This is a genomic window from Tropicimonas sp. TH_r6 (assembly GCF_033101155.1).
Taxonomy (GTDB): domain Bacteria; phylum Pseudomonadota; class Alphaproteobacteria; order Rhodobacterales; family Rhodobacteraceae; genus Tropicimonas.
This window is the reverse complement of record NZ_JAWMPX010000023.1, coordinates 1-57,671: the sequence shown is the minus strand read 5'-3', so window position 1 is coordinate 57,671 and position 57,671 is coordinate 1. Positions and strand designations below refer to the sequence as shown.

General features: G+C 55.4%; 43 protein-coding genes (1 of these 43 running past the window's edge). 20 read left to right on the top strand and 23 right to left on the bottom strand.

Annotated elements, in window-relative coordinates:
* Nucleotides 1–382, top strand: partial view of a flagellar hook capping FlgD N-terminal domain-containing protein gene (locus R3X27_RS19005; RefSeq protein WP_317710464.1) — the 3' portion only. 287 nt of this gene lie to the left of the window's left edge; 382 of the gene's 669 nt are visible here — the last part of the coding sequence; its start codon lies beyond the left edge, outside the window; its stop codon occupies nt 380–382.
* A gap of 28 nt (nt 383–410) precedes the next feature.
* On the opposite strand, the gene ubiB is transcribed toward R3X27_RS19005, so the two are convergent.
* Nucleotides 411–1,943, bottom strand: a complete 1,533-nt coding sequence (gene ubiB / locus R3X27_RS19000) for a 2-polyprenylphenol 6-hydroxylase (RefSeq protein WP_317710463.1) — start codon at nt 1,941–1,943, stop codon at nt 411–413.
* Nucleotides 1,944–1,947: 4 nt separating this feature from the next.
* A complete protein-coding gene (ubiE, locus tag R3X27_RS18995; protein WP_317710462.1) occupies nt 1,948–2,700 on the bottom strand; it encodes a bifunctional demethylmenaquinone methyltransferase/2-methoxy-6-polyprenyl-1,4-benzoquinol methylase UbiE in 753 nt (250 codons plus the stop codon).
* Between the two features lie 96 nt (nt 2,701–2,796).
* Between ubiE and mutM the strand changes: the two genes are divergently transcribed.
* The 8 genes from mutM (at nt 2,797) to R3X27_RS18955 (ending at nt 13,713) form a co-directional block, all read left to right on the top strand.
* Nucleotides 2,797–3,648: a bifunctional DNA-formamidopyrimidine glycosylase/DNA-(apurinic or apyrimidinic site) lyase gene (gene mutM, locus R3X27_RS18990; RefSeq protein WP_317710461.1), complete on the top strand. Its 852-nt coding sequence runs from the start codon at nt 2,797–2,799 to the stop codon at nt 3,646–3,648.
* A 65-nt stretch (nt 3,649–3,713) separates the two neighbouring features.
* Nucleotides 3,714–4,490 carry an enoyl-CoA hydratase gene (locus R3X27_RS18985; RefSeq protein ID WP_317710460.1) on the top strand — a complete coding sequence of 259 codons (777 nt, stop codon included), beginning with the start codon at nt 3,714–3,716 and terminating at the stop codon, nt 4,488–4,490.
* Nucleotides 4,491–4,578: 88 nt separating this feature from the next.
* Complete coding sequence (gene rpsT, locus R3X27_RS18980) at nt 4,579–4,845, top strand: 30S ribosomal protein S20 (RefSeq protein WP_317710459.1); 267 nt, start codon at nt 4,579–4,581, stop codon at nt 4,843–4,845.
* 566 nt (nt 4,846–5,411) lie between these two features.
* Nucleotides 5,412–6,800: a chromosomal replication initiator protein DnaA gene (gene dnaA / locus R3X27_RS18975; RefSeq protein WP_317710458.1), complete on the top strand. Its 1,389-nt coding sequence runs from the start codon at nt 5,412–5,414 to the stop codon at nt 6,798–6,800.
* A gap of 102 nt (nt 6,801–6,902) precedes the next feature.
* Nucleotides 6,903–8,021 carry a DNA polymerase III subunit beta gene (dnaN, locus tag R3X27_RS18970; RefSeq protein WP_317710457.1) on the top strand — a complete coding sequence of 373 codons (1,119 nt, stop codon included), beginning with the start codon at nt 6,903–6,905 and terminating at the stop codon, nt 8,019–8,021.
* A 64-nt stretch (nt 8,022–8,085) separates the two neighbouring features.
* Nucleotides 8,086–9,192 (top strand): DNA replication/repair protein RecF, encoded by a 1,107-nt coding sequence (recF, locus tag R3X27_RS18965; RefSeq protein WP_317710456.1) that lies wholly within the window; start codon nt 8,086–8,088, stop codon nt 9,190–9,192.
* 109 nt (nt 9,193–9,301) lie between these two features.
* Nucleotides 9,302–11,719, top strand: a complete 2,418-nt coding sequence (gene gyrB / locus R3X27_RS18960) for a DNA topoisomerase (ATP-hydrolyzing) subunit B (protein ID WP_317710455.1) — start codon at nt 9,302–9,304, stop codon at nt 11,717–11,719.
* Between the two features lie 1,136 nt (nt 11,720–12,855).
* The gene (locus R3X27_RS18955; RefSeq protein ID WP_317710454.1) at nt 12,856–13,713 is read left to right on the top strand and encodes an FRG domain-containing protein; all 858 of its coding nucleotides are present in this window, start codon (nt 12,856–12,858) and stop codon (nt 13,711–13,713) included.
* 172 nt (nt 13,714–13,885) lie between these two features.
* Here R3X27_RS18955 and R3X27_RS18950 read toward each other — a convergent pair whose 3' ends face one another.
* From R3X27_RS18950 to R3X27_RS18940, 3 genes are all read right to left on the bottom strand, one after another.
* Nucleotides 13,886–16,330, bottom strand: a complete 2,445-nt coding sequence (locus R3X27_RS18950; RefSeq protein WP_317710453.1) for a DEAD/DEAH box helicase — start codon at nt 16,328–16,330, stop codon at nt 13,886–13,888.
* Between the two features lies 1 nt (nt 16,331).
* Nucleotides 16,332–17,099 (bottom strand): Hachiman antiphage defense system protein HamA, encoded by a 768-nt coding sequence (locus tag R3X27_RS18945; protein WP_317710452.1) that lies wholly within the window; start codon nt 17,097–17,099, stop codon nt 16,332–16,334.
* Nucleotides 17,100–17,798: 699 nt separating this feature from the next.
* Nucleotides 17,799–18,629, bottom strand: coding sequence for a hypothetical protein (locus tag R3X27_RS18940; RefSeq protein ID WP_317710451.1), 831 nt, complete (start codon nt 18,627–18,629; stop codon nt 17,799–17,801).
* Between the two features lie 75 nt (nt 18,630–18,704).
* On the opposite strand from R3X27_RS18940, the gene R3X27_RS18935 reads away from it, so the two are divergent.
* Genes R3X27_RS18935 through R3X27_RS18915 form a run of 5 tightly spaced genes read left to right on the top strand, consistent with a single transcriptional unit; the run spans nt 18,705 to nt 24,756 of the window.
* Nucleotides 18,705–19,412 carry a hypothetical protein gene (locus tag R3X27_RS18935; RefSeq protein ID WP_317710450.1) on the top strand — a complete coding sequence of 236 codons (708 nt, stop codon included), beginning with the start codon at nt 18,705–18,707 and terminating at the stop codon, nt 19,410–19,412.
* Complete coding sequence (locus R3X27_RS18930) at nt 19,409–21,367, top strand: transposase family protein (protein ID WP_317710449.1); 1,959 nt, start codon at nt 19,409–19,411, stop codon at nt 21,365–21,367. The genes R3X27_RS18935 and R3X27_RS18930 overlap by 4 nt, the downstream gene beginning before the upstream one ends.
* On the top strand, nt 21,364–22,335 hold the full coding sequence (locus tag R3X27_RS18925; protein WP_317710448.1) for a TniB family NTP-binding protein: 972 nt from the start codon (nt 21,364–21,366) through the stop codon (nt 22,333–22,335). The genes R3X27_RS18930 and R3X27_RS18925 overlap by 4 nt, the downstream gene beginning before the upstream one ends.
* A 7-nt stretch (nt 22,336–22,342) precedes the next feature.
* On the top strand, nt 22,343–24,247 hold the full coding sequence (locus R3X27_RS18920; protein WP_317710447.1) for a TniQ family protein: 1,905 nt from the start codon (nt 22,343–22,345) through the stop codon (nt 24,245–24,247).
* Nucleotides 24,244–24,756, top strand: a complete 513-nt coding sequence (locus R3X27_RS18915) for a hypothetical protein (RefSeq protein WP_317710446.1) — start codon at nt 24,244–24,246, stop codon at nt 24,754–24,756. Before R3X27_RS18920 ends, R3X27_RS18915 begins: the two co-directional genes overlap by 4 nt.
* A gap of 94 nt (nt 24,757–24,850) precedes the next feature.
* On the opposite strand, the gene R3X27_RS18910 is transcribed toward R3X27_RS18915, so the two are convergent.
* On the bottom strand, nt 24,851–26,908 hold the full coding sequence (locus tag R3X27_RS18910) for a hypothetical protein (protein WP_317710445.1): 2,058 nt from the start codon (nt 26,906–26,908) through the stop codon (nt 24,851–24,853).
* A 341-nt stretch (nt 26,909–27,249) separates the two neighbouring features.
* Here R3X27_RS18910 and R3X27_RS18905 point away from each other — a divergent pair, with 341 nt between their 5' ends.
* Together R3X27_RS18905 and R3X27_RS18900 are read left to right on the top strand one after the other, a co-directional pair.
* Nucleotides 27,250–29,025, top strand: a complete 1,776-nt coding sequence (locus tag R3X27_RS18905; protein WP_317710444.1) for an ATP-dependent nuclease — start codon at nt 27,250–27,252, stop codon at nt 29,023–29,025.
* 801 nt (nt 29,026–29,826) lie between these two features.
* Entirely contained in the window at nt 29,827–31,944 is a 2,118-nt protein-coding gene (locus R3X27_RS18900; protein ID WP_317710443.1) for a DUF262 domain-containing protein, read from the top strand.
* Here the strand turns inward: R3X27_RS18900 and R3X27_RS25685 are convergent.
* A complete protein-coding gene (locus tag R3X27_RS25685) occupies nt 31,893–32,369 on the bottom strand; it encodes a WGR domain-containing protein (protein WP_411572514.1) in 477 nt (158 codons plus the stop codon). The genes R3X27_RS18900 and R3X27_RS25685 overlap by 52 nt on opposite strands.
* Nucleotides 32,370–32,683: 314 nt before the next feature.
* Between R3X27_RS25685 and R3X27_RS18895 the strand changes: the two genes are divergently transcribed.
* Nucleotides 32,684–32,887 carry a hypothetical protein gene (locus R3X27_RS18895; RefSeq protein WP_317710442.1) on the top strand — a complete coding sequence of 68 codons (204 nt, stop codon included), beginning with the start codon at nt 32,684–32,686 and terminating at the stop codon, nt 32,885–32,887.
* 597 nt (nt 32,888–33,484) lie between these two features.
* On the opposite strand, the gene R3X27_RS18890 is transcribed toward R3X27_RS18895, so the two are convergent.
* Complete coding sequence (locus tag R3X27_RS18890; RefSeq protein ID WP_317710441.1) at nt 33,485–34,924, bottom strand: AAA family ATPase; 1,440 nt, start codon at nt 34,922–34,924, stop codon at nt 33,485–33,487.
* Nucleotides 34,925–35,121: 197 nt separating this feature from the next.
* The gene (locus tag R3X27_RS18885) at nt 35,122–35,502 is read right to left on the bottom strand and encodes a hypothetical protein (RefSeq protein WP_317710440.1); all 381 of its coding nucleotides are present in this window, start codon (nt 35,500–35,502) and stop codon (nt 35,122–35,124) included.
* A gap of 529 nt (nt 35,503–36,031) precedes the next feature.
* Here R3X27_RS18885 and R3X27_RS18880 point away from each other — a divergent pair.
* Complete coding sequence (locus tag R3X27_RS18880) at nt 36,032–36,757, top strand: hypothetical protein (protein ID WP_317710439.1); 726 nt, start codon at nt 36,032–36,034, stop codon at nt 36,755–36,757.
* Between the two features lie 215 nt (nt 36,758–36,972).
* Nucleotides 36,973–37,872 carry a zinc metalloprotease HtpX gene (htpX, locus tag R3X27_RS18875; RefSeq protein ID WP_317710438.1) on the top strand — a complete coding sequence of 300 codons (900 nt, stop codon included), beginning with the start codon at nt 36,973–36,975 and terminating at the stop codon, nt 37,870–37,872.
* Nucleotides 37,873–37,955: 83 nt separating this feature from the next.
* Here the strand turns inward: htpX and R3X27_RS18870 are convergent, their stop codons facing one another.
* From R3X27_RS18870 to R3X27_RS18830, 9 genes are all read right to left on the bottom strand, one after another.
* The gene (locus R3X27_RS18870; protein WP_317710437.1) at nt 37,956–38,186 is read right to left on the bottom strand and encodes a hypothetical protein; all 231 of its coding nucleotides are present in this window, start codon (nt 38,184–38,186) and stop codon (nt 37,956–37,958) included.
* 156 nt (nt 38,187–38,342) lie between these two features.
* Entirely contained in the window at nt 38,343–39,875 is a 1,533-nt protein-coding gene (locus tag R3X27_RS18865; protein ID WP_317710436.1) for a hypothetical protein, read from the bottom strand.
* A gap of 20 nt (nt 39,876–39,895) precedes the next feature.
* Nucleotides 39,896–43,150, bottom strand: a complete 3,255-nt coding sequence (locus R3X27_RS18860) for a helicase-related protein (RefSeq protein WP_317710435.1) — start codon at nt 43,148–43,150, stop codon at nt 39,896–39,898.
* Between the two features lie 196 nt (nt 43,151–43,346).
* Entirely contained in the window at nt 43,347–43,880 is a 534-nt protein-coding gene (locus R3X27_RS18855; protein WP_317710434.1) for a hypothetical protein, read from the bottom strand.
* A gap of 260 nt (nt 43,881–44,140) precedes the next feature.
* Nucleotides 44,141–45,457, bottom strand: a complete 1,317-nt coding sequence (locus R3X27_RS18850) for a hypothetical protein (RefSeq protein WP_317710483.1) — start codon at nt 45,455–45,457, stop codon at nt 44,141–44,143.
* 208 nt (nt 45,458–45,665) lie between these two features.
* Nucleotides 45,666–46,247 (bottom strand): hypothetical protein, encoded by a 582-nt coding sequence (locus R3X27_RS18845; RefSeq protein ID WP_317710433.1) that lies wholly within the window; start codon nt 46,245–46,247, stop codon nt 45,666–45,668.
* Entirely contained in the window at nt 46,244–46,564 is a 321-nt protein-coding gene (locus tag R3X27_RS18840; protein WP_317710432.1) for a hypothetical protein, read from the bottom strand. Before R3X27_RS18840 ends, R3X27_RS18845 begins: the two co-directional genes overlap by 4 nt.
* Nucleotides 46,565–46,588: 24 nt before the next feature.
* On the bottom strand, nt 46,589–46,870 hold the full coding sequence (locus R3X27_RS18835) for a transposase (protein WP_317710431.1): 282 nt from the start codon (nt 46,868–46,870) through the stop codon (nt 46,589–46,591).
* A gap of 237 nt (nt 46,871–47,107) precedes the next feature.
* Nucleotides 47,108–47,746 carry an SGNH/GDSL hydrolase family protein gene (locus R3X27_RS18830; protein WP_317710430.1) on the bottom strand — a complete coding sequence of 213 codons (639 nt, stop codon included), beginning with the start codon at nt 47,744–47,746 and terminating at the stop codon, nt 47,108–47,110.
* Between the two features lie 292 nt (nt 47,747–48,038).
* On the opposite strand from R3X27_RS18830, the gene R3X27_RS18825 reads away from it, so the two are divergent.
* On the top strand, nt 48,039–48,605 hold the full coding sequence (locus tag R3X27_RS18825; RefSeq protein ID WP_317710429.1) for a hypothetical protein: 567 nt from the start codon (nt 48,039–48,041) through the stop codon (nt 48,603–48,605).
* 50 nt (nt 48,606–48,655) lie between these two features.
* Here the strand turns inward: R3X27_RS18825 and R3X27_RS18820 are convergent, their stop codons facing one another.
* The 5 genes from R3X27_RS18820 to R3X27_RS18800 form a co-directional block, all read right to left on the bottom strand.
* Nucleotides 48,656–49,210: a rhomboid family intramembrane serine protease gene (locus tag R3X27_RS18820; protein ID WP_317710482.1), complete on the bottom strand. Its 555-nt coding sequence runs from the start codon at nt 49,208–49,210 to the stop codon at nt 48,656–48,658.
* 44 nt (nt 49,211–49,254) lie between these two features.
* Nucleotides 49,255–51,849 (bottom strand): AAA family ATPase, encoded by a 2,595-nt coding sequence (locus R3X27_RS18815; RefSeq protein ID WP_317710428.1) that lies wholly within the window; start codon nt 51,847–51,849, stop codon nt 49,255–49,257.
* Nucleotides 51,849–52,973 (bottom strand): DNA repair exonuclease, encoded by a 1,125-nt coding sequence (locus R3X27_RS18810; protein ID WP_317710427.1) that lies wholly within the window; start codon nt 52,971–52,973, stop codon nt 51,849–51,851. The genes R3X27_RS18815 and R3X27_RS18810 overlap by 1 nt, the downstream gene beginning before the upstream one ends.
* Nucleotides 52,974–53,041: 68 nt before the next feature.
* On the bottom strand, nt 53,042–56,266 hold the full coding sequence (locus R3X27_RS18805; protein ID WP_317710426.1) for a DEAD/DEAH box helicase family protein: 3,225 nt from the start codon (nt 56,264–56,266) through the stop codon (nt 53,042–53,044).
* 349 nt (nt 56,267–56,615) lie between these two features.
* Complete coding sequence (locus tag R3X27_RS18800) at nt 56,616–56,963, bottom strand: hypothetical protein (RefSeq protein ID WP_317710425.1); 348 nt, start codon at nt 56,961–56,963, stop codon at nt 56,616–56,618.
* Nucleotides 56,964–57,671: the final 708 nt, after the last annotated feature.

Sequence of the window (57,671 nt, the reverse complement as noted above, 5' to 3'; positions counted from 1 at the left end):
GGAGGTTCGTGTTGCAACGCCGGCGGACTACCTCGGTAATCCGATCGAAGTGCATGCAAGTTCCGATCCGGTTGCATATAGCGCCCAACTCGTTGTCAAGGGACCTTACGGTTCCGAGGTCGGTCGTTTTCCGATCGATACCGGCGAGTCGGACGTAATGTGGGAAGGAACGGACAGTGAAGGCAAAGCCGTCTCGTGGGGGAGCTACAGTTTCGAGGTCGAAAGCTTCGACTCAAACGGAGTGTCACTTGGCGTTGATGATGCGGAAATCTATACGGAAGTTCTGGAGGTTCAGCGGGTTGGCGATCAATACGCTCTCGTTTTGCCGAACGGATCGGCCGTTACAACCGATGATGTATCCGCTGTACGAAACCTGGATTGACGGTTAGCAGGCCTTCATTCGGCGGGACTCAGATCTGAGTCCCGAGCCAGATAGACAGGGAAGCCAGAGCCGCACCGGCCAGAAACCAAAGCCAACGCCTCGGTTTCTGTTCAGGTTCTGCAGGAGCCGAGCGTTGTAGTGCCTGGACTGCAAGCATGGATTCTGCCATTTCCGGTAGTCGGGGGGCGAAGTGGGACAGGATCTGCGCTGTTCTGGACAGATCACGCAGCAATGCCCGAGGACCGATACTCTTCTTGATGTAGTCTTCCACGACAGGGCGCGCGACATCCCACATGTTGATATCCGGATAGAGAGAGCGGGAGACGCCTTCGACGACCACCATGGTCCGTTGCAAGTGGATCAACTCCATACGGGTCTCCATGCCAAAACGTTCGGTGACCTCGAATAGGTAGCTCAGGACCCGGCCCATGGAGATATCGCCTGCCGACATGCCAAAGATTGGCTCGCCGACGACGCGCAGCGCTGAAGCGAACTCGTCGATATCGCGATCAGCCGGCACATATCCGGCCTCGAAATGCACTTCCGCGACGCGCCGGTAGTCCTTTTTGATGAAGCCATAGATGATCTCGGCATAGACGCGGCGGGTATACTCGTCCAGCCGACCCATGATGCCGAAATCCAAAGCGATCACGTCGCCATTCAGGCCGATCTTGAGATTCCCCTGATGCATGTCAGCATGGAAGAAACCGTTATGCAAAGCGTGTTTGAGAAAGAAGCCGAGAACACGTTCGCCAAGGACCTTGCGGTCGAAGCCCATCTCGTCGATTCGGCCAAGTTCATTGCAGGACGGACCTTCCGCCCAGTCCAGCGTCATGACGCGGCGATCCGATAGTTTCCAGTGCATCTTCGGCACCCAAAAGCCCTCGTCCTCCGCTGTGCTGGCCTCGTACTCGGCTGCGGACGCGGACTCGAGTCGCAAGTCCAACTCGCCCTTCACAGAACCGTGGAAATGCTCGATCACCGCGCGCGGGCGCAGCCGACGAGAGCCTGGTGCCAAGGTTTCGATGATGGTGGCGCCAAGATAGAAGGCATCGAAATCACGGCGAAAATCCCGCTCGATATTTGGCCGAAGAACCTTTACCGCAACTTCTCGACCTGTCTCGCGCAGCCGCGCCCTGTGAACCTGGGCGATAGATGCTGCCGCTACGGGCTCGGAGAACTCGGAGAAGACCTCGTCGACCTTGATTTCAAGCTCTTTCTCGATCGTTGTGATCGCTACATCGCGCGGGAAAGGCGGCATCCTGTCTTGCAGGATCTTGAGCTGATGGGCGAGGTCCTCGCCGACGACATCGGGGCGCGTCGACAGGATCTGGCCAAGCTTGACATAGGCTGGCCCCATCGCGTTGAGCGCGCTCAACAACGGCGGCAGGCTCGGATCTCCCTTGTAGCCCAACCACTTGAAGGGCCATCCGAGAGTGTGGGCGGCAATGCGGATAGGCCAAGGCGCATTGAGCGCGTCGAGCATCTCGCCCATGGCGTTGTTGCGTTCGAGGGTCGCGCCGACACGGATCAGGCGCCAGATATTATGAGGTCCACGCAAGGGGTCAGAGCTTCCAGCCGGAGTGCAGGGCGACAACGCCCATGGTCATGTTACGGTATTTCACCTGTTCGAACCCGGCATCTCGGATCATCGCCGCAAAGCGTTCCTGATCGGGAAAATTGCGAATGGATTCGACGAGATACTGGTAGCTGTCACGGTCATTGGCCACGACTTGCCCCATCGTCGGGATCAGATTGTAAGAGTAGCGGTCGTAGGCCCATTGCATCGCCGGATTCGGTAGCTGCGAGAACTCCAGCGTCATGATCCGGCCGCCGGGCTTGAGTACGCGGAAGGCCTCGGAGAGCGCGTCCTCGATGCGGGTCACGTTTCGGGTGCCGAAGGAATTTGTGAGCACGTCGAAGGAATTGTCTTCGAAGGGAAGGTCCATCGCGTCGCCCACAACCCAGTCGAGTCGGTCTGCCATACTCTCGGCATCGGCGCGCTTCTTGCCTTCTTCGAGCATGTCCGCCGTCATGTCGCAGACAACAGCGGTCGCCTCGGGGGCACGGCGCAGGAAGCGGAAGGCGATGTCACCGGTGCCGCCAGCCACATCCAGCAGGCGCTGGCCGGGCCGCGGCGCCAGCCAATCCATCATCGCATCCTTCCAGAGCCGGTGCACGCCGCCGCTCATGAGGTCATTCATCAGGTCATAGCGCGAGGCGACCGAGGAGAAGACGCCATGAACCATGTCCTTCTTCTCGTTCTCGGGCACAATCTGTTCGCCGAAATGGGTTGTCTTGGTAGAGTCGTCGCTCATGGGACTTGCTCCCGGATGATTTTCGTTCCCCCTTATAGGGCGATGCGGGCGGGCTGCAATGGACACCGCCACGAACTGCGGCGAAGGGAGACAGGCGTGCCGGAACTGCCGGAAGTGGAAACCGTGCGGCGCGGCTTGGAGCCGGTCATGGCGGGACAGAAGATCGTCGCCACCGAAATCCGGCGGCCAGATCTGCGGTGGCCATTCCCAGAGCGCATGCGGGAGCGGCTGGAGGGGCTTCGTGTGCTGCGCCTTCGGCGGCGGTCGAAATACATTCTTGTCGATCTGGAAAGCGGTGAGTCGCTTTTGGTGCATCTTGGAATGTCTGGACGGATGATCGTCTCCGGTGACGTGACGGGAAGTTTCCAGCACGACCTTTTGCCGCTGCAGAAACATGACCATGTTGTCCTCGACATGGAACAAGGCGCGCGGATTGTTTTCAACGACGCGCGTCGCTTCGGCGCGATGGATCTGCTCGAGACGGCCCGCGACGAAGCGCATCCGTTGCTTGCGGAGCTTGGTCCGGAGCCGCTTGGCAACAGTTTTGACGGCCCAACGCTATTGGCCGCGTTGCAAGGGCGGCGCAGTCCGGTCAAAGCTGCGTTGCTGGATCAGAAGACGGTTGCCGGGCTGGGAAATATCTATGTTTGCGAAGTGTTGCACCGCGCGGGGCTTTCACCGCTGCGGCGATGCGACAGGATCGCGTCGGCGCGGATCGAAGCGCTTGTGCCGGTGATCCGACAGGTGCTCCAGGAGGCCATCGCTGCGGGTGGCTCCAGCTTGCGGGACCACCGACAGACCAATGGAGATCTGGGCTACTTCCAACATGGCTTCCGCGCATATGGTCGAGAAGGAGAGCCCTGTCCGTCGGAGGGGTGTGGCGGCAGGATCCGGCGTGTTTCCCAGTCCGGACGCTCGACCTTCTATTGCCCGGACTGCCAAAGATAGCTTGATTGCGGCGGCGACGATGATAACCCTTGCGTCCTGTGCAATCACGGAAAGGCTCGGCCCGCATGGCTTTCGAGACATTGATCGTCGAAATAACCGATCACACCTGCCTCATCAGACTGAACCGACCCGAAGCGCTTAATGCGCTCAACACCCAGCTCCTGGGAGAGCTCGGTCAGGCTCTGCGCGAGGCCGAAGAGAACGAACGCGTCCGCTGTATCGTGCTGACAGGCTCCGAAAAGGCCTTCGCCGCCGGCGCGGATATTGCCGAGATGTCTGGCAAGAGCTTCGTTGATGTCTTCACAGAAGATCTCTTCGGCGCCGAGGGCGATGCGATTCTGCGAATCCGCAAACCGATCATCGCGGCGGTTTCCGGCTATGCGCTGGGTGGCGGTTGCGAGCTTGCGATGATGTGCGATTTCATCATTGCGGCCGACACGGCCAAGTTCGGCCAGCCTGAAATCAATCTCGGCGTGGTCGCCGGACTCGGTGGAACCCAGCGGATGACCCGATTCGTCGGAAAGTCGAAGAGCATGGATATGCATCTGACTGGCCGTTTCATGGATGCCGATGAAGCCGAACGTTCAGGTCTCGTCTCCCGCGTCGTACCGGCGAAAAAGCTGGTAGAAGAAGCAATGACGGCCGCTGGCAAGATCTCGCGCAAGTCCGCTCTTGCGGTCAAGGCGGTCAAGGAGTCGGTGAATCGCAGCTATGAAGTGCCACTGCGCGAAGGTTTGCTCTTCGAGCGCCGTCTCTTCCACGCGCTTTTCGCGACCGAAGACCAGAAAGAAGGCATGGGTGCTTTCCTGGAAAAGCGCGAAGCGCAGTTCCGTGACAAGTAGGCGATGCATTCCCTGTTGACTCGGGGGGGCAAGCCGCCTAGAGACGCGGCTTCAAGAACACATTCACCGAAATCCGGAACCCGTACACATGGCTAACACGCCCCAGTCCAAGAAGCGCGCCCGCCAGAATGAACGGCGCTATGCCGTCAACAAGGCGCGTCGCTCGCGTATCCGCACCTTCCTGCGGACAGTCGAGGAGGCAATTGCCTCCGGGGATCAGGAAACCGCCGTCGCCGCCCTGCGCGCTGCCCAGCCCGAGCTGATGCGCGGCGTCTCGAAAGGTGTCATGCACAAGAACACGGCATCGCGGAAAATCTCCCGCCTGTCGTCGCGCGTGAAGGCCATCGGCGCCTGATCTGACGTCAGATTAAAAGATTGAGCGGATGTGTCCTTTTGGGCGCATCCGCTTTTTCGTTTTAGCGCATAGATTGTTTGAAAACAGAGCCTTGTGGCGCTTGTTCGGATTCGTTTCAGCAAAGTAGGAGTCAAGATCGAAGTTCGGTTGCGTGGGCTCCGACGCAGTTGCTAGCTTAGCGCTGCGATTCACTTCGTCCGGGGGGACATGGATCGGACACGCGACGCTGGGAACTTGGGGAAGTTCATCCTTGCGGACGTCGTGCCCAGATCAAGCATTCGCCACTTCAGGCCGCGCGGCCTGGGTGACGGGTGTGGTTCGGACTGGTCATGGGGTTCCCATGGCCCGAAAGGCCCATGTCCACAACATGAGAGAACAGTTCGACTGTCGGGGGTCCGACAGGATCGAGTGGTGTAGGCAGGCAATTGCTGGCCTTGTCCGACAGCGCTCTGAGCGTTGCCTGCTCTCCCATTGCCACCGTTCACGTTGCGGGCGCGCCAATGGCTCCGGTCCGTCGTGGGATGACGGCGGTCCGGAAGCAAAAAAACGAAACGGACAAGGGCATAATGGAAAACGACACCTGGGGACGTGTGCAGCAGGATTTGTTGAAGGCGGTGGGTAAGAATAACTATGCGAACTGGATCGAGCCGCTGGAGTTCGATTCGGTAGAAGACGGGGTCGCCCGGTTTCACGCGCCAACGAGTTTCATCGGCAATTGGGTGTCGCGGAACTTCGCGGACCAGATACAGAATCACCTGATCAGGGCCGGTCTCTCGGTCGCGGATGTGCGGTTCGACGTCCCGGACAGGGCATCGCGCTGGGCTGGACCACAGGCCGCCGTGACCAACGCGGTGCCGAGCGAGAGCGCACCAGCGGTCCGAACGTCTGGCGCCGCGACAAGCGCTACAGGCGATCTGCCCGGAGCGCCGCTCGACAAGCGCTTCACTTTTGACAGCTTCGTAGTCGGCAAGCCCAACGAGTTGGCTCACGCCGCCGCGCGCCGCGTGGCCGAGGGTGGCTCGGTGAGCTTCAACCCGTTGTTCCTCTACGGCGGCGTCGGTCTCGGCAAGACGCACCTGATGCATGCGATTGCCTGGCAGCTTCAGACCGACCGCTCCGATCTGCGTGTCGTCTACCTCTCGGCCGAGCAGTTCATGTATCGTTTCGTTCGAGCGCTGCGCGAGAATGGCACTATGCAATTCAAGGAGCTGTTCCGCTCGGTCGATGTGCTGATGGTCGATGACGTGCAGTTCATTGCCGGCAAAGAATCCACCCAGGAGGAGTTCTTTCACACATTCAATGCCCTGGTGGATCAGAACAAACAGATCATCATCTCGGCCGATCGCGCGCCGGGGGAGATCAAGAAACTTGAGGAGCGGATCGCGAGCCGGCTGCAATCTGGCCTCGTGGTCGATCTCCACCCGACCGATTATGAGCTTCGGCTCGGCATCCTGCAGCACAAGGTCGATCAGTATCGCGAGAGCTATCCCGGGTTGCAGATCCAGGACGGCGTACTGGAATTCCTCGCACACCGGATCTCGACCAATGTCCGCGTCCTTGAAGGGGCGCTGACCAAGCTGTTTGCCTTCGGTTCGCTGGTCGGTCGCGAGATTACGATGGACTTGACGCAGGATTGCCTGGCCGATGTCCTGCGTGCCTCGGACCGCAAGGTGACTGTCGAAGAGATCCAGCGGAAGGTGTCCGAGCATTACAACATGCGGATGTCGGACATGATCGGCCCGAAGCGGCATCGCACCATCGCGCGTCCGCGCCAAATGGCGATGTATCTGAGCAAGCAACTCACCTCGCGTTCGCTGCCCGAGATCGGCCGACGCTTCGGTGGGCGGGACCACACCACGGTCATGCATGCGGTCAGGCGGATCGAGGAACTGAAGGCGGTCGACAACCAGATCGCCGAGGATCTTGAGCTGCTGCGGCGGATGCTGGAAGCCTGAGCGGCTGAATTGCCGCAAAGCGCTTTTCAGTGGCTTTTAGGCACTTGTGCCGGCATCCGAAAGCGATAGGGTGGCGGTCCCGGGAGAAATGGGAGCGGTTGCATGAAAATCAGCATTGAACGCGGCACCTTGCTGAAAGCGGTGTCTCAGGCACAGTCGGTTGTCGAGCGGCGCAATACGATCCCGATTCTCGCCAATGTCCTGATCGAAGCGGAAGGGGACAGCGTTGCCTTCCGGGCGACCGACCTCGATATCGAGGTCGTGGACAAGGCGGCAGCGCAGGTCGAACGCGCTGGCGCGACAACGGTCTCGGCCGTGACGCTGCACGAGATTGTTCGCAAGCTTCCTGATGGCGCGTTGGTCAAGCTGACTGATGACGGCGCATCCGGGCGGCTGACGGTCGAAGCGGGGCGGTCGAATTTCACCCTGGCCACGCTTCCGAAGGAAGATTTCCCGGTGATGGCCAATACGGAATACAGCTCGAATTTCGCGGCCGCGGCGCCGGTCCTGCGGCGTCTCTTCGACAAGTCGAAATTCGCTATCTCGACCGAGGAAACCCGCTATTACCTCAACGGTGTCTACATGCATGTCGCCGATGGTGAGGATGGCAAGGTGCTTCGCTGCGTGGCGACGGACGGCCATCGCCTGGCGCGGATCGATGCGGACCTGCCGCCCGGCGCCGAGACCATGCCTGGCGTGATCGTACCACGCAAGACCGTGGGCGAATTGCGCAAGCTGCTGGATGATGACGAGATGCAGATCGCGGTCTCGGTCTCCGAGACGAAGGTGCGCTTTGCTACGCCGGAAATCACGCTGACCTCGAAGGTCATCGACGGAACCTTCCCGGATTACGGGCGTGTCATCCCGGTGGGCAATTCGCGCAAACTGGAAGTCGACGCGTCCGAGTTCGCCAAAGCGGTGGACCGCGTGGCGACCGTCTCCTCGGAGCGGTCGCGGGCCGTCAAGCTGGCGCTGGACGAGGACAGGCTCATACTGTCGGTCAACGCCCCGGACAGCGGTGCGGCCGAGGAAGAGCTTTCTGTCGCCTATTCCGACGAGAAGCTGGAAATTGGCTTCAACGCGAAATACCTGCTGGAAATCGCTTCGCAGGTGGATCGCGAGAACGCAGTCTTCATGTTCAACTCCTCGGGCGACCCGACCCTGATGCGCGAAGGCTCGGATACGAGCGCGGTCTACGTCGTCATGCCGATGCGCGTGTGATGACGGATTCGCCGAGTCCTTTGGCCTCCGGCGGGGATATTTCTGGGCAGAAGAAGACTGTGGAATGGCCGGTCTGACGGTTTCTTCTCTGGGTCTGTCGCATTTTCGTTCGCACAAGGCAGTTCGGCTGGAGCTTGGGCCGGAGCCGGTTGCGCTTTTCGGTCCCAACGGCGCCGGAAAGACCAATCTTCTGGAAGCTCTCTCTCTACTGTCTCCGGGGCGCGGCATGCGTCGGGCGTCGGCGGAGGAGATGGCGCGACGCCCCGAAGCGCTTGGCTGGAAGGTTACGGCTGATATCGAAAGCTTCGGTAGGCAGCACCAAATCGCGACCTGGTCAGAACGCGGCGCGGCGCGGCAAGTTCAGCTAAATGACAAACCGGTTGCACAGCTTGCTCTTGGTGAGATCGTTCGCGTGGTCTGGCTTGTGCCGGCGATGGATCGTCTCTGGATCGAGGGTGCGGAGGGCCGACGGCGATTTCTTGACCGTATGGTGTTGAGCTTCGCGCCGCGCCATGGCGAGGTGTCTCTGACATATGAGAAGGCGATGCGCGAGCGGAACCGGCTGCTCAAGGACCAGGTCCGCGATGGCGCTTGGTATAAAGCGCTGGAGGCGCAGATGGCGCTTGCGGGCGCGGAGATTCAGGCCAACAGGCTGGCTGCCTTGGCACGGATCTCTGCGGCGCAAGACGGGGCTCAGACGGTGTTCCCGGCCGCGGAGCTGGCTTTGATTGGGCCGAACGGGGCAGAGTTTCCGATCAAGGAGTTTGATCTTGTCGAAGCGTTTCGAGCAGGGCGCCGGGCCGATATGGCGGCCGGGCGGACGTTGGTCGGGCCGCATCGGGCCGATCTCTCTGCGCTTTTTGCCGCGAAAGGGATCGAGGCGCGCAATTCCTCGACCGGCGAGCAGAAGGCGCTCTTGTTGTCCCTGATTTTATCCAATGCGCGGGCGCTGGCTGCGGATTTCGGTGCCGCGCCGTTGTTGCTGTTGGACGAAATCTCCGCGCATCTTGATGCAGAACGGCGCGCAGCGCTCTACGACGAGATTTCGGCGCTCGGCGCTCAGGCCTGGATGACCGGGACTGGGATAGAGCTGTTTGAGGATTTCGGCAGCCGGGCACGACGGTTCGAAGTGACCGAAACTGGCGGAGTTTCCGCAGTTCGGCGCTGCTGAACGCTGAACGCGACCTTTTCCTCGGTTTCCGTAGCAAATCTGATGTCAGTTGCGTGACATTCCCCAGCCTGCAACGTATAAAATCGCAACGATGAAAAGGAAGGACTGCATGGCAGACGAAGCGAACCGTCCGGAAGAATACGGCGCAGATTCCATTAAAGTTCTCAAGGGCTTGGAGGCTGTGCGCAAGCGTCCTGGCATGTATATCGGGGACACCGATGATGGCTCGGGCCTGCATCACATGGTCTATGAAGTCGTCGATAACGGGATCGACGAGGCACTGGCGGAGCATGCGGACTTCGTTAGCGTTACCATCAATGCCGACAACTCGGTTTCCGTGCGCGACAACGGGCGCGGGATTCCGGTCGATATTCATTCCGAAGAGGGTGTAAGCGCGGCCGAGGTCATCATGACCCAGCTTCACGCGGGCGGGAAGTTCGACAGCAACTCCTACAAGGTCTCAGGCGGCCTGCACGGCGTGGGCGTTTCTGTCGTCAATGCGCTCAGCGACTGGCTGGACCTGCGCATCTGGCGTGATGGCAAGGAACACTACGCCCGCTTCGAGCACGGCGAATGCACCGAGCATTTGCGCGTAGTCGGTGATGCGGACGGCGAGAAGGGGACCGAAGTGACGTTCATGGCGTCGCTGGATACGTTCTCCAACCTCGAATACTCCTTCAAAACGCTGGAAAATCGTCTTCGCGAGTTGGCCTTCCTCAACTCGGGTGTTCGCATCATCCTGCGGGATGAACGTCCGGCCGAACCGCTTGAAGCGGATATGTGCTACGAAGGCGGGGTGCGGGAATTCGTAAAATTCCTCGATCGCTCCAAGGCTTCGGCCATGGAAGACCCGATTTACATGACCGGCGAACGGGACGGGATCGGTGTTGAACTGGCGATGTGGTGGAACGACAGTTACCACGAGCATGTCTTGCCCTTTACCAACAACATCCCGCAGCGCGATGGCGGCACCCATCTGGCGGGCTTCCGGGGCGCGCTGACAAGGACGATCAATCTCTATGCCGGCTCTTCCGGGATCGCGCGCAAGGAGAAGGTGAATTTCACCGGTGACGACGCTCGCGAAGGTCTGACCTGTGTGCTGTCGGTCAAGGTGCCCGACCCTAAATTTTCCAGCCAGACCAAGGACAAGCTGGTGAGTTCCGAGGTCCGCCCGGCGGTCGAAGGTCTGGTCAACGAGAAACTCGGCGAGTGGTTCGAAGAGAACCCGGCGCAAGCGAAGGTGATCGTTGGCAAGATCATCGAGGCAGCCTTGGCGCGGGAAGCGGCCCGCAAGGCGCGGGAGCTTACGCGGCGAAAGACGGCGATGGACGTTGCGTCTTTGCCCGGTAAGTTGGCCGACTGTCAGGAGAAAGACCCGACAAAATCGGAGATTTTCCTCGTCGAGGGGGACTCGGCCGGCGGATCCGCCAAGCAGGGCCGCGCGCGGGCCAACCAGGCCGTGTTGCCGCTGCGGGGCAAGATCCTAAACGTGGAGCGAGCCCGGTTCGACCGGATGCTGTCGAGCCAGGAGATCGGTACACTGATCACGGCGCTTGGCACCGGCATCGGCCGCGATGAGTTCGATATCTCCAAGCTGCGCTACCACAAGATCGTCATCATGACGGATGCTGACGTGGACGGCGCACATATCCGGACATTGCTGCTCACCTTCTTCTTCCGGCAAATGCCGGAGATCATCGAACATGGAAATCTCTACATTGCTCAGCCGCCACTCTTCAAAGTGGCTCGGGGCAAATCCGAGGTCTATCTCAAGGACCAGTCGGCATTGGACGATTACCTGATCGACATGGGCGTGGACGGGGCGCGGCTGCGGCTTGGTACGGGCGAAGAGATTGCCGGCCAGGATCTCCTGCGTGTCGTCGAAGAGGCGCGGCAGGTTCGGCGCATGCTGCGCAGTTTCCCGACCCATTACCCGCATCACATTCTTGAACAAGCTGCTATCGCCGGCGCCTTCCTGCCTGGCCAGGTCGATGCGGACCTCCAGGGGACGGCGGACCGTGTTGCGATACGGCTCGACGCGGTGTCGCTCGAATATGAACGCGGCTGGCAAGGTCGCCCGACCCAGGACAAGGGGATTCGACTGACGCGTTCGGTCCGCGGCGTGGAAGAGGTCCGGCGGCTTGACGGTCCGGTTTTACGATCAGGCGAAGCGCGGCGACTGGGTGGGCATACCGAAGCGTTGCAGGAGACCTATGGTGCTGGTGCGGTCCTTTTGCGAAAAGACAAGGAAATCAAGGTCCATGGCCCGCTCGATCTTTTGGATGCGATACTGGAAGAGGGCGAAAAGGGTCTGAGCTTGCAGCGTTACAAAGGGTTGGGTGAAATGAATCCAGACCAGCTTTGGGAGACGACGCTGGATCCGAATGAACGCACATTGCTACAGGTTCGCATTGAGGACTTGGCCGAAGCGGATGATATCTTTACGAAACTGATGGGGGATGTGGTCGAGCCACGTCGAGAGTTCATTCAGACAAACGCTTTGAGTGTTGAGAACCTGGACGCTTAAACTGTTGTAGGGACGCGCATAACGCTGCACGCACCCCAAAGTACCGCGCATCTAGCCCAAAATTCTGCGCGGCCACTTCAATGGCAACGTACGTCCTCATGAACTCCCGTTGGGGAGCTTCGACGTAACCCATGAACACGGAAGTCCGAAATGAAATTACATTTCAATAACTTGATGTGCGTTGGTGAGTTTTGCTGGGTGTCCCTTTCTCATCGATTGAATGGAGAAATGTACGAGGGCATTTCGAAGGGGCTCTGGTTTCCGCATTGCACCTCCAAATTGAGTTTCAACTTCTAAAGGGACCTTCGTTTACCGGTCGCGGCGGCGGATATACGGGGAGGTTTTTGGATCCTCGGCAGGACAACACTCTCGAGACTACACAATAGCCGATTGAGAACGGCGGTTGCTGAATTCTGTGTCACGAAGAAGGTTAGTTGCGATCCAAGTTCAGGCCTGCCAATGCCTCCCGACGTCGCCTAGAGTGCCTTCCACAAAAAACTCATGGAAGATAACTGTGCAAGTTCTCAGCGATGTTGTTTGGACATCAAAGGCTGGTACGCGCCGGACCAGGCAAGGTTCTATTGCGACACGGACGAGGCGAAGAAGCTGATTGACAGGGTCGCAATCGATAGGCGTGGCGAAGTCATTCTGTTTGTTTGGTCAAAGCGTCCTTGAGAACTCGTCTCAAGGCCTAACCTGAGAAAGTCCAGCACGAGTGGAAACAGGGCGACCTCTTGCGTGGTCGCAACGGCTGCTAACTTCGCAGTGCCGCAGTTCACGATGGACCGGGGTTCGCAGGCGCAGCAATGCTAATAACGGCGTGAACGGCCCATTCCAGACCTTCGCCAGTCTGTTGGAATACCGCGGCGCAGCTCGTCAAAGCTGGCGTTCGCTGCGAGCACCCTACGTAAATGGCTGGGAAGGTCCACTCAGCGGAACGAAGGCGCACCTCGAAGAGTGAGATGCAGCCTTTGCAGAGTTGCTCGCTCTCGACATTTGCTTGTTTGGCTGGCAGTCTTCAAAATCATATGCGGTATGATCGACGCATATAGGCGATTCAAACCTCTAGTAAGGGCTTTCGCTTCTGGATCAATGCATACAACTGCAGCCTCTAACCTAATGGCGAAGTAAAAAAATTGTCTATCAAATCTGTTCCTGATTTCATCGAGACAATACTTGACACGAGATTGTCAACTCGAACGACCGCGACATTTCGTGGGCACGGAAGCACGGACTATAAGCTCCAACCGTCCATTTTCCGGAAGAAGGAAGTAATTGAAAACGAGCATATCTTGCTTAGGGAATTGGTGGCTGCCCATCCTGAGGACTTTCAAGGCGACACAAGCGCTTTGGAAATGTTGGTGAGGATGCAACACTATTCTCTGCCGACTAGATTGTTAGATGTAAGTTTCAATCCACTAGTCGCGCTATACTTTGCATGCGAAAGTGTAAAAAGGCGTCGCCGCTTCAGAAAAAATGGAAAGGATTTCTCTCGCACTGAGGAGGTTGATGGTGAGGTGGTTTCCCTTACAGTAAAAAATACGTTAATTCGCTACTTTGACAGCGACACTGTAAGTTGCCTAGCAAATCTATCTCGTCTTTCTTGGAAATACAAAATCGCGCTCAACACAGGCCTCGAACAAGACGAGTTTAATGACAGCACACCAGTTAAGAGGCTTCTGCACTTCATCAAGCAAGAGAAAAATGGCTTCCTACCAGAAATTGATCCTAGAGACCTTGATCTGATTTGTTTGGTTAAGCCCAAGCAAAACAATAAGCGAATCATAGCGCAGTCTGGTGCTTTTTTTGCTTTCGGATTGGACGATGAAATTTCTTCCGGTACTAGTGACAGAATAGAGGTAGATAACATCATAATAGACGCTGGATCGAAAGCTTCCATTCGAAAGGAGCTTGACAAGCTTGGAATCAACGAAAAGACAATGTTCCCCGAGATCGAACGGGCCGCTCGGTACATAATTGGTTCATTATCCTAAGTGCAGAAATGTCTCGTAGCGGCCCTAACCGGCTATTCATTTATTGATCGCTATACTGCGGCGCTGCCCGTCAGACCGGTCAATCGCCGCAACTGCAAAGCATTGGCGGTGGAGAATTTGAGCAGCGCGAAGAAACCGAAATTGTACTGGAGCGGCTACAGGTACACCTCATCTAGTCGATGAACTCGTGTCGTATTCCCATGTGAAGCGCGGCCTCAAAAACCAAAATCTCGTTTTCTCCCTCGTCCCTCATCTTTTCGATCAGTTCCGGCTGCAAAGTGATAGCCTCGTCGCCTTCGGATTCCTCCACATAAGTTCCGTAGCTGTCGATGAGGCGTCCTGCCAAGGCGGAGTTGAAGCCATTGTTGATGAGTCGGATTTTTTCGAGATTCGTGGTTCCATACTTTATTTCAAGGTATAGCCGCTCCGGAATTTTTTTCAAATCATTCAAGACTTCCACGAATTTTAGCACATGATTGTCAACGATATCTTGCTCCTCTTTAATGCGAACAATCGCCAAGTTTACCCTCTGCGAGTGCGACTTTTCGTTTATCCGGACCCAACTTTCCCTGTGAGAGCCTTCACGTGCGATTTCGCCCCATCTGCCGACGTAAACCTCGTCGACATCGGACTCCTTCCAGTACCGCAGGAAGTTCGCAATCATCTCAGAGAATGATGCATTATTGATCCTCCAATCTATCAACATGGCATAGAACTTCCGGGCGTTTTCTTCTTCTAAACGTCGCACGACATCGAACGCCCTATGCTCCTTGAAATAGGGAACGAATGCTATCGAAACCAATTCGAGAATGAGATTGGATGTCGCCAGAGGTACTACGAATCCGTTCAAAATCTCCTGCATCGCAGCTTCATGTCGCAAGACATCGATTTCTGAAATATTATTGAGCAGACAGGCCCTACCAACTTCTGTTGATGGCCGGGCAACGTCATTGCCTGTTATGCCTGGCGACATTGCTTCGAGGAACTCGTCAGCTTCTCTTTTTTCTTCAACATCTTCGTCGTCGATAGCTTTAGCATCTAGCAAGACATTTTCAGTTGGCTCTTTCAGCTTGGCATCGACCTTTGTCACACCACGCAAAAACTCTTCAACGTTAGCATTGGCCGGCGAAAACCTGTCGGAATTAAAAACAACAACTTCCGGCTCTAAGAGCTTCAGGTCGCCGCTTTCAGCATCAAATATCTCACTGAATCGACACACTCTTCCCACTAAGTTTCGGAATTGAGGTTGCGTCAGATTTCGCAAACCTTTCTTTGTTTCCAAGAGAAAAATTTTCTCCGCAGGTATGTTTACGCCCTCTAACAAGGTCGAATTGCAGATGATGTAACGTATGCAATCTATTTCGGAGAACGCTCTCTCTGCATATAATCTAACAATATCGGGAACTGCTCCATGATGGTATAAAACCCCTTTCCGTAGCGCTTCAACCAATAGGTAATCAGAGTGCAGAAACTCGGCAATATTCCTACAAGCTCTTTCAAGTGCGCTAGACTCGACAACGGGCAGTTGCGGAGTGAGGTTCGTTGCGAATAGCTCAATCCTCTTTGGTAGGTTGAAGAATATGATGTTTTTTCGAGCTGATCTTTCGACAATGAAAGCTTCCTCAGTTGGCGCGAGCTTATCCGTCAGTTCCCAGAACCTGTCGAAGTATTGGTCATAAGTCTTCATCTTGCCGCTTCGAAAGTCGGCAATTGAGTACCGCTCCGATTTCAGGTTCTCTCGAACTCTATAACTCGTCGGAGTTATGTCTGTGTAACGCGGTCGGATGTTTTCTTCGTTAGCCAGAAACGGGGTTAGGAACTTGATTGCTGAGCTTGGACTTTTTTGTTTTTGCAAAATTACTACCTTCGCAAGTAGAAGCTCCCGTTGTCCATCTCCAAGGAGGTTGTGAGCTTCATCAACAAAAACTGTGTCAAAGCGGAAGTAAGGGTGTTCTGTGAAAAACCTTAACAGTCTCTCCTGCGTCAAAACTGCTATTATCCGCGTTTCACCGCCGTGATACATTTCTGCATGTGTGATAACTCGCCTAATGTCTTCCGGTGGCATCCCACTTAGAATGCGTTGCTTTGTCTGAGCAAGTAGTGCTTTTGTGGGCACTAGGATGCAGATATTTTGGTCTAGATTGCGGTTGCTGTATTTGGATATCAACTCCGACTTTCCGTATGAAGTCGGCGCAACTATCAGTACATCTTGATCATCATTTTCTTTGAAGAACGTTCCAAGCTCAATTTGTTGTTCAGTAAACACCGTGCCATCAACTTCGTATTGGCTCATCAGCGCACTAAAGTAATTGGGAAAAAAATGTTCTTTGGCTTCGTCCAGCAAGTTTTCTGTAGACGCACGCTGAACGATTGGCATGAAGCCTCGTGACAATGAAACGTCATACAACGGTTTTAGGTCTGAGGTGTGATTGGAGTACATCACGATGATCCTGTACCCTAGCATCACCGAGTGCTCCTCTGGCTCATTTAGCAGCATCACGGCAATAGATAAGAGAGCTTCCTTCTCTTCGTTGGAAAGCTCTTTTCGATCCATTAGCTTTCGGTACAGGTCAAAGAAGTCTGAATTTCGGATGGTTCTTAGAGGAAATTTCGCCATTCTACGTTTCGTGTCTCAAAAAGTTCTCCACGGCTTGGAAAGTGCTTTTTTGAATTGAGAGGGAGATCAATTTTGCGAATTCGCTCGCGTTTAAATGATGGGAGTGGCTGGACTTAAAGTCGTCGATCAACGCGGTCTCTTTTCCTCCAAAGTAACAGACCGCCACAAGCAATGCGTTGAAATCTTGGCTACGATTGGATTTGGAAAACGCGCCCTCGGCATAGCTTTCGAGCAACGCTTCGATCTTGTCTTTTAGATTTCCAGACGCCATGGCTACAGATGCGCCGTTAATTGCGTTCATCCAAAGTGTCTCTCTTGTATCGTTCAGATTCTCCACCAATCCGCTTTTTGCTATTGAAAGTAAGGCGCCCAGTTTTTGAGCGCTGGTTTGGGTTGTAGCATTTCCAGACTTCACTTCAGCGAACCACAGTTCGTTTGACTCGTTATTCATCAAGACAAGATCAAATCCTTTTTTGATCGACCCTTCCTCTAGATTGAAATTTGGAGACACCGGCTCGTATGCACTAAAGTAGTGAACAAACATGACATGAGTTAAGAGCTCGCCGATCATACCTTTTTTTGTGTTGACGGTTTTCGTATCGTATCGGTTAAAGAATGAAGTCAACGTACCTTTATAGGAGTATATTGCGCTCGTCTTCCTGGCTCTTGCCACGCCATGGCAGATCTCAGTAAGTCGGTTACGTAGAAGTGCTTTCAACTCATCTGACAAGTACTCAACGACAATATGTACGCAGCCATCATCCGTCACTTCGCATGTAGTTCCTAGAATTTCGAACTCGCTATTAATACTCAATTAGTCACTTCCACTTAATCTGTCCTTCGAGTTCTACCTTAAGTAGCATCGCGCTGGAAGGGTTACTTGGGAGACACTTTCTGTGCATGAGACGGTCGTGAACTCTCAATTTCAACAACTACCGGCTGTATGTCCGTTCTGCTTAGTTGTGAGCTGTAGCTTAGCAACTACAGCAAAGGTCTGCTTCCCGCTCTTCTTGGTCGTGACTCCAGATATGCATCCATCAATCTCGCGCCCGCAGTGAAGGTTTGCCCTGTCGTGCGTAACCCTCTTACGCGGTTTTCGCGCCCACTTCTTCTTGTTCCATCCCAAGCTACGATACATGAGGCTTTCGCCCAGTCAGGCCACACTCTGTCGCGCGATATTGCTACGGCCTTTGGCTACCCTTGCTCGATCAAGAGGTCTACCTCGTCGGCCTTGGCTTCCTTGAACCAAACCGGTTCCTGTGTTTTTGAGACAGCTAGGTATCTCGGAACGAGGCAAAGAAGCGCGTCGCGGCAGAGCTGGCATCCTAGTATAACGCATCGATCCTGGCGCGAAGGTCTTCGGCTCTGATTGGGCAGAAGGACTAGGTAGAGTGTGCGTAGCTCTCAATTGGGCTCGGGTTGAAATCAAAGGCCTTCATTGCCTGTCAGTCCTACACCGTCTGTCGCACTAGGGATCTGAAGTCTTGAAGTCTTCTAGATGCTTGCCGCCTTGCTCAGGTAATGTCGCAAAGCGGATGCCTTCGAGGCCCAGCTTGTCACGTAGCTCCGCCACAATGCGCAGATCGTAGCCAGAACTCTCTGGAACAATCAGAAGCACTTCTGGCACGAGTTTCTGTAGAAGGTGGAGGTAACCGAGGGTATTGATCATGAAGTGGCGGTCGACCCTCGCACGGAAAGACCTAACCTCAATAGCGATCCGCTTCTTGCCATCGATCTCGATTACATAATCGGGACTAATCGGATCAACGCCCTTGCCTGGTTGGACTTTCGTCCTCGATCCACCGAAGAGTGCTTCTGAATACTCGTTCAGAAACCGCTTTACCTCTTCGTCGAATGCGCGTGCCCGGTCTATGGAGGAAGGCGACGGGGGTTTGCCGTCGAGCTTTCCTTCATTTCGCTTGGCTCTCAACTCATCATAGATCTCTTTCAGTTCGACTTGCCCGAGGAGCCCTTCGAAGACTCTTGGAGCAAGTTCGCCAGCCCTCGTCGCGTCCAACTCATCTATTTTCATAAGGAACATGACGAGTGTCATCCCGAGTCCGGTTTTTCTCTTTTCGTGCTCCTCAGGAAATCTCTTTTTTAGCCAGAGGCTAGATTCAAGCGGGTTCTTCAACGTATGGGGCCGCTTTCCCCTCAATGCCGCAACATGTTGTATGACCTCGTTCGGAGTTTTGAACCCATAGACCTCCGGTTGCTGCATCGCTTCTGCGAGGGCATCGCCAAAATCGATCCAGTTTCCTCTTTTTGCGACGCCTTCAAGGCCGTTGCGTTCTTGCATCAAGTCATTGCCATTATTATTGGAGCCTCCAATATTGGGCTATTATTGGCAGTGCCAATATGTTACTCGGTTTCTATGACCGACAACATCACACCAGAGCCACCAGCCAGAGAAGTAAGTGGTCCAGGCAAACAGAAGAAAGGCGTCTTCGCGCATCTTCCAAAAGCCAAGGGCTTGATCGAAACCGAAGTCGTCAACGAGATGACCTGCGGCTACTGTCTGGCGCTTGATCCGAGGATTGTCAGTTTTCGGCCCCAGCCTTGCACATTCGACATGAGCACAGGAAGGGCCTATCCAACAAAGAAGGAGCTTTTCTCCTTGTTCAAGGGGACTGGCCACTCGCCGATCCCTTACACTCCCGATTTCGAAGCAAAAACCAAGAATAACCGGCGCGTTTTCTTTGAAGTCAAGCACATGTTTTTCCTCAAGAGAAACGCTGACACCTTGTTACTTCCGGAGTGCTTTCAGGAGTTCGGATGCAGACTCGTCGTTGTCACCAACGAGCTGTTAAACAAGGCCTTGGAACATAATTTGCGGGTGCTGCGTTCGTACTACGGCCAAGCCCCAACACCCGAAACACTACAAAAACTTGCCGCAACTCCCGACAAGAAAATCCGCTTGCAAGAACTCAGTGGCGTCGTCGGGATCCCCGACGATGAAATCATGCGCGCTGTCCTTTCCGGGCAGCTATCGGTCGATCTCAGAGCTGCCCGAATTGGTCGCATGTCCCTGGCAACCGTCGTCGGGCAGGACAAAAGTCATCTCGAGATCTTGCCACTATGAAAACTGAAGCGAAGATGTATATCGGTTGGCACGTGCTCGTCGATGAGCGCGACTACACCGTGTCGGAGATCTCCGTTGGGCACGACGCAGTCACGCTCGTGGATGGCGACGGTGTCGACAAGACGATCAGAATTAAAGAATTCCGCGATCTGGCCGCACTAGAGCTTGCCTACGATCCTGACGAAAATGCGAACGACCGTAAGACACTGACTACAACCGAAGCGCAGGAAGTCGTACAGTTCCGCTTGTCGGTCCTAAAGAGAACAAATTCGCTTCGTTTTGGTGACCAACTGATTTGGTCAGCCACTCTTGCACAGTTGGACATCGACTTTGCGGATCATCCAATTCGGTTGAAACGCGGCCGCCCCTTTTCCAAGCGGACTATTCAAGAATGGCAAAGGAACTACCGACTCAAGGGGGACGCTGGTCTTCGCCCCAAGACCAAGAAATGTGGGAATCGGACGCCACGGTTTGACGAGGTCTTCGAAGAAATCACTCGGGACGTCCTCGATCAGTCTTTCTTCTCGTCCGACCGAATGACGATCACCGAAGCATGTAATATCATTCGAAAGCGATATCAGGATGCCTGCATCAAAGCAGGAATTCTCCCCGGCCCGTGTGGAGTAAAGGCGGTTCTTTCGATCATCCGACGTTTGCCTCACGCAGATGTCGTGAAAATGCGGCTCGGTTCAGGAGAGGCCAGGCGCCAGTACCTTCTTGCAATGCAAATCCAGAAGGTCAGTACGCCCCTTGAGCGCGTGGAGATCGACTGTACAACGCTGGACATTTTTTGCACGGATGACGAGGGAGAACCCATTGGTCGCCCTACGGTGTGCGTTGCCCTTGATTGCGCGACCGGAGTTCCTCTCGGAATGCAACTAGGGTTGGGTGCCCCAACGCAGAGCCTCGTTGCCCGAACCCTCAAGGAATGCATGTCACCAACGGATTCCGAGTTCTTTGACAAGCACAACATCGAGAACCGACACTCGTCCTTCGGAAAACCTCAAGTGGTTATCAGCGACAATGGTTCAGAGTTCTCAGGCCTTCTCATCAAAACTGCATTGGTTTCTTCTGGCATTGAGTGGAGAAAATGCGTTCCGGGCCAGCCTGACAAAAAACCGTTTGTGGAAAGGTTCTTTCTGGAACTCAGCAGGTTCATCACCCGGTATCCGGGTGCGACGCAGACAAAGTGCATTCCGGCAAAGCGGCGAACGGAAATCGCGCAGAAAGAAGCTTGCTACACACTCCAAGAAATCGAGACCATTCTCCAAGTCTGGCGCTACGATGTCTACCTTCGCAAGAGCAGGCGAAGGGTCGAAAACGTCCTGCGGACCCAAGAAGCTCCAATGCAATCGTGGGATCGCCTGAGCAGGGAGACCTTTCTACCACTTGCTCCGACTCTCCACCAACTTCGTGGGATGTTCATGGTCGACACCGCAACACGTGTCGCTCAACACGACGGAATCCGTTTCAAGAACATCGTGTACGCATCTTTTGAGTTGGCGAACTACCTGAAACGCGTCGAGTTTCCCTGCGAGGTCAGGTTGCGGATCGATCCCAACGACATTCGTGAAATCGCGGTCTACGACGAAACTCTCAATGAACACTTTTTTGTTCAAGCGAAGGACGAGGACTGCCCGGCAATTTCCTTCGACGAACTCGACCGGATCCGAAGGCACTGCCGTTCAATCGAAAACGATGAGTTGGATTCGGCCGCGTTGGTTTCAGCCATGCAACTTGAAGAAATCTTCAACCCCAAGGAGGGAAAAACTGCGCTCAAGCGGAGACATAATCGCGCGCGTGGCAGAGCACGTCGTGATGAAGTCATTGAAAAGACGCTTGAGAAAATTGATCCGAAGAATCTCCGGAAAACTAGCTCTAAGGCGCCTGCACTTGGCTTCTCGATGCCTTCGAACCTTCCCTCATTCGTAAACTCCGGAACCAAAAACAGATGAACCGAGACTTGATCGTGGCCTTGGACAAAACTATTCGGCATGACCGATACGAGCGTGCTTTGGCGCAGATGATCGAAGCAATCGAGCTTGCGGACCAAATGGGCGGGGCAGTGATCCCCTTTCTCGGAGGGACACGTTGTGGGAAATCCCGTTTGCTGGAGGACCTCCAATCGCAGGTAGGCAGGATCGTGAAGACGCCCGGTGGGCTCTTTGAGGTCTCGGACTTTGCCCTTGGAACAATCGCCACGAAGCCCAATGACCGTACTTTGCTCCTATCAATGATGGGAGCCCTCGGAATGGGCGGAAAGCGGGGTCAGACGGCTTCAGAGCTGCAATCGCAAGTCGACATGGCCTTGAGAGACAATGGGACACGCGTGCTGGCTCTCGACGAATGCAGCCACTGCGCTGAGCGCGGGGCGCATTTGTCCAAACGCGGCGCTACTGACCACTTCAAATGGCTGGTAGACCGCACTGGATTGACGCTCATTCTCTGCGGTCTCCCAAAGTTCCAGGGGTTGGTCGATGACAACGAACAGTTGCGTGATCGTTCTTTGGCAACGGTATACCTCAATCCGTATGCGTGGGAACGAGACGAAGACCGCACAGCTTTCGCTGCGGCCGTCAGCCAAGCACTTAGACATTTGAACGAAGCCGGTGCGCTACTTGACTTCGACTTTGAGGATGTCGTGTACCGTCTATACGGCCTCTCCGGCGGGCGCGTTGGCGCCATGATGAAAGTCCTTCGTGGGTCCGTTCACTTCATGCGAGATGGCGTCATGACGTCACAGTGTATCGCGAAGAGTGCCAAGGCCACGTCTCAAAAAGAGCTCAACTCGGCGCGGTTCTTTGGAGAAAACCGCCCGACGCACAATGATCTGGTCCGATCCTACGTTCGCGTAATGCAGGAAGCCGGGCTGGAGATCGAGGTATCTTCGATCACAGAGCTCAGCTTTGTTGCTGCGGAGTAGTGAACTGATGCTCAAGTCCGTTCCACCGCGTTCAGACGAAAGTCTGCTCTGGTTTCTGCGCCGGGTTAGCCGTCTGAATGCCTATCCTGAGACGTCTTCATTCCTTTCGGACCTTGGGTTCCGCTATGGGCGAAAACTCTTGTCGGAGTTGGATTACATCGCAGGCCAGATTGGTGTTGACGCCGCAGACTTGAGAAGCATTGCTCCGGCGAATGCTCCAGATCGTCCGGCGTTGGATTGGAAGTTCGACCGCCTGTATTCCGATCCTGTTTGCCCTTCCTGCCTGCTAGAAGGTGGTCCTTCCAGGCTATCATGGCGGAACGCAATGGTTAGCGCGTGTTGCGATCATGGAATTAGGCTTCAGGACGAATGCCCACGTTGTCATGAGCAACTCACGCCAAACTCCGGGGGACTAGAGACATGTTCCTGCGGATTTCGTTTGAAGCTCCTTCCCGTTGAGAATGCCCCTTCGCATGAGATCGCAATCGCACGACTGATCGAGAACAGACTGCAAGGTGACGAATCCGGAATCCCCGCCGAGTACTCTAACGTCGTGCCCGTGGATGTAGGCCGTTTCCTCCATTTCCTGGCCAGTGGCTTCGCGGCAAACCGAGCGGGAAAGGAGGGGTTCACAAAGATCCCAAGAACGGTGTCCGATACCGTTGCTCTGTTCGAGCCGGTAGCCCCGCTGCTCAAGGACTGGCCCGAAGGGTTCAGGGCACATGTCAAGCAGCGGCTTGCAGAAGGCGACCCGTCGGCTAACTCGGCACCTGGTCGATTGGGGAACTGGTATCAAAGGCTGATGAAGTTCGATCACCCTGGGTACGAACCGTATCGCTCTTGTGTTGCTGATGTGATTGCCGAGGCATTCGACGGGACGTACGCCGGGGCCAATGTCGCGAATGAGCAGCGGGTCTGGATTCCGGCCACGGAAGCGGCGAAACGGCTCGGCGTTCGCAACGAACGTATTGTGGCCGCCGTCACTGGCGGCAAAATCGGCGGAAAGTTCGTGAACAGTGGATTGGGCCACAGACATACGATTGTGCATTCGGAGACTATCGAGGAGTTGTCGTGCAACCGACGCCGATATCGTTCGGCCAAGGACGTCCAAGAGGTCTTGGGAGTTGCCAGTAGGCAATTTCAACTGCTCGTCGAGGCAAAGGTCTTCACGCAGACGCCCTGCGACGCCCTTCCAGCACTGGTTGATGGTCGTTTTGACCTGTCAGAAATCCGGGGTTGCACCGAAGCAATGCGGGGTTCTGCAACGCCGCATGATGGCGAAACCGTCGCGTTCAGAGACTTGAACCTGAGGAGGACCACGGATCGGGCGGCCTTGTTCGACGTATTCCGCGCGATCTTTGACGGCTCCCTCAAAGCAGCTTCCGCGCCCTCCAATGCCTGTCTAGGCGAGTTCCAGTTTCCCAGTAGCGAAATCGAAGCCACCCTACGACAGGGGCGCCACTCCATCGATTGGACGGCACATGACGTGGCTAAGATCACCGGCTGGAAACACCAGGTCGTGACACAATGGTGTCGACTTGGGCTGATAGACGCGCGTGAAGTTCCGCACGGCAGATCAGTGGCTTATCTTGTCAGTCCGGAAGACCTAGCGCGCTTCCAAAGCGAGTTTGTGCCGTTGGGAACCCTGGCGAAAGCGCGACAGACGACGTCTCGCAAGCTTCTGGCTGACTTCGCAGTGCGTGGTGTTCCCACATTCGGATCTGAAACCGAAGGTTCGACTAGCCGTGGTCATCTGGTGCGCCTCGGTGATCTCGCTGTAGTCGGTCGAGAGTTGCTGGAAGACCCTACGAAGGCGGCGCCAGCAACCCGCAGTGCGGCCGAGTTCGGACGTTTGCGGCGCACAACTTCGAAAGAAATCAACGGTGACAAGCATGAAAGGTTCCAGAATTGACCAAACACCTCAGATCATCGAAGCCCCTCAATCCAGACAAACGCTATCTCGGTCATCAGGAGCGCTTTTCGTTCCCGCTGGCAAGCAATCGGGGACGTCTAATTCTTGACGTCTTTGCAGTGGATGTCACTGGGGAGGTCTTTGCGTCTCTCTCGGATAAAGCGAGCGGCGTTTCCACGGCAGGGTTCCTGGAGAAGACAGTTCTGCCGGTCTACGTGCGCCGGGGAATTCGCCTCCGGGCTGTCCAGACCGATGCGGGAAGCGAATTCTCCAAAGGCCACTTTCGCGATCTGCTCGAACGCGAACAAATCACGCAGGTGATCCTGGCGCCTGGCGGTTCATCTGGGGTCAGCCCTAGCGAGACCTTTACTCGCGCGTTTTACGCCGAGTTCTGCGATATGGGGCGACTCATCAAAAGGTATCGTTCCGCGTCGGATCTACGTGGGGATTTCGACATCTGGTTGTCTGCCTTCAACAGCCAACGGAAGCTCAAGCGGCGCCTTATCTAGCGCCACCAGCACCTGTGGCGCGAGTTAACATAAGTACAGATTATCGGGCACAAATACTCCTGCGGGTCGTTAACTTTTTTCTTGGTGCAAGGAGTCACTGGGCCTCTGCTTCCAGCTGAACACGAAACCAGTAATCGCGCTCCGGTGAGACCCAGCGATCACATAAGTGGCCATTCGAATTGAACTCTAAATGCAACTGACAATTTTCGGTATCAACATCCAATTGCTGGAGGAGTGCGTAGGACGCCAAATGGAAATGAAGGTGGGGCCTGAAGCATATTGGGCTGTCTGACGTGCCCTGTCCGATGAAGTCACTTCCAGTTTGCAATTTGTTTTCCAAATACCCAAAGGCCTTTTTTGCCTCGGCGTCAGTCCCAGCCGCGTAGGTTCCACCGTAATTTGCGGCATGATCGAGTTTCGACCACAAAACGATTATCTCAGCCAAGTGATTCATTTCGTCGCCACTACAACAAAGGCGCTCAAGCGTAATGAGGCCGGACATCCTTGCTAAATAAACAGACTTCTCGGGGGTTTTTAAAAGCTCCAGACCTCGAGCGGATCTACCGTGCATTACGGCGGAAGAAAGATCATAGAATCCGCGAAACCGATCTTCCTCATCAAAGGCTGCGTCGACCACATTTTCAAGATTTAACCAGGAGGTTCGAACATCGCCACAGTGATCCAACGCCCATGCTCGACTGGTCTCCTCAGAGTACTTCGCTTGCGTAACCAAGAAGTTGGCAAGAGTTTGAGATATCTTCGTGGCTTCGGCTTGGAGCGGTGACGATGCTTGAACTTCTTCTGCCAATTTGTCCAATGACGGACCAATTTGCTTCGGCAACCATCTAACCAATGCTCTGTGTTCGACTAGCGACCTGACGCAAAGCCAGGAGGCAATAACGTTTCCCTTTTCCACTTGACGAACCAGTTGCTTCTTAAAAGCTGAGGCTTTTGTGAGATCGAGCAATACGGCGAGCTCGATAGACATTGCGTTGAAGCGAAGCCAGTTGCTTTGATCGTTGGGGGTGGGCGCTCCGCCTGGAAAAACTGCGGCAAGCCTTTGTTCCGCATTGCGCGCTGAGGCAAAGCCTAGAATGTCAATGGGTCGTGCGCCGTCCCAAATTGCAAAGGTCGATTCAAGCGTGCCTGTTTGTAAGCCTATCTTCGAGCGAGGCAAATCTTCCCAAAACTCTGGGCTTTTTTGAAGACCAATGAGGTCGTCGTGATCAAGCCGATCTTCAGCCAGCCATTTTTTGAAGACTGGCAGTTCGAAGCATTTCGAAGAAATTGAATCCGGACTACTTCGTTGAAGTTCCGGCAGAACTCGCGTGAGAAGTCGACGCACCGTCCGGGGCCAAGAACTGAAGGAGCGACCTCGAGCAGGTTGGGGTTTCTCATCTATCGCTCTCTCCGACCAAGATAGATCGAAAAAGGCATCATAGACGGCTACTATCGCGCCAAGTAACAAATCGGCTGCGGCTGCGCTTTCTGGATAAAGTGCGGCTATGTGGCTGCCGTAGTTTGGATGAACGTAACTATTGAGCGACCTTCGGGCTCTCTCAAGTGCGGGCATTTCCAAAGCTGCTGATCTCACCTTTGGCCAGTCTGAACCTTTGAGAATAGTATCTTGCGGAAGCTCTCCGATGGAAGCCCAGGCGAGCGAGATAAATGAGTCTAGGCGCTTCTGGTCCTCCACTGCACTAGAGCCAGAAAGCCGAGCCAACTCATCAGAATTTAGCTCGAGGGTATGAAGGCGCTGAAGTTCTTCGCACATCGTTCGCAGGACAAGAGCTGCGAATAGAAGGTCGCCGGAGTCCGACGCATCATGGAGTGCGTTTTCAAGGAAAATCCATCGTGGCCAAGCAGTGGCTTCTAGGATTGGCGCAATCGTCGCGTGAATTCTTCGTATTATTTCTGGGCGTCGCCCAACATCCTGTGGTGGTTTGCCGTTCGCCCATACACCCAGTGCCATAGCGGCATCGACGACGTGCTCCCGGTCCCAGCGATTGGTCCAACGCGGAATTTGATGGTTGCCTTTTGAGCGCCGCACTAGTCGTGCATCGGCCCGTTGAAACTTCTCTTCAACTCCATCCAGGCTTTCCCAGTGTGTCCGCCAGATAGGGAACAAAGTCCTGCGAGATTGATTGCTCATGCTTGGATCGTCTTTCGATGCTATCGGGCACTAGGGTGGAAAGGTTGGCTGGCGCCTTCCATCGTCAAGTCTATGTTATTAAGGTATTGTTCTGTGCCAGGGAAGTCGTTGGGTAGCGATCCAGACTCAACATAGGCGCCCTTACTGTTAAGAGCTCTCTTAAGAACCCGAGCTCGACAAAACCTACGGGCGAGCGTCATCCAGTTGCTGCTCAAATTATGGCATATCCTGCCATTTCGGACGCCATCCCTCGCAGCGGGCTGCATCAACGATGCAACTTCACATTGAACTCTTGCAACCGATACCTGAGAGTGCCCTCGCCGGATTGCTACGAGGGTGACATGCACCGCATTTCAAAGGTTTCCATAGTGAACTTCAAGTCTGTTCGTGAAGCGGAAATTCCGCTTGCGGCATACACGCCATTGGTTGGCTACAACAACGCCGGGAAGACGAACATACTTCAAGCACTGTCGTGGGTGATCAAGAAGTATTCATTGCAGATTTCCGATTTCTACAATCCTGAGGCACCAGTATCTGTCACCGCTGAACTTTCTGGTATTAATGCGGACGTTCTGGAAGCGTTGGAGCAGAATCATCGCAATCGCATAGAGCCGCTTGTCGTAGACGGAACAATCACTCTGCGAAGAACACAAACGTTACCCGGAGCGTCCGTCAGCCAAATTCGGCTAGAAATCCTCCAGGTTCAAGACGGCGAAGAACAGTGGGTTGCGAACCCTGCTGGCATTGATCAAGCAATTGGCCGGATGTTCCCGGACCCGATCTTCATTGGCGCCATGGAGAACGCGACCGAAGACGTCGGGAAGTTCGCCTCCGGAACAACGATAGGTAAACTGATTAAAGAAATTATCGGACCGGTAGCAGAACGAAATGCCGATCAAGTCACAGATGCTCTTGCGCAGGTTGCCAGCCGACTTTCTGCTGACGGCGAGGAAAAGGATGAGGCGTTGGTCGATCTCGACGCTCAGATTCAAACCGAACTCGGTCGGTTCTTTCCGGGGGTTGTCGCGAAAACGCATATCCAAACACCCGAGTTCTCCGACTTCTTGAAGAGCGCGACCATCAAGATTTACGATCAGCAGTACGACCAAGGTACAGGACGTGACGCTTCATCTTTCGGTCATGGAGCGCAGAGGTCCGTGCAAATCGCGTTGGTGAAGTGCCTTTCCGAAGTTCGGAGACAAGCCGTTGCCAACGAGGCCCGTACAACATTGCTGCTAATTGACGAACCCGAGTTGTACCTTCACCCACAAGCAATCGAGGTAGTAAGAGCGTCATTGAGTCGCCTTTCCACAGAGGGGTATCAAGTCGCCTTTTCAACCCATTCGGCCAACATGATCGCGAGGTCGGATGCGCCCAACGCGCTGTTGATCCGTCGCTCACAGGAAAACGGTACAACGTGCTTCCCTAGGATCGCTGATGCCGTAAGAGGCGCGATTGAGGACGCAGACCACCAAGCGGCAACTCTATTCGCACTTTCCAACTCCACTCGTGTTCTGTTCTCCGAAAAAGTTGTCCTTGCCGAAGGAAAAACCGAGCAAACCCTATTGCCGGACTTGTTCCAACACGAAGCGGGCTGCTCATTCGAAGAAGACAAGCTAGGATTAGTTTCGCTTGGCAGCTCGAGCGATGTCCCTAAGGCACTGCCCGTACTCGCGGCGATGGGTATCCCTACTAAGGCGGTTGTGGACTTGGACTTCGCGTTTCGTCCGGCGATCCAGAACGGATTAATTGCAGATGATCATGCTGCAATTCAAGGATGCAGATCGATTTTGAACCGCCTGAAAGCTGATGGCCGGATTGACTTGGCTGAAGATGGTTTCCCGAAGAAGTCTGGCGAAATAACCGCAGCCAAGGCATTCGAACTAATGGCTTCTGAGACGGAATCCCGCGACCATATAGACGCTATCCAAGAACATTTTGTGCAGCGAGGCATATGGGTTTGGACAGACGGGACAATCGAGACTCACTTGGGGTTGGAGGCAAAAACGGCTTCTGCGCACAGCAACTTTTTGTCCTCGTTTCAGAACGAAGCGTTTAGAGACTCGCTTCCAAACTACGAGAACGTTCGAGAGATGTTGAACTGGCTCAGGCAATAGGCGAATAACTAGGTCTCCAATCTGAGCGCGCGGATGAGGGCTTCTTGGCGCGTTCACATAACTGGCGATTACGCGATCACGAAGCATACTTGGAGCTTTCGGCAGCCGTTGACTGAGCGCGGCCCTAGTGCGCCCATGATCCGTCCGAAGAGAGTGAAAGTCGCCGGAAACTCCGCTTACCAGCCGTATCCCTCGATTGATTGCCGCTACTCATGACCGGCTCGGCGAACAGCCGTGAGGAGCCTACTGTACACAATGCTGCGATCCGCACGACGGCGGCCATGCCGACCTTGCGGCCCTTCGCTGCAACCGCAACATCTCCTGCCGTGCACACCCGACCCCGGATCACATGGAAGAGGACCGGACGCTCGCATGGCATCGAGCCAAGGCCGGAAGCGCGGACGAAGCTGCCTATCATCTACCCAATGCCAATGGCCGCAGTCAGCCCGAAGCAGCAGCGCCTCGTCGATCCCAAATACTCGATTGCTGACATTCGCTGCGCCGCTGTTGAACGGGCAAGTTACCGGACGATGCCGCCTTTCATGAAGTTGGTCGTACCGACTCTCACTGAAAATGCCTGTCGCCCTGTGTTGCATGTCGAACATCAGCTAAACCTAGTCACCATCAATTGGCGGCTTGAAGGACCAAGACCCGTAGGACGATTAGACACGGCAGATGTACTTGCTTACGTCGCGTCCACATGCTGGATTGCAAGAATACCATACAAAAAGATCAATCTTGAGTTCCCAATCACGCGCCAGTGCCCCCTCAGCATCGCTTCGGTGCGAATCGGAAAATGAAATGAACAACCAACCAAAGCCAGACTCCAAGACCTACCATGATCTGATCTCAGAGATTAAAAAGGGGATCATCAAGGTCCCGAAGTTTCAACGCGACTTCGTTTGGGACATTTGGAAGACGGCTGGTCTTTTGGATAGCATTCTCAAGGGGTATCCAATCGGAACCTTCATCCTGTGGGAAACAGACCAAAGGATAAATGAAGTCAAGAACATTGGCAACCTTGACCTACCCGAAACTCCAACTGGGCAAAACGTGCAGTATGTCCTTGATGGACAACAAAGGATCACTTCTTTGTTTGCCGCGTTTCTTGGCGCAAAAATCCAAAAGGTCGGCGAAAGAAAGCTCACCGATTACAAGGACATTGTAGTTAACTTGTCTGATGATCTGGATGAATCCGAAGATCGGATCATTACGGTCAAGGGCGAAGCAGATGTTTCAGTTAGCCTACATGATGTTTTGCATTTTGACTATGCGATGTCTAAAAGGCTCTCTGAGAATGGCCTTTCGGACTCGCAGATAAATAAAATTGACCAATACTCGAAATCATTTTCAACATACGCCTTTTCAACAGTTACATTGAGAAAGAGCGACATAAATTCCGCTATCGACGTATTCACTCGAATCAATACGGGCGGAAAAATTCTTACATTATTTGAAATCATGTCTGCCAAGACCTACGATGAGGCGGCTGGTTTCGACATGCAGGTGCGATGGACTGAATTTCAACAGAGACTCAATGACCGGCAATACGAGAACATTGCGCCATCGGTCATCTTGCAACTATTGAGCCTTCGTCTGAGCGAGACGAAGGAATGCAAGCGAAAGACAATCCTTATGCTGGACAAGGCCGACATACTGGAGGCATGGGAAGCAGGGCTGTCGGCGATTGAACAAGTTGTCGATTACTTTCGGACCGTCCTTCGTATCCCAGTATCGCAGCTACTACCTTACGACACACTCATTGTTCCATTTGCGTACTTCTTTATGGCAAATGGTGAGAGCCCAAACGGAAGGCAACGCAGGTTTCTTGAGGAATTGTTTTGGCGATCTGCCTTCTCTTTCCGGTATTCTAGCGCAGCGGAGTCCAGGCTCGCTGCTGACATCAGAAGAGTCGATAAGATTATTGAAGGCGAACGTCCGTCCTATCACGATGTTCGGCTTTTCATTGATTCTCCTGATGCAGTCCGGGAAACAAACTTCTCAGCGGGCAACGCGGCCTGTAAGGCAATTCTCTGCATTCTGGCATATCAAGAGCCAAAGGACTTTCACAACAATGCAAGGGTTCTTCTGGACAACTCTTACCTGAAAATTGCGAGCAGCAAGAACTATCACCATTTCTTTCCTAAGGCGTTCTTAAAAAAGAGCAACGCGCCCCAAGGCAATTCCATATCCAACATTACGTTGGTAAGCGCCGATCTGAACAAAAATAGGATTCGAGCAAAAGCGCCATCTTTTTATCTGGTCGAGTTCCATGAGGACAATTCTGATCTGAAATCGACTTTGGCAACTCACTTAATTGACATCGATCATGCGTCCGTTATCCAAGACGACTATGCGGCATTTTTGAAGCATAGATCTGAAGTGCTCTATGAAGAGATTGCGAAGCGCATCGATCCGCCCGCAACCGCTCCGGAGGGTGATCCCGTTCACGAACTTATACTGGAGGGTGAGGGCCAATTGATCGAATTCAAGTCCTCGATGCGCTACGACATGCGGACAGGCGAAGTTAACAAGAAACTTGAGTACGTAATTGCCAAGACGGTAGCTGCGTTCATGAACTCAGATGGCGGCAAGCTCCTGATCGGCGTTGATGACCACCGGAACTCTCTTGGTCTTAAACGTGACTACTCGACTTTGAAGAAGGCTGACCGAGACGGGTTCCAGCTTCATCTCAGCAACATCCTCGACAAGTATCTTGGTAGAGAGGTAATGAAGCTTTGGAACTTGAGCTTTCCAACCTATGACAACAAGCAGATATGCCAAGTGTCGGTAAGGCCAAGCAACCGACCTGTCTTCGTAACCTTTGAGGGAAAGGAGAGCTTCTTTGTCCGTAAGGAAGGTTCGTCTCAGCCATTAAATCGTGCGGAACAGCACGAATGGAGCAAAGATCGATGGTAGCTGAAGACATATTTCGCTTTCGGGGTGAATGTCCGCTTTCGAGAATTCGAGGTGACTTTGGAAAGCCTGCTTCCTGCACGTAGCTGCCGTCCATTGACTGTGCAGCATTTGAGAAATTGGGCTCTGACCCGTCGTTCGCCGCGACTTCCTGGAACGTCTGGTGTGGGGCTGAGGCTTGATCCTGAGCGATTGCTGCACTTGCGATAAGGGGCACTCGCGGCAACGGCGAGATTGCGCAGTAGACAGACGTCAGTACCCCGACTACTCGTAGCCCGCTTCGCTTTCTGCATATGCAGATCAAAACGGGCGACCTTTGCCTCGGATTCACTGCCAAACCAGTCGGTTCGAAGCTGGCCTGCACCTCCGACCCGGCCCCAGTTGCGCACAAGTCCCCAGTCTCCGAAGAGTCCCCGTACAATCTCCATGCGGTAGAAGCGACTCAAATTGGGCTCGGCTCGATCCTCGTCAAATGCATTTCCGTAGAAAACTCTTACTTGCTGATGCGACCAATGCCGTGGAGGCCAGTTCCTGAAGTGCAACGTCTGCTGACGACGCGAGTCTATCATCCAGGTGTGTTTTGAGCAAAGGCTGGTTGCAGGATTCAGTATTGAGCGGGATGCGCCGTTGGCAAGGCAATCCGGGCTCAAACCCATTAATCATTAACAATCGATGAACTTGAAATATCCAATTTTGCGAAACATAGTCGATATTGCACAGGTTGCGCGAGGAGACCTCAGAAATGCTTGACTTTGAAATGACCGCAATTGGTTTCGCCATTCTCTTTCTGACAGTTCCGTTCATCATGAATTTTGCAATGCGCCGCACCGTGATGTCTGTTGAGATCAACGACCCTCGCCTCCAGGAGCGGCTGGACGAAATCTTTCTCGAAACTTGTGCCGAGCAAGGCTTGAGGAAAATGACCTCCGTGGCTTCAGGTCGCTGATCGCCGGGTTTGGTGACTCGCGATCAGTAACGGAAGTTGGCCGCGCAAATTCTACGACCAAACACCGCTGAATATGGGAGGATTACCGGGCAGCTATGCGCATTCAACGGATTGTTCGACCAAGTATTTGAACGGCAGAGGGGTCCGCTGTCCCGACCTTGAAGATGGCCGCCGCAAACGCCCGGTTCCCGCCGCCTTTTCTAGTCCGGTTTTATCACGGCGAATCCGGTCGTTTCATGCGTTCGAGTACCCACACCCTCGGCGGCGGGGCCCAATCGCTCGGCGCGTCAGAATATGCTCCGACTGTCGTTAGCCCACGCCAATACATGCCTTCACAGTCAACGCAGCAGAAAAGGCCCAGGTTCTGAACATGCCGCGGACAACCGCGCTCGACGGAGCGTCCACAGGCGACACAGTAGCCAGGATAGTAGGTTCTGGTCACCTTTTCTTTCCTTTGGATTCAGGGGGCGGTCGGGTTCGTTCCGATCCAGGTGACTGCTCCGTCCCTCGATTAGGAGTTCGACCGAGACCGACACTGGAATGAAGACTGTGGAAAACAACTGAAGCGCTTGAGAACCGGTCATGGTTGCTCCGTCCTCACGCATGCCCGAGGTCTTGCTGTCGTTCGTCCAGCAAGAGTTTCACGAGTTCAGACAAACAGCGGATCGACCGATGCCTTGACCAGGATCCCTCAAGATACTCAATGTCCTCCGGAGTAATGACCAGAAAGCGTTCGTCGATCTCCAGGTCGCGCGCATATTCAACCACCATGTTGCGGATGATCGTCCTGATCTGGTCCGCAACGGGCGGAGGGATCTCGCAAACCGCGCAGCGCGATAGAAAGGTGCGCGGGATCGGTCCCAGGTCGTTTGCCGTAAAGATCCAGGAAATCCCACTGGCGTCCACGTTCGAACTGACAAAGCGTTCATAGTAGGTACCCGCTTCGACCGGTTCCAAAAGGCCCAGAAATTCAGCCCAGACGTCACCGTTGTGGCCCGGTCGCACCTTGTCGATCTCGTCTATCATCACGAGCGGGTTCATCACGCCGGCATCTGCAACAGCCGTGGTCATGATACTTGGAAACGCGCTGTTGTATCCGGCTGATACCCCGAAGATATGTGCATCGTTGTGCCCAGCTACAGTTCCGACCGCGACATGCACATCCAGAATTCGCGCCAGTTCCCGGCATAGCCGGGTTTTTCCGGTTCCGGCTTCACCGACCAGAATGGTGGGTCGAAGATGGATCCGATCATCTCCGAACTGATACCGCCGACGCAGATTTCGGTGGATCGTTTGCAGCGCATTGGCTGCATTCGGAAATTGCGCCTCAAGGCCCTGCACGGCGTCGAGCTGTTCAGATGTCATGCGCGCGTAGTGGAGCGGACGAAAGACATTCTCCAGCTTGCCACGGAACTGGTTTCGAAGCCCGTGCGGGAGATCGTCCTTTTCCTTGGCCACGTAGCGCGCGCCACCTTCCGGTGTGGCGGCGACCTTTTGTGCTGCAATGATGGTATCCTGCTCCCGCACAACCTCCTGGACCTCGGTCGCATCTTTCGGCCGACGATTGACGATGCCGGCCCGCAGGTCCTCGATTGGCAGCCTCACCAACAACTGTGCCAGGGTGTGGTGGAACGCAGGAATGCTGTCCGAACAGCTGATCCAGCCACGCAGGTCCAAGGCCAGCGCAGAGCCTTCTGGATCGTCCTCGCCAGTGATCTTCCTGGCTTCAGTCAGGGCTTCGTCGTTCCGTCTCTCGGCGCGCGAGCTAGTTTCGAGGGAAATCTCACAATCTGAGGCGGTTTCAAGAACCATCTTCGCCAGATGCTCAAGCAGGAAGAAGTGTGTGTGCGCGAACAGTTCTTGCAGCCAGTCAAAGTCATCCGGCTCCCCGCCTGCCCAACGTTCGATCTGCTCCCGCCAGAGTGGATCGTCTTTCGGATCGCTGTTCGGATCAACATATTGGCCTTGGAAGAGGTTTGGATCATCGCCACCGTCGTTTCCTGCCAGACGCAATTCGGTATCTTCTTCATCCGCCATACCGTTCTCCTGCTTGGGAAGTGTCGGGAAGCCGGAGTATCTATCCCAGTGGCTGATCCGATCTCGTGTCAGCGTTGGGAAGGGTCCGATCAATCGTTTTGCGACGTCCCAGCTTTGTCGGGGAGCGTCCTCGCGCGCCCATTGGTATTCGGCGAAGCCGACTGTGCAGAGGAGGGTTCATGTAAGTTGCCACCTGATCACTCGCCTTCATCCGAAGTCGGATCCGCAGGATCGTCGAATTCGTACTCGCCGCTAAGCATCTTGGCTCCGAGTTCCAATGTCTTGTCCGACAGAGCGCGAAAAACCGCGCGGGCATCGACATACTCGACGTCGTCCATCAGGTTGAGCCGGTTGAGGATGTCGGCATGAACCTCGTCAAACACGCGGAACTTCTGCCCCGTCGCCACCTCGAAGACCCTTTCGGATCCCATTTCGCTTCTGGAAATCCGGCGCCCGTCCCAAAGCAAGGAACAGTCGTTTTCGTTTGAGATCAGAACGCCTTCTGCCTCACCTGCCAGTACTCTCTGTTTCAATTCCTCAACAATCTCGATGGTCGAAGCTTCTGAAAAATCTGCCATTTCGTCTCTCCTGGTGCACCATGCCCGGACGGTCGAAACCGTGTTGAAATTGATCAGACATGGGTTTGGGGATGGTAGGAGGCCCCGGACTCGAACCGGGTCAAGAACGCTCATCTGGCGCCAAAGGGGGTATAAGTCCCTCCTGCATACCCATGCTGCCTCCCGCAAATTGCGGTTCGTCCCGACTGTTGTCAGGCCGATATTCGGTGGCGGCGTATGGTGATGCAGTTGGTCATGCTCAAAGGCTACCGGGAGCCGGACTTGCCGGTCAACCTGCGCAGCTAGGACAGCCAGGATTGTGAACGCTGCCGCGTAGTTCTGGTCACCTTCGCGCGTAGTTCCGGTCACCTTCGCCTGAAATGTTACAGAATCCGGTCGCGGACCCTGACCTGCGCTCCCCGTATCTCGACGCTGACCGGCCAGCAGGGAGCTTCACAACGGGCACCTGTTCGCTCGCGCCGTTGCGGAACTGGGTTGCCAATCGACGCATTTGGCCCAAGATCGCCGGCATCATCTGCTGCGAGTTCGTATGATCACTTTCAACGAAATTCACGACGATCAGCCTGAACTGGATAACTCTCCGCTCTTGCGTGGTGCGGAAGCGATATTCTGCTATTTCGAAGAGCACGGGCCAATCGGGCTGACCAAAGCCATGGCATTCAAGCGCGACTTCGTAACCTGGGCCGTCCCGCGAATGGGCTGGCCGGGCTACTCGGAGGCCGAGCTATACGCCGTCAACAAGGTGCTGAACGAAGACGACGTTCCGCCGCTCGAACTGCTGCATTTCCTGTTTCTCGAGCTCAGGCTTGGACGCCATTTCAAGGGACAATTTCGGCTCACGAAGGCTGGGCAGAACCTCGGCACGACGCGCGGAAAGCTCTTTGGTGTCCTGACACCGTTCTTTCTGTTCCATGTCGATCACTCCTGGCTGGAGAGATTTGGGAGCAAGCCGGTCGGAAAGTGGGAAATCTGGCTGAACGTGATCAATGTCGAGGCCGAGCGGATCGTTTCCGGACGCGAGTTGTTCGAGGTTTTCTACGGAAAGCCGGCCATTGAAGGCGTTGGTGCAATTCGGGAGGAGAGCGCATTCTACAGTGGCGTGCTTCGTCCGCTCGTCTGGAGCGGCCTTCTTGCACAAGTTGAAACGGAGATGCCGGGTCGATGGCGGGATGCATCCTATGCGAAGACCCCGCTTTGGTATGCGGTTCTGACACTGGATACAGACGCTGAACTCGCTCGGCTAACACGCCACTGACCATCAGGCGGCTTTGCTGAAGTGGGTTTCGTCCCCAGTATTTCGCCCCATGCCTGATCACTGGCGACAGTTGCTTTGCAAGGTCCGGCGGCAAGGGTGAAGACCTGGACCAGCAGCGCGAAACCGTGATCATCGGACACGCGACACCGATTGTGCCAATCAGATACGTGCCTATATCCGATCACAGGACCAATTCGTGTCGGGAGACTTGATCCATGGGATACCTGAAGACCGCGATGCTCATGGCGGCAATGACCGCCCTGTTCATGGGCATTGGCTATCTGCTTGCCGGTTCGGGCGGCGCGGTTTTCGCGCTGATCGCCGCGAGTGCGATGAACACGTTCTCCTGGTGGAACTCGGACAAGATGGTCCTCAGGATGCACAACGCGCGGCCGGTCGACGGCAACGACCCGCATGGGTTGGTGCGGATGGTGGCCGATCTTGCCGACAACGCAGGTCTCCCCATGCCGGAGGTCTACGTGATTGAGACGCCACAACCCAATGCGTTCGCCACCGGACGCAACCCTGACAATGCCGCGGTGGCCGTTACGACCGGCCTGATGCAGCGACTGTCGCGCGAGGAACTGGCCGGTGTGGTAGCCCATGAGCTGGCCCATATCCGCAACCACGACACCGCCATCATGACCGTTACCGCCACCTTTGCCGGTGCCGTCACCATGCTGGCCAATTTCGCACTGTTCTTCGGTGGACGTCGAGAGGGCGGGCCAGGGTTGCTCGGAACCCTGGCGCTAATGTTCCTGGCGCCACTTGCCGCCGGGCTGGTGCAAATGGCCATTAGCCGTACGCGGGAATATGCTGCCGACAAGGCCGGTGCAGAGATCTGTGGCCACCCTCTATGGTTGGCCAGCGCGCTCGAACGGATCCAGGAGGGCGCCAGCCGGATCGATAACGACGCCGCGGAGCAAAATCCGGCAACCGCCCATATGTTCATCATCAATCCGCTGCATGCCCATGCGCGCGATAGCTTGTTCGCAACACATCCATCGACCGCCAACCGTGTGGCCGAGCTGCGGAAGATGAGTGGGGGTGTATCCGCCGGAAAACGTCGCCAATCCAAATCGAGAAGCAGCTCGAAGTCGGGACCTTGGGGGTAGCGGCGACGCAGAACATGCCGACATGTTCTGCTGGTAACGGGCACCAATCGGCTTCTTGCGAAGTGGATCTGTGAAGCGGACTGCTATTCGACGATCTCGGTCGCCATCCGGCTGCTCGTCAGTTCGTCTTCCACCAAAACGTAGATTTCGTCCGGGGGCGTGGCAAGGGAGTGAACGCAGCCAACATGCGGAAAGAGTTCTACCGTGTCAGTCTGGAAAGAAGTTGAAGATGCCGTAAAACGGCTATCTCCAAGCAACAATGAGGTTCCAGTATCTGTGCCTCTGGTGACGTCAATGGATGGCAGAGTCGGCATCGCGATCTCCTTTAAGGCTCTCGGTTCAGGTCTCGACCGAGGGGTAGAGCGGCTTTCCCCATTCGTTATCTGGATTTGTGAAATGGTCGCGGCAGGTTCTTCGCCCCCCCGAAACCCGCAGTCTCGTCCAAAGCCCATTTCGCCCCAAGCTCGACCTTAAACTTGCTCCGGGCCGATGTATCCCCCGTCAGGATCACGGTGAGGTGCAGGTGGTGCATCGGGTAACTCATCCGGCGTAATCCACTCGGGAAGGTCCAAATCCGAATGTGACAGGCCCAGAGCGACCAGCAGTCTGCCACAACCTTTTCCACGTGCTTCGGACAGATCGACTTCTTCGTCGAGTTTGAGGTCGACGACATCGAAGGTCGTCCTGAATTTCGAGTTCTTGAGGCTGTCTTGTGCCCATGAAAATGCGGGACCAAACGGCCCGAAGTGCCGTCCCCCGCCGATCAAGAACATTGGCATCCTTCCATCCCACGCAGGAGCGTTGTGTCCCACCTTCTTGTGGGATTCGATGATGGGACCGCAAACGAAGCTTCCAATTGCGTTAGAGAATGCCCGCGACGTCTGTTTGTCGTGGGCGTACACTCGACCGATCTCGGCACCGTATTTCTGAACATCAGCGGCGTAAATCAGCAACTTCGGATCTCCATCGCGCGGTTCAGAATAGCCGAAGCACACGCAATCCACGGTTAATCCGCCGATATCGGCAAGAATGAACTGGCCCGTCCTACGGCGATTGGACATGAAGAAACCGAGCACAGCACCGATGAACTCTGGCACCACAGTTACCGGAGGCTGGTTGCTATAGGCTTCCCAAGGCTCAAGAGCCAGGGCCCCCTGAACACTTTCATTGGTTATTGGATCACTTCCAAGCGCTAGGTAAACGGAAGCTTGGCAGCACTTCTCATAATCATCGAAGACGTCGCTTTTGGTGTAACTCTTCGCCGGAAATCCGAAATTTGCACCGACTCTGATTTCATGTCGATCAAGCGCCTTGCCCAGCTTTTGGGATACCCAACCTAGTGCCTGTCGGATCATCAAGGCCTGATATGCGACCAGCGCTTGTCGCGTGAACCAGTTTTTTGCCTTGCGGGCTTCACTGTTCGAGACCGACATGAAGTCGACCTTGATCTGATCATGAGCCTGTGCGCCAACCGAAGGAACCAGCGAATAGCGGCCAAGATCATCCTGCCACAGGACGCTTCGCCAATAGTAAGCGACACCATCGGCCTGAATACACTTTGGAGCCGGTATCGCGTAGGATCCCAACCCTTCTTCGTATGGGAATCGGAGTACGACCTTTGAACTCGTCGAACCGAGATCAAAACCTACAACTAGGTCCAAAGGCGGCCTATCACGGTTCCCTCGTAGCCTACCAAGCAGCCCTGCATCCCGAGAGGTTTCGTTAATGAGGCGCGTTCCAGCGAGCAACCGTTTTGAAAGCACTGCTTCGGCACCTAGGTCGGGACTGGGAAGCGGATCCACACGCTGCAACAGGGCACCGTCGGAGGCGATGTGTTCCAACTGACGTTTGGTATCCTCGATGCAGGGCATTTTCGAAGGAACGATCTTTCGCGGAACGGGTTTGGTGTCAGGGTGTGAGGCACCACTCCTATTCTTGGCTTGTTGACGCTGAATTATGTCGAGCAGCTTCTTTGCGTTTTCCGATTTCCTGGGGTTCTTCATCCGCCCCTTCTTCCGTCTGCTCATGGCAAAACCTTTAGAACGAAAGCTGATACGTCCGAATACGATGCATCGTCGACCGATTGTCCCTTGATTTCCAGACGACGTTGCTCTGTGCGCTCAAGGTGATTTCGAAGTCTGGTTCGGTTTGCCGCCACGAGACCAGCAGGGCTGTTAAGGATCTGTTTCTCGATTATTCTTGCCCGCTCCTCGCTGCGGTGCTCGAGGGCGCTGAGCTGAATGGCTATTCGGTCTTCGATCTGCCCGACCCTTCGATCTTTCTCGTCGTGGAAACGGAGATCGAGATCTGTCCCGAGGTCGTCATCCACAAGTTCCGAGGTTTTCTCGCCATCGATCTCAGCGACTGCGGAGTGCCAACGACTCCCACTCGCAATGCAGCAAGACACGATAGACTCGGCTATGTCGGGCCCAAAGAGCTCCCCAGTGGAGCAGTCAACCAGACCGTACGCCAGTGAGAGAGACGAAGCGCCCTCTCCGAAAACCCAACACTGGACAGCGCCCGCGTATATGCCCGGTTTGAGACTAGGACAGTCGCTTGATCCGATCTGAATTGCGGCGGCATTGGGAGGAAGTACGTCCTTCTCCTGCACGGCACCGGCGAGATAGCGCATCAAGGGATGAGCAGGGCTCAGGCGCGGATGACGACTCCGCTTTTCGCCCTTGCCTACTCTGAAGCTGACAGCGGAGGCGTTTCTGGCCAGCGAACCGGCCTGGACCTGCATTGCCGTGCACCAGCTTTCGTACTGGTGTCTAGCATCGCTTGTCATACTGATATCGACCAGGCTCTTTTCAGGCAGCCAACGAACTTCGCTCCCTGGATGCAGCGCGCCCAAAGCGAACTCGATGTAGTCCACAATGTCGTTCTCGGTGATCCAGTTTTTGCTCTCCCGAGAATCCCGAATGGCTCCCAGAACGTAGTCACCGTGGGCGATCAGTGAGGAAGCTTCCCGTTCGAGTTCTTCTTCGTGCTGACGCTGGTTCTGAATGGCTTGCTCGGTGTCCGCAATCCGTCGATCTTGTTCGGATTCGGTGAGCTTTCCCGAGAGCAGATCAGTCGTCAGCTTTTTGATCTCGCGTCCGAGGATCTCCTCGAACCCGCCAAGAGCGGTCTTGCAGAGACCCAGCCTGTCATGAAGCCGACTATATATGCGATCATCAACGGTGTTCTCGTGGAGCAAGTTAAGAACAGAGATCGCTTCCGCAGTTTGTCCAAGCCGGTCAATACGACCAATTCGCTGCTCAACTCGCATGGGATTCCACGGAAGATCGTAATTCACCACAGTCTGAGCAAACTGGAGATCGATGCCTTCGCTGCCGACTTCCGAAGCAAGTAGTATCGGAATTTCCAGATCGTCCTCGAACCTTGCTTGGACATCTCCCCGATCCTTCGTTGCACCATATAGCAACAGGGTGGGAATTGAGTTTTCGTGAAGTCGACGCTCCAAGTATTTCAAGGTTGACCGGAACGTCGAGAAAACAACGATCTTCTGGTTTGGCTTTGATTGAAGCTGCTCTCTGATGGCCCGCAAGAACTCAGCGAACTTGGTATCCTGCCGTTCCAGAACCTTGGGATCAGGAAGCCCTGAGGAGACGCGCCCGAGTTCTCGAGCCAATGGACGACGGTCCGTTTCCTCTTCGTCAGGAACGTCTTCGTCTTCGTCTTCGTCTTCGTCTTCGCAGTCGAAGGCCGCTTCTGCCTTGCGCCAGTGGGAAAGCGCCGCCGGAAGGCTTGATGCCAACATGCGTTGAGGCATGACAGTGAGGAAGCCAACCGGAAGATCGTTCTCGTCGGCGTAGTCCAGAATGGCTTTGGTAACACGGTCATACACATCGCGCTCTTGCGACGTCATCACAGAACGGTAGGCATGCACGTGTCGTACGACCCTGAACTCTTCAACATCGCGGCGTCTGGTCCGGTTAATCGCATTTGAGAGTAGATTGACCTTCTCCAGCCCCGCCGCAATCCGCGCGCGGTCAGATGGTCGTAGCTCAGCTCCCTTGTCGAGGAGCTCACGGCGTAGCCGCGGAAGCGATTTCGCATTGCGCAGGATCGGAGTTCGCGATGCCCGCAAGATCAGGTCATCAACCTCGTCGAAAGGTTTGTTCGAGAGCAACCCATCACGCGCGGCAACCAGCGGAACGTTGGCCCTGATGATCTGTTCCAATGCCGTCTCATCGCGGAACGTCATGTCATCTACAAGTCTAAGAAGGGAATGCAGGTCTCGGTTGTGAAGATTGATCGGCGTTGCTGACAGCATTGCTGTATGTTGGCTCACGCCTGTGGCTATCGAGCCTAGCTCATTTGTTTGAGTCCCACGATTGCGCATGTGGTGGGCTTCATCGATCACCAGGAGATCGACGAGCTTGTCCGACCCCTGCGCTTCCTCCAGGACTTCGGTCAACTGGTCCACTGGTCGACCGGTTCGCTTCTCTTTGGGCCGCGGGCGGATACCTTGATATCCACAAACAGCAGCAAACCCGGCCCGTTGGGAGTACGGTGACTTCATCAACTCCAATAGTCCCTTGGCATCGTAGATCTGGGCCGGGACGTCAAACTTATTCTGGAGTTCTCGTCTCCACTTGTCACAGAGAACCTTGGGGCAAATGACGAGCAAGCGATTGTATTTGAAACGTGCTGCCAGTTCCGTCCAGATCAGGCCCGCTTCAATTGTTTTGCCGAGGCCAACCTCATCAGCAATCAGAAGATTGCCGCTTGGGGAGTCGAGCATCTTAACAACTGGCTTAAACTGGTGTGCATAGAAGTCGGTGTCAGTCGCTTCCATAGAGTAAAAGACGTCTGACATGTTGCCCGACAATCGTACATGGGCAATCCGCTGCTTGAAATCCTTGTGTCCGGACAACTGGCCTTGGGAAAGGAGTTCCGAAGGCGTGTCCGCCTCATCTGGAACCAGTTCAACAGTGTCCATTGGAAGCTTTCGACTCCCATTTGGGAACTGAATCTTGATGGTCTTCCTGCCACCACGGTCCCTTATCTCTAACACCCTTCCAGCATTAGTCTTCTTCCCGATCTGACGGACGAAGTCACCAGTTTGGATCTCTGCCATTTGCCCCTCGCTGAGTCCCGCCTTGGCACGCAACCACCTCGATTGTGCAAAGAACCTGCGACGGTCATCGATCTCAATGTATCCAGAAATTCTTGTGCGAAAATAAGGCTTTTCAGCGCATTCGCTCAAGTGGCGTGCCCGCGCGACAGCTGTCGAAATCAGGCAGGCAAACGTATCAATTCTTGAACCCATGCGGCACTCGGCACCAGGCGGAGGGCTCTTACCGCAGGGGGCAAATGGCGCCGGAGAACGTCGCCAATCCAATTCGAGAAGCAGCCCGAAGTCGGGACCTTGGGGGTAGCGTCGACACAGAACGCAAAGACATGTTCTGCTGGTAACGGACGGCCTCCAATCGGCTTCTTGCCGATTGGGTCTAAGAAGCGGACTGCTATTCGACGATCTCGGTCGCCATCCGGCTGCTCGTAAGTTCGTCTTCCACCAAAACGTAGATTTCGTCCGGGGGCGTGGCAAGTGAGTGAACCATAACCCCTGGGTCCAGGCCCATCTCGATCAGGTATTCCATCGTTCTACTTTGATTGGCCTGAATATCCTCCACCGCAAAATAAACCGGCATGTATCCGGGCGCCTGGTAGTAATGTTGGTGGAGCCCGACTGCGCTTCTCAGAGACACCGTACGTTCGACACCTGCTGCGAGGATATAGGGGCAGGATGAAACGCAGTACGTGCCAGGCAACATGGTGGTGTCGGCTTCCATTTTGCGGATCGAACGACCTATCGCCAGTGCTTCCTCAACGATGCCACCAGGGCTATTCAGTGCAAACACCGCCGGAGGCTCATCAAGCCCAGCGATAAAGGCACTGAAGCGACGTGCATCTCCAGACACGACCGAGCCATTGAGTAGAACGACGTCTCCCAATCCTTCTACGATCTGTTGTGTGAACTCCAGGCGACGCGGGATCATGTCTGGAATTTCCACACTGGGCAGATTTGCTGGGTCGGCAATGTCCGGCCGTGAACGGTTTGGATTGAATCGCCGCACTTGATCGCCCGGACTAATTGGACCGCTAGGGAGGGTTTCGTTCAATCCAGGTCGAGGCAGCCAGTTGGTTCGGAAATCAGAGAGTAGCAAAAAGCCAGCAATCATACCCTGCGTGACCAAAACCCAACGCAATGCCCGGCGCATAGAAACGTGAGAAAGGGATGTTGGGGACAAAAGCATGGTTATGCTGCCGGATCCGGGTTTTCCGCAGACTCTGCCGCGCCTTCAACGACACGACGCTGGAGTTCACCGTCCGCTGCTACCATCGAAACCTCGACATCCTTCATGGCGTTGATCGCGGCCTTCAACTCAGCAAGCGTCAGAGTATCTTCGATGCTAAGACCGTCTCGCCCACTACGGATGGCTGCCTGTGCAATCGCAAGGACAAAAACAAGAACTGCTGGAAGCAGGTCGATTGCGATGGCTCCGGCCCAGGAAGGCACGAAGTTCTCGGCATAGCGAATGACTGCATCTGCGCTAGAGATTGGATTGTAAGCCGTCTCCTGCGGCGGCTCCATTGCAAGAACGTCGTCAGCAGCTTGCTTGAGCGTCCGGCTGCGCCGATCCAAAGCGTTCAGGACCGAAGCAATCGTAGATGACTGCGCATCCCGCACCGTTTCATCGCGCCCATCTAGCTCCGGCAACACAACGGATGCGGGCAAGTCGGCAGCAGCGCGCGAGACCAACGGAGCCACAGAGTATTGATTGAGGCTGGAGATCACCCCGGCAAGCCGTACGCTTTCTTCTGAGAACTCCACAGATCGTTGGTCCACTGGGCCAGGTTGAACCGTGAGTTCCCGCATTCGGCCAAGGATCGAGTTGCCTTCGCTAAACGCGGTCTCGATCAACGGTTGCTGCGCGGATATCTGATCCTCCAGGTTCCTGAGCTCATCGGTTTTCTGAGTCAAAACCCGAAAGACAGCACCCTCTCCCGCAGTTCCGGAGAGTTCACCGGTACGTTCCTGGTCGGCCAGAGCTTCAAATGTCTCTCGCGCGCGCTGAACTTCACGACCAAGTGCTTGTCCGGACAAGGCGATATCGTGCGATTGCTCCAACGCCTCCTGGTATACCTGGACCGTATTTCCAAGGTGCTGCTCGACCGCAGCGGATCCCGCAAGAGCGGCAGCGTTCAACCAACTCGACATAGCAATAATGGCAAGAGATCCGACTAGCGTCGAAACAGTCAGCCCAATAAAGCCGGCTGCGCTTCGCATCGCGGGAAGAAGACGAAGCATATAGCTCCAGAAAACGAAGATCCCGACAGACACCGCGATGGAGTAAGCGACTGCCGCAAAGAACGACATCGCTCCTGTGTCTTCCAAGAGCGACGAAACGCCAAGATAGGTATAAATCCCCGATGCGATTGCCAGAACGCCAAGCGCAGCGGGGGTGAATGTATCCAGCCACGCAAGGTGGGCCTCGAGCTCCTTGGCTGTATTGAGCCCCTTGGTCTCAGCCGCGGTGAGTTTTTGTCTTCCCTCTGACACCTTTTCCCCCATCACATCCCAACACTTAAGCATGCACAGGTAAATCGCATTGCACGCAAGTCGCATGCTTGCGTGACGCTTGGACATTCACGAGATTCGTCGAATTCCGTCCTCGCGTACTCGTTGTGTCATTCGGTTGTTCGTCGTCGTTCGAACCGCTGGCTTGCCCCCAGAGCGCGACACCCCGCAGTCTACGTCGTCGTACTGCTCCATTTCAGTCTCAGATGTCGGTCCGACCCGTCTCGTTGTAGAGCCTGACTTCACCAAGGTCCCGGTCCGCTTCTGTTTTCCATCCCAGTTCTCGCAGCATCACTGTCGCCTTGGTCAACAGTTCTCCCCGGTCGTCTGGTCGTACGACCGCCACCATAATCGTTGGCGCGGAGATGATCCGTGGCCAGGCATTCTCCAGGTGAACCTCGATCTCGACATCGACGCCGGTCTCCAACGTGATCTGCTTGCAGACATCAATCGCGTCACGATCCAACGCCTTCGACAGCGCGTCGATCTCCTCGGTCTCATCGTCGCCGAACTCACCAAGCGCTTCCAGCAACTCCCTGGCTGAGAGGCTCTGGCACGTACCATCCGCTGCGTAGACATTGATGTTCACACCTTCGAAGGCCTCTGGTGGAAGGTCTGCTCGAGCAAGCGCGGCATCGGCTTCGCGCATAATAGAGAACGCCTCATCGACCGCAGTGAACTCCGCAGAAAGCTGCCAACTGGTCTCGAGCAGAGTCACGCGAAAACACGCTTCACCAGCAGGTGCTTCACCTTCGATCTTCTCAATTTCGATCTTGTCGGTCACTTCTTCAGCATTTCCTTTGCCGTTAGGGCTTCCGCTTCCGCAATCTCGTCTTTTGACCACTTCCGGATAGGGACGGCGATCACGATGCTCTCATCGGACGAGACGTGGTCGAGAAGCAGCTGCCAAACATGATGTGGAATCCAAACCCAGCCGCCTTGATCGCCGAAGACGTTATGATTGCTCAAAGCATGTTCCAAGCTTGCGCTGCCAGAGGCGCCAGCAGAGCCACGCAGTTTGACTTCGTAGCGGTCGCCATCCCTAAACAGTTCCAGACAGTCGCTTATCTTGATCAGTTTCCTGGGAATTGCAGTCTCCAAAATACTCGGACACACCGGCTCACGTCAGCCGATTTTTGCGATGGATTTCAAAGTGTCGACGTGATCTGAAAGCGACGAAATCAACTCCCGCAGCAGTTCGTTTTCTCGCCGTAGTTCCGAGACTTCGGTCGGATTGCACTGTTCTTCTTGCTGTCTCTCAGGCGTTGTGGTCGATCTGCGTTCTTGCTGAACCCAGCGGTTCAGGGTGGACATGCCAATCCCAAACTTCTGAGCGATTACTTTTCGCGTCACACCACCACTCATTGCCATGTGAACAGCCTGCTCACGCACGTCTTTGCTTTCCATCCTGGCCCACCAATCTACCTTGCCGGGCGAGAATAGAGTGAAGCATCGATTCGTCAAGCATTTGAAATACAACAAAAAAGTAAGATTATATAATCCCACCTCTTCTATATCTCACATCGAACTCTTCGCCTTTCGGCAAAGTGTTTTGGAAGTGGATCTAACCGCCCGAGGACGCCAACGGGGCAAGAGACGAACGAACCTGAGAGCAATATCCACTGCTAACCGCAACAGGACGGTTCACAGCGTAGACACTGCCTCCGCCACAGCTTGGCCAAGCGCAATGTGGGCTTCCGCTTCGTAGTGGACACCGTCCACGTTGCTGACCTCCACGAAACTTCCAGCGTCGAGATACCCGATACCACGTGCCTGGGCCAAGTTCGCGTAGTGAGACGGAAGCGCCACTGAAACTGCCCGACCACCAAAGAATTCGCCCGAGATCGGACCGAGTTCTTTCACCGGTGGGGGACAAATCAACAGGACTTTGAAGCCACCATGCCTCTCCTGCATGTCCTCGCTGAGCGCTATATCGATGAGCCCTGCGATACCCGCAGTCACTTTCTCCGCCGTTGCGCCAAAGCGGGTCTTCACGTCGTTCGTTCCCAACATCAAAGTCAGGACATCGATTGGCCCATGACTCTGCAAGGAAATTCGCAGACCCGGCCGACCATCCATGAATGCGCCCATGATCGGATCTTCGAACTGGGCCGTTCTTCCAGGCAGGCCTTCTTCGACCAACTCCCAATCTTGACCAAGCGCCGCCAATGCCACGCGCGGCCAACGGGTATTGTCGTCGTAGCGCGCACGAGTGCGTGGCGCCGTGATCGGTTGGGTTCCGTGCGTGTTGCTGTCACCGAAGCACAGGAGAGTGCGAGCCATGGTTGTTCCATTTCCTTGGATTCTGCGACACGTTGCGACTCGAACGTCATGGAAGCAAGTCTTCAAGAACCAAAGCAAGAACCGGAGAGCCTCTGACGTTCGATTCTTGGCGCGACCTCGCGGCATGCCATGACGGTGGATTTGAAGTGATCGAGACCACGCCCGCGTTGCTGATCACAGGATCACCCGTCTCGACGAACTGATGCCTTGGAGTTACGCTGCTTAGGCAGCGGAGCAAGCGACGCTTCGTCCGCGCCGGACTGTCACGCGAGATTGGTAAGCGACAAAAGACATGACTTCCGAAAAGCCGTCATGGATAGATATCAAACAGGTCATCTCTGGATGGTCGGACAAGCAGTTGGTTGGTCTCGTTCAAGATTTGTATCGCCTGTGTCCGGAAAACGCGGCATTCCTGAACGCTCGATTGCTACAACAATCGGCGCCGAAGCAGAGGCTGGCGCCCTACAAGAAGCGTATTCGCGCTGCCGTCAGCCCTAGAGAACCTTGGAAGCAAGACGTTCGTCTCTCTGAGGGTCGCAAAGCGATCAGCGAGTTCAAAAAGGCGAATGGCAACGTCCGAGACGTACTGATGTTGATGACTTACTATGTCCAATGCGGGAACGACTTCACCCTGGAATTCGGTGATATCGACGAACGGTTCTACGACAGCCTGTGCACGATGGTCAGGCAGATCAAAGACCGTCTGCAAAATGAGCAAGACCAGAAACTAGCAGATGAAATCCTTCCTCTTCTGGAGAAGGAGTTCATACGCATCGATGGGCAGATGGGTTGGGGATATCCAGACGAGTTCGGTGATTGCCTTGAAGAGTTGAGGACCGCATTCGCACGGAAACCGTGATCTGCGGCAGCAAGATACGAAAACGCCTCTGCTCTACTTGCCCGCTGATCCTATCGTGCCTCATCATCCGTGCGCAGGAAGACGGCGGCTAGAATGCCGGCGGCGGCACCGAACAAATGGGACTCCCAACTGATCCCGGTTTGGCCTGGTAACACCCCCCAGATCATTGCTCCATATACCAGGGCTACACCAACCGAGACCATGAGCGGGACCAGACGTTTCTCCACCAGGCCGCGCGCCAACAGGAAACCGAACCAGCCAAAGATCAATCCCGAGGCTCCTACGTGGATCGCCGCATTGCCGAACAGCCATACGCCAAGCCCGCCGAGTCCGACAATGATAGCCGAAGCCGCTGGCACTACCTGTCGTGCCGAAACCGTTAGAATACCGCCAAGAACGGCCAGGGGCACTGTGTTTGCAGCGGCATGGACCAAAGACCCATGAAGCATGGGCATGAAGAGGATACCATCCAGCCCAGCCAGCGAACGGGGCCGTAAGCCAAAGAAATCATTGAGTGCGTAGCCGGTGAACAGGTTCACTGCTTGCACGACCCAGATCACGCCCAGCAGGACCACAAGCCACCGAAACCGTTCCAAGACCAACACACTTCCCGCCGCCATTCTCTCACGAACACAGTAGCACACCAGACCTAGATTGCTGGCTCAATGCTCAACTGGATTCCTCCAAGATCGCGGAATGCACGCTGCCGACAGGAGAACACGATGACCTGGAAGTCCAGCGCCTGCCGATTGAGAGTATCGAACATCGTCTCGATACGTTCATCGTCGGTGTAAACGATGGCGTCATCAAGAATGACCGGGGCAGGCCTGCCGTCCTTCGCCAGCATCTGCGCAAACGCCAAGCGGACCAGAAGCGCAATCTGTTCACGGGTGCCTCCTGACAGTACGTCGAAATCTTCCTCGGAGCCGCGCCGCACGAGCTTGGTGGGCATCACGGTTTCCGCGTCGATCTGAAGTTCGGCCTCCGGCCAGAGCAAGTCGATCAGCGGGCGCAGCTCGGTCAGAACCGGCTCGACGTAGCGTTCACGTGCCTCTTCCCGAGCCGCATCCAGGGCATCGACGAGTTTGCCGAGAACCGCGACTTCAGTTTCGATGGATGTCAGGGTCGAGCGCGCCTGGTCACGTTTCTCCTCAACGTCGGCAAGCTCCTCTTCGACCGCATCCGAAGCCGTTGCCCGAATGCGCGTGTCCAGTTCGGCCAATCGAACGCGTATGTCTTCGAGCCTGATGCGCGCGTTTTCGATGGCGGTCTTCGCCCGGTCGCGTGTGATCTTCAGGGCCGCTTCGTCAGGCGCGTCGGCCTCCAGAGCAACGCGAACCTCAATGGCTTTTTTCTGATCATCACGGATGCCTGCCAGTTCGCCTTCAAGGGTTTCGGCTTCTGCTTCCGGATCGGACGACCCCTCCAAACTCAGAGTGGCGCGAGTGTGCCGCTCACTCGCAGCTGAAAGCTCCGCTGAAACGCGTGTCACCTCGCGGTGCGCAAGATCCTTTTCGGTGCGCGTCTTTTCCAACTCGACGTTTGCATCTGACAGCGCTTGGATGACTTTGGCTTCTGCCTCTTCTGCCTCCTCGACGGTGGGCAGGTCTTCGTCACTTTTTGACGGTTCAGGAATTGCCGCGATCAGCGCCTGAAGCGCTTCAATGCCATCTGGCGCAGCTGCTTTCAGGTTGGCGGCGGCATCGCGAACGCGATCCTCCGCCTCGACACGATGCCTACCCGCCTCGTCCAGAGATGCGCGATCCACATAACCCGCCGCTTCGAGCGCTTCAGACAGGGCGGTCTCCGCCTTGGCGACTGCATCCGTGACGGACCCGGCGCCGGGTTGAACCAGCATGTGGCCAATCCCGTCGAGTTCCAGGTCGGCGCCATCCGGCAAGGCAATACGGGTCGCTTCTTGCAGCGGTTCACCGTCTTTGCGCACCAGACCTTCGCCAGTGTAGGACACCGTGATTGACGGAGCCGACGCTTCCACGCCGATGCGCGCGATCTCCACAGCTTGCGCGAGTTTCGCGATCTGTCCGACGGTCCTTTCATTTGGTCCGAGCGCGACGTCCGCATTTGCCTTTTCAATTTCGGTGCGTGCAGCTTCTGCCGCCGAAAGGTTTTTCAGAAACTCGGTTCGCCGCGTCTGAGAGGTCGCGGCCAGTTCTGCACGTGTCGAAGCCTTCAATACCGCACGCGCGGCTTCTGCGGCTTCTTCAGAAACCTTTTGTGCTTTGATCGTTTCAGAATGAGCCGTTTCGGCGCTCGCCAACCGCTCTTGGGCCGGTTCCGCCGATTGTTTGACCGTCCGCAATGCAGCTTCAGCAAGGTCGCGTTCGGAGATGGCCTTGGTCAGCCGATCAAGCCGTTCTTCGGCTCCCTCCACCTGGGCTTTGGCACGCGCCTCTGTTTCCCGCGCACCATGAAGTTTTTCCGCTGCGCGCTCGGCATCGGCCAGTGCTGACTCCGCCTCCTTCAGGGTTGCGGCCCGACGCAACTTCTCTTCAGGGTCCTCGATCTCGTCGAGTTCGCGACGCAGACGTCGTCGCTCTCCGAGATCATTGCCGAGGTCGCTGACAGCGGATTGCAAGGCTGCATGACGCTGATCGAGGTCTTGGAGTTCTTCTTGCGCTCGCGCCAGATCGCCATCCTTTTTGGGACGTCCTGTGCTCGTGAGGTAGCGAGAGATTGAAGCCTTCACGCTGGCGCGGATTGTATCCATCCTGCGCCCACCGGTCATGGCCTCAACCTCGCCGGTGACGGACGACAGCAGATCCCGGCGCACGTTCTGCTCGTCACCTTTTTCCTCAAGGCCGACCAGACCCTGCCGGACCCACAGGAGGCCTGCCGGACCGCCCGACTTTGGGGCTTTCAGAATGTCTGCGAGCAGTGCTTCGGCCTGATCCTCCTGGCCGATAAGCACTTCGTCCTTCCAGAGTTTGACTTCCTTGCGACTGGCGGTTCGGCTCCAGCGCTTGAACAGTTTCCAGCGGCCCGCCGTCGTCGAGAATGAAATCGTCACCTCCGGATCCCCGCCAGGGTGCGGGATCAGGGAGGCGACGTCGGCACGCATGGATTTCCGATCAAGGAAGAACGCCGCGTGCAGCGCATCGAAAAACGTGGACTTGCCGTGCTCGTTGTGTGCTGACAGTACGTTGAGGCCGGGGCCAATGCCCTTGATCTCCACCGGATCGGTGAAACGGCGAACGTTTTCCAGGCGGATCGAATGGATCTGCATCACACGTCCTCCTGGGCAAGGGTCCAAAGCCGGTCGAGAGCTCTTGCTGCAATCTGTCGATCTCTCTCGCTGGCCGCCTCATCCTCCGCTTCCTTTTGCAGAAGGTCCGCAGCGCTTCGTAAGGCGCCACCCGATGCAATGGCGTCGAGATCACCTGCCTCGACTTCGATTGACAGATCATCTGTGAGCAAGCGGAGCAGGCCGAAGCTGTCGGCGACCGTGTTGCCTGCGGTGATCAGTTCACCCTTCTCGGGCAGGCGAAGCGTTCCATTTGCCCTGATTGTCAGAAGTACATCTCGCCGCCGGACAACGTCGGCTGGAACGTGAGTGGACAAGAGGGCGCCGACATCGGCATCCGGGGTCAGGTTCAGGTCCACATCCTGCCAGTCAAAGCGTCCAGTCTCGACGGTTTCGACCTGAGGCGATCCACCATCCAGCGTCACCACAAGGCATGACCCTGGTCCGTTGTGCTTGAACCGATCCCGTTCAGGTGTTCCCGAATAGTATGTTCGGGGATCAACCGTCAGAGCCCCGTGCCAATCGCCCAGGGCGAGATAGTCCAGCCCGGCGGTGGCCGCACGATTTGGGGGAATTATGTCCCGAGTATCCGCATCCTCGTGGAAGCTCTGCACGCGCCCATGTGCCAACCCAATTCTGAGTGCACCCTCCGGAGTTGCAGCGCCGGGTATCCAATCCGTCAGATCGCGCCCCGGAAAACGATGTGGAAGCGGTGCTGGCAGCAGGAAGACCTGAGGCGCGATTTCGACCGGCTCTGGTTTGGTCAAGACCCGGACATTCGAAGGTGCATCTTCCGCCACCCGTTCCCACAGGGTTTCAGCGGCAGCGCTGTCATGGTTGCCGGGAATGATCCACCAAGTTAGCTCTGGGTCTGCTCCCATTGCCGCCAAAGCCTGAACGCGAACATTGTCAGAGGGGGTTTCAGTGTCGAATGTGTCACCCGCTACGAGGACGTGTCTCGCATCATCTGCTCGTGCCACGTCCGCAATCCGCGCGATGGCTTCGTGCCTTGCCTCGACCAGTCGGCTTCGGATCGTGTCAGGCATGGTGCCAAACCGTTTGCCGAGATGGAGGTCAGATGTATGAACGAAACGTATGCTCGGCATCTTGGATGGTCTCACACTTGATTGGGCGACTTCGGCCTGTCTGCTTTGAAATAGGGTAGCAGAGCTATCTATTGCTCCTCCGCGCCTTCTGAGAAGAAGGCTACGCTAATTCTGGAAGCTATTTCAGGCATGTGACCGACAGATAACCGGTCCGCCTCTGTCATCACTTCGTGCATCTTGTCACGGATCTCCGCTTGGGCAAGGGCATCTGCTTCGAGTTTTTGGAGGACCTGAGCGAGAGCGATGTAACCTTGCGGCAGGCCGTCATAGGCGAAGCTCGACCGTACCTCATGTTTTACCTGTTCCCAGTATGGATCGATCAGTCGGCTCCAGCTTTCAGCAACCATTTCGGTGGCTGGCAGTGACAGATGGCCGAAGAGGGCTTGGTCCGTCGAACCAGCGACCTCGTCTTTCTCTATGAGGGAGTTTTCTTTTTCCAGGAAAGTCGCCAGTGACTTGAGCAAGCTTTCGAGGCGTGCGGGACGCAAATCCCACTCGGTCAGTTCGTCGATATGTGAGGACAGTGCTGTGAGGGCTTCCGAGACCCTGTCTGGGCTTGGAGCTTCATGCTCCAAGCCAAGGTGTCGCGTACGTTCGAAAGCCGCTTCGAGGTGCCGAGCACAAGCGATCTGGTCCCGGATGAGTTCAACACTATCGTCGCCAGCTTCGCGGATCATTAAAAGGCGAGGGGGGAGAAAACTGTTTCGACCGTCGGTTCCCTCGAGATGCAACATCGTGAAAGCTTCACGGCCGGATACAATCGCGAGTTCAGCGCCCCAGGTTCCCTCGATCCTTGCCTTTGAGACATCGGAAAGCCGCGACGGGGAAACTCGGGAGGCGATCTTCGAGAGCAACTCGTGGAAATTGTTCGGCCGTAGAACCCGTGGCGACCGCAGGTAGGTGGTGACACTATCAAGAATTGTCCCGGTGTCTTCTTCCTCCAGACCGTCGAGCACCTCTGTAAGCGCGGCGCCGGACAAAGCCTGATAGTTCGTGATGCGTTGGGCAACCTTTTCGTCAGACGCAAACCGACCGACGGGAACATCCACCAAATGGTAGTGGACTTCATCGAAGACGCTGTCGATCCGGTCGATACGACCGAGACCCTGAATCAGTTCCTTCAAGTTTGAAGTCAGACCAAGCAACACGAGGGTATCTGCTGACTGAAGATTGATTCCTTCGGCCATTTTGTAAGTCATGAAGACAGAGGCGGGACCCTTCGGCGCCTTAGGGCCGCCTGGGCGAAAGTAAGCCTCAACACTCTTGCCGTTGGCAATCCTCTCGAACGATCCCGCATCTCTTCCGCAAAGATCGGAGAGTGCACTTTCTTCGCCTTTCCGGCGATTGCCGACGACGAAGTTCGTATGAAGCTCGAGGCGGGACATCTCTTCTGCAAATATCTCAAGCGTATCCGTCCGCTCCGCGAGGAAGACCACCCGCGACTTGTTTTTTTGGATATCTGCACAGACGCGGTATCGCTTCTGGTCGAGGTCTCTCAGCGGCTTGGAAGCCAGCAGTCTTTCAAGAGAATCGCACTTCGGAGTCGGCATGGTCTCGATCTGAAGGTCTTCAAATAGCTCAAGCTGGCCTGGTGCGGTTCGTCTCTTGCGCGCCAGGCTTCTTCCCTCGAAATCGCGGAGCCATTTTCCGATAGCACCGCTGCCCATCTCCCAAGCCGCCTGGGAAGAGTTCGCTCGGAGGATGTTCAACAGATTGCGAACGTAGAGCTGATCTTGCGTATTTCGGCGTGTGCTGGTGTTCCCAAAACGACTGCGTTCGACTGCCGTGACGGTCGAACCAGGAGCCAACTCACGGCAGAGACGGGCCACTTCTTCAAGACGCTCAGCTTGAGGCTTGGTTATGGAGAGCCGTTTGGGACGCCCGTGGTTCTGGAGAACCGGGTAGGTCGTTCTGCCGGGAATGCTGCCTTCTCCTACGCAGTGGCGTTGCCTCCTGGCCAGAAACGGTGCCAGCATGTCAGACAGATCCCGCCTCGCGGTGCGGGAAAGCGCTGTCGCTGCGGTATCGATGGCTGTCAGTTCGTCGGTTAGTGTGAACTCTGGCTCGGTGCGCCGAGCTTCGCGAGCAAACAGGTCGGCCATCTGCTGAATGTAGTCGGGCGTCATGAAGATCGACGCACGTTTCTCCTGCATGTGCGACAGCCAGTCGACATCCCGATTTCCAAGCAGCGTGGCACTCAGGCAGACGTTCCAGCTTGGAGGAGCCAACTCGATGGCGGCCGCCCGTTGGGACGCGTCCTCGAAGCCCGGCGTGACCGTATGGCTTTCGTCAATGATGAGGACGCCATATTGGTCGAGACGAAGTCCTCCCTTTTCATTGTCGCCTGCACCTCGAAGGTGGGTCTTCGAAAGTTTGCTATTGCCGATGACCGTTAAAGCGTTGGTTCCGCTTCGCTCCCAGCTCGGAACAACTCTGGGAGGAGCAACAACCGCTGCGTTCTTTCTCGCCACGCCGTGGATCGGCGACGGAGGGACGACGCCGGAGAAGGTTTCTGTGAGGGCTTCTCCTAGGTGGCAGCCGATCTCTGTCTTGCCCGATCCCGTTGGGGCCTCGACGAATGCAATGCCATGCTCGTAGGTGATTGCTGCCGCTTCGTAGATGAGCTCTTGCTGGTAGTCGAAGAGGGTTTTTCCTGTGATTTCTTGTCGATTGCCGTTCAACCAGGGGCCAAACCCTTTCTGTTCTACGATTGTACGCGCAACGGCCAACTCGGTCGAGACGGGGCGGATCAGCCGGTCCAAAATCTCAAGGGCTTCCTTTGTCCAGTCGACGCTGGCCTCCCAGATCTGTTCTGCTGCTTTCTGGCGTTCTTCCTGAAGTTCGTGTGAACCGGTGGAGAGCCCGTCGGCATATTCGATATTACTGTAGAGGCCAGATCTGGAGAAATTGGCCGAGCCGGCTACGGCCCCACGGGGGCTGGCGACAATCTTGGCATGCATGCGACGGTCGCCGGAAATACCAAAGAGTTCTTTTGCCGTGGCGGGGTCGAATACACGGAGTTGGATTTTTCCGGAAACGATTGCCTGTCGAGCCAGCACGGCCATGAGATCAGCGTGTTCTTCTACTTGAAGACCGGATCGCTCGAGCCAGTGCAGCCGCATCTCTTCACTTACGGAGATCGACCTTCCGATACGTTTGGTGTTACCGGTATCGACACCGAAGGCGATCCGGATGCTTATTGGTTTGTCGGAGTCGTTTTCCCTAAGCTCAGGGATCTCTGTCAGTAGAATCGAAAGCGACGAGAGAAAATCCTGGTAGCCGGTGGCGATCAAGCAATCTCCGGACTGGATGTGAGGCCGATAGAGGTCGACGACTGGAGCGTCGATATTAGTGCCAACCGAATGCTGCGGACCCGCGGATCCCGACGGTCCTTGCAGCGGATTGGATGCCTTCGGCAACGTCCTAGGGCGCGAACGCATCCATTTTGGGAGATTGATCATTCTTTCAACCAAGAGTCAGGTGGCCAATGCATGTCAACTCGCAAATGGGCACGAAGCGACCCATGTTGTAGTCACTCGCCGATTTCTTGTCTTGTAGGGCGGAGGTTTAGACCTGCCCCGCGGGGCGACGACTTCAACCTACGCCTACGAAACAAGTTCCAGCAAGTGAGTTTGCTCGGCATCATTGTGCCAACGGTTTAGTTGAGCGACCATACAAGACGTTGAGCTCAACCTTCGAGAGGCTCACACGTGTGGCCCAATCCAGTGTGCGGGCCTTCACATCGTTGAATTCGCTTTCCGACATCTCCTCCATTACGCCCCTGAGCCCAGTGCCCATGACAATTTCCCACCGGTCCGATGGGCGGGCCAGTGGGTGGATACCGGTTTCTTCAACCACGGTCGGGGCGCCGCCTTCGCCGTTTCGCAAAAGCGCGGCCAGTTCATCGGCACTGGAAATTCGATCCCCAGGAGAAGGCTCTGATAGCAGATCAGGACGCACATCCAGGACGATTCCGGACCAAGCGGACATCGCAGGTTCAAGCACGTCTGGCCGCGATACCCAAAATGACCGGCGAGCGCTCAGTTGTTGCACTGCTCCCGCCGTCGCCTTCGTTCCGGCGCCACACTCAAGCAACGGTTGCATCTTGCGACCCAAAGTGCACTTGATACTTGCAGTGAACCGCCAAGAATCATGTCGCAGCCCCCTAGTTTCTCTCACTGGTTGAGTGGGTGCTGAAGTCGCGCAAAACTATGGGCTAGTTACGCAGAACTATGGGCAAAAAACGCGCAAGACTTTGGGCGAGAATAGCCAGATTTTTTCAATGAAATCAGTGGAGGGTGCGCAACGTTATGGGCACCCCTACAACTGTTGTAGGGACGCGCATAACGCTGCGCGCACCCCAAAGTTTTGCGTTTACAGCCCAAAGTTTTGCGCGGCCTCTTCTGGACAGACGTTTTGCTCGATGAACTCCCGTTCAGGTTCGTTGACGTCGCCCATGAATCTCTGCGTGGTTTAAGTGTATCTTTTCAGTTTGTTAAGTGGTCAGATCGGCATTGGATTCGCTTCACGTGTCTCCATGATCGAAGGCACTGTCGCAGATAGGCGGTTCGACGGGGCGTTGTGTTACGAGTTGCGCCAAAAGATAGAGCTTCAACTTCTTTCGGGACCGACGTTTATTGGGTGCGTCGGCGGGAAGATGAGGAGGTATCGATGCCCCGACGGGACAGCTACTTTCAG

Excerpts from the sequence above, each read along its gene's own strand:
- R3X27_RS18885 (WP_317710440.1), bottom strand. The coding sequence starts at position 35,502 with ATGGCAGATTTTTCAGAAGCTTCGACCATCGAGATTGTTGAGGAATTG.
- R3X27_RS18800 (WP_317710425.1), bottom strand. The coding sequence starts at position 56,963 with ATGTCCGCTTGGTCCGGAATCGTCCTGGATGTGCGTCCTGATCTGCTA.
- R3X27_RS18985 (WP_317710460.1), top strand. The coding sequence starts at position 3,714 with ATGGCTTTCGAGACATTGATCGTCGAAATAACCGATCACACCTGCCTC.
- R3X27_RS18810 (WP_317710427.1), bottom strand. The coding sequence starts at position 52,973 with ATGCCGAGCATACGTTTCGTTCATACATCTGACCTCCATCTCGGCAAA.
- R3X27_RS18815 (WP_317710428.1), bottom strand. The coding sequence starts at position 51,849 with ATGCAGATCCATTCGATCCGCCTGGAAAACGTTCGCCGTTTCACCGAT.
- R3X27_RS18860 (WP_317710435.1), bottom strand. The coding sequence starts at position 43,150 with ATGGGTTCAAGAATTGATACGTTTGCCTGCCTGATTTCGACAGCTGTC.
- ubiE (WP_317710462.1), bottom strand. The coding sequence starts at position 2,700 with ATGAGCGACGACTCTACCAAGACAACCCATTTCGGCGAACAGATTGTG.
- R3X27_RS18950 (WP_317710453.1), bottom strand. The coding sequence starts at position 16,330 with ATGGCGAAATTTCCTCTAAGAACCATCCGAAATTCAGACTTCTTTGAC.
- R3X27_RS18870 (WP_317710437.1), bottom strand. The coding sequence starts at position 38,186 with ATGCCGACTCTGCCATCCATTGACGTCACCAGAGGCACAGATACTGGA.
- R3X27_RS25685 (WP_411572514.1), bottom strand. The coding sequence starts at position 32,369 with ATGGAGATTGTACGGGGACTCTTCGGAGACTGGGGACTTGTGCGCAAC.
- R3X27_RS18930 (WP_317710449.1), top strand. The coding sequence starts at position 19,409 with ATGAAAACTGAAGCGAAGATGTATATCGGTTGGCACGTGCTCGTCGAT.
- R3X27_RS18910 (WP_317710445.1), bottom strand. The coding sequence starts at position 26,908 with ATGAGCAATCAATCTCGCAGGACTTTGTTCCCTATCTGGCGGACACAC.
- R3X27_RS18900 (WP_317710443.1), top strand. The coding sequence starts at position 29,827 with ATGAACAACCAACCAAAGCCAGACTCCAAGACCTACCATGATCTGATC.
- htpX (WP_317710438.1), top strand. The coding sequence starts at position 36,973 with ATGGGATACCTGAAGACCGCGATGCTCATGGCGGCAATGACCGCCCTG.
- R3X27_RS18890 (WP_317710441.1), bottom strand. The coding sequence starts at position 34,924 with ATGGCGGATGAAGAAGATACCGAATTGCGTCTGGCAGGAAACGACGGT.
- R3X27_RS18865 (WP_317710436.1), bottom strand. The coding sequence starts at position 39,875 with ATGAAGAACCCCAGGAAATCGGAAAACGCAAAGAAGCTGCTCGACATA.
- R3X27_RS18935 (WP_317710450.1), top strand. The coding sequence starts at position 18,705 with ATGACCGACAACATCACACCAGAGCCACCAGCCAGAGAAGTAAGTGGT.
- R3X27_RS18920 (WP_317710447.1), top strand. The coding sequence starts at position 22,343 with ATGCTCAAGTCCGTTCCACCGCGTTCAGACGAAAGTCTGCTCTGGTTT.
- R3X27_RS18905 (WP_317710444.1), top strand. The coding sequence starts at position 27,250 with ATGCACCGCATTTCAAAGGTTTCCATAGTGAACTTCAAGTCTGTTCGT.
- R3X27_RS18850 (WP_317710483.1), bottom strand. The coding sequence starts at position 45,457 with ATGGGGGAAAAGGTGTCAGAGGGAAGACAAAAACTCACCGCGGCTGAG.
- R3X27_RS18855 (WP_317710434.1), bottom strand. The coding sequence starts at position 43,880 with ATGATCCCGCGTCGCCTGGAGTTCACACAACAGATCGTAGAAGGATTG.
- R3X27_RS18835 (WP_317710431.1), bottom strand. The coding sequence starts at position 46,870 with ATGGAAAGCAAAGACGTGCGTGAGCAGGCTGTTCACATGGCAATGAGT.
- R3X27_RS18940 (WP_317710451.1), bottom strand. The coding sequence starts at position 18,629 with ATGCAAGAACGCAACGGCCTTGAAGGCGTCGCAAAAAGAGGAAACTGG.
- gyrB (WP_317710455.1), top strand. The coding sequence starts at position 9,302 with ATGGCAGACGAAGCGAACCGTCCGGAAGAATACGGCGCAGATTCCATT.
- recF (WP_317710456.1), top strand. The coding sequence starts at position 8,086 with ATGGCCGGTCTGACGGTTTCTTCTCTGGGTCTGTCGCATTTTCGTTCG.
- R3X27_RS18830 (WP_317710430.1), bottom strand. The coding sequence starts at position 47,746 with ATGGCTCGCACTCTCCTGTGCTTCGGTGACAGCAACACGCACGGAACC.
- rpsT (WP_317710459.1), top strand. The coding sequence starts at position 4,579 with ATGGCTAACACGCCCCAGTCCAAGAAGCGCGCCCGCCAGAATGAACGG.
- R3X27_RS18925 (WP_317710448.1), top strand. The coding sequence starts at position 21,364 with ATGAACCGAGACTTGATCGTGGCCTTGGACAAAACTATTCGGCATGAC.
- R3X27_RS18880 (WP_317710439.1), top strand. The coding sequence starts at position 36,032 with ATGATCACTTTCAACGAAATTCACGACGATCAGCCTGAACTGGATAAC.
- R3X27_RS18895 (WP_317710442.1), top strand. The coding sequence starts at position 32,684 with ATGCTTGACTTTGAAATGACCGCAATTGGTTTCGCCATTCTCTTTCTG.
- dnaA (WP_317710458.1), top strand. The coding sequence starts at position 5,412 with ATGGAAAACGACACCTGGGGACGTGTGCAGCAGGATTTGTTGAAGGCG.
- dnaN (WP_317710457.1), top strand. The coding sequence starts at position 6,903 with ATGAAAATCAGCATTGAACGCGGCACCTTGCTGAAAGCGGTGTCTCAG.
- R3X27_RS18825 (WP_317710429.1), top strand. The coding sequence starts at position 48,039 with ATGACTTCCGAAAAGCCGTCATGGATAGATATCAAACAGGTCATCTCT.